Raw genomic sequence first — 57,671 nt, forward strand, 5'->3', positions numbered from 1 at the left:
TCACCGGCCTTGATAAAGATGGCCCGCTTTTGGTTTACCACTCGTCCTTTTCTGCCTACGCTTTAACGGAAGAGCAAAAGTCTGGAAGCATAACAGAAGTACGATTAACGTCGAAAGCTGTTAACCTCGATGAGATCGTGCTTTCAGCCAACCGTACCAGGGAACATAAAATAGATGTTCCTTATTCTATTAATGTTATACATCAAAAAGAAATAGAGTTTGGTAATCAGCCCACCAGCGCTGACGTACTGCAAAATACAGGCGCGGTGTTTGTTCAAAAAAGTCAAATGGGCGGTGGAAGCCCTATATTAAGGGGCTTCGAAGCTAATAAAGTGCTTATTGTTGTAGATGGTGTACGCATGAATAATGCGATTTACCGTGGCGGGCATTTACAGGATGTGATAACTCTGGATGCAAATATGCTGGAGAGAACGGAAGTTGTTTTTGGCCCGGCCTCCACCATATATGGTAGTGATGCGTTGGGAGGAGTAATGCATTTTTATACGAAGAATGCTGAATTCAGCACTTCTGAAAAACCACTCGTAAAGACAAACGCCTTCATTCGTCATGCCACCGTTAACAATGAGCAAACAGGGCACCTGGATCTTAACCTGGGATGGAAAAAATTTGCCTCTATGACCAATGTCACTTATTCTGATTTTGGCGACCTTAGAAGCGGCAGAACTAAACTGACCGGCTCTCCGAATACCTGGGACCGCAACTACTCGGTGCAACGTTTTGGCAACCGCGACAGCATGGTTAAGAATCCGGATAATAATGTTCAGTTAGGAACAGCCTATTCTCAGCTAGACCTGATGCAACGTTTCTCACTTAAAACAGGAAACTTTGTTACCCATAATTTAAATCTCCAGTACAGTAAATCTTCTGACATTCCGCGTTACGATCGTCTTACAGAAATGGCCGGAACAAATTTGCGTTTTGCAGAGTGGAACTATGGGCCACAACAACGATTCATGGCGGCTTACACCTTAAGCTTTGAAAAAGCAACTTTCTTAACAGATAATGTAAAAGTAATTGCAGCTTACCAAAAAATAGATCAGGACAGAATTTCACGACGTTTCCAGAATAACAACCGCGTTACCCAAATGGAAGATGTCACCGTGCTCTCTTTAAACACCGACGCCTATAAGCGTGTGCAAGAAAAACATGAATTACGCTATGGTTTTGAAATTCAGTCGAACGATGTACAGTCAACAGCCAATAACCTGCAAATCGTAACCAATGTGGAGTCGCCTGCTGCAACACGTTACGGAGACGGAGGAAACAAAATGACTACAGCAGGCATCTATCTCTCACATGCGTGGGAAGTAACAAGAAATTTTGTTATATCCGATGGAATAAGATTTACTGCTAACTCTTTGGAATCAAAATTCAACGACACAACTTTTTTTAAATTCCCTTACAGCTCAGGAAAACAAACCAACCAGGCAGCAACCGGAAGTTTAGGTTTTACCTGGAAGGAAGAAAATGATTACAAAGTGAGTTTGCTTGCCAATACAGGATTTAGAACGCCAAATATTGATGATATGAGCAAAGTGTTTGAAAGCAGTGGAACTATTATTGTTGTGCCTAACATCAATTTAAAACCCGAATACGCTTATAATTTTGAAATGAGCATCAGTAAAATTTTCGATCAAAAATATAAGTTTGACGTGACAGGTTTTTATACTGTTCTTGAAAATGCCTTGGTAATGGCAGACTATAATTTTAAGGGGCAAGACACGCTTAATATAAACGGCTCAAAAAGAAAAGTGCAGGCAGTTCAGAATAAAAACAGAGCTTACATCTACGGGCTCACCGCTGGCGTTCAGTTTGACTTTAATAAAAATATCTCCTTTAAAAGTATTATAAATTATACTTACGGAAGATATGCGGATGTAAAACGCGATACAGTGCTGCCTTTAGACCATATTCCACCCGTATTCGGACAAACAAGTTTACTCTTTAAAGAAAAAAATGCCGACGCTGAATTTTTCGTTCGCTACAACGGAAAAAAATCAGGATCCGATTACAGTAGTTCTGGCGAAGACAATGCTCTTTACAGCGCCAACGCCATTACCGGGTATATGCCCGCCTGGTTCACCCTTAATCTAAGGATAGGATATAATTTTACAAGAAATTTACGTGTAAATGCGTCCTGCGAGAATATAACAGACAATCGTTACAGAGTTTTTGCCAGTGGAGTAAGTGCTCCTGGAAGAAACTTTATTATTAGTTTACGGTACAAAATGTAAAACATCCACGCTAAATTTAAAGAGGTTGTCTCAAAAGTAAAATGAAGTCACTGAGAATCTCTTAAACTAAATTTGAATCGGATAGGTACCCGAATAGAAAGAGGCTGATCTCGACTTTTGAGACAGCCTCTTTTTATTTTGCAAGTTATAATGGACTTTGTGCTAAGCTATCGCACTAATGTAATGGTTCCGCTGGTATTAAAATCTTTACCATCAGAGCCTTTCGCGGTTATGATATAAGTAAACACCCCCTCTGCAGCATCTTTACCTGCTGGATTCTTTCCATCCCATTCAATGTTACCGGTGCTGCTGTCAAGCGTATACACCTTATGTCCCCAGCGGTCAAAAATCGTAATGGAGATTTTTGTAAGATTTGTTGCTTTTACGAAGAAGATGTCATTCACCCCATCATTGTTTGGTGAAAAGATATTTGGTATTTTGAGTTCCGAAGGAATTTCAACATTTACCACTTTGCGCACCGTATCAAGGCAGGTACCTTTTGTCACAAACATAGTTACTGTATAAGTGCCCGGCGCATTAAAAACAGTTTCGGGAGAAATGCTAACGGAATTTGTACTTTGTGTAGTACCGTTTCCAAAATTCCAGTAAGAACTGATACCCGTATTGTTAGTGGTTGACGAAGAGTTATTATAAAACAAAACCTTTAGCGGAGCAGTGCCACTATTTGGTTCTGCAACAAAGTCTCCCGTGAGATCACCATCCACAACGTCTACAAATGCCCCACTGGCACAATCATTAAGACTGTTTACAACATTTACCTGGTACCTTCCCGGACCACTCACAACAAGACTGGAATTTGTATTTGTTCCGATAGCGGGACCCGGAGAAGTCCATGAATAAGTATACGACGTTTGGGTATCTCCATAAATTGGTTTAATGGAAAGAGATTTTGCGCCACAATCTAAAACAAAAGGTTCCGGAGCCTTGGGCCTGTTTAAACTAGGATACTGGCGGAAATCGGCTACCGTTTTAGTTCCGGTTGAAAGACATCCATTATTCAGATCTTTAATAGTTACCGTATAAACACCTGGCAGACCTGCTACATAGGTCGTACTGAGTTGTAGCGGTGTTTGAGGCGTTGGTCCTTGCCATAAAAGAGCGACCGCTGCCTGAGGATGCGGGTAAACCGGTGGAATTGTGGAGTTGCTTCCATTGGTCAGAATCAAGGTAGCAGTGCTGCAGGTGATCTGGTTTCCCCCGTTGATAACTGCATTTGGTTTAAACAGGTTCTGCAACATAGGGATTACAGTTGTTGTTTTACAGGTATTATTCTCGTCTGTTACGGTAAGCGTATAGTTGGCAAGTACAGTACTGGTGGTTGCTAAAGAGTTGGATAAAACTGTAATGGTATTACTTGCTACGTTGCCAGGATTGCCTGGAAAAGACCACACATAACTCACATTTGTATTTAAACTTTGTCCTTCAAGCACCACACTCGGGGTGTTGCAATCGAGAATAAGTTGTGGCACCACGGCGTTAGCCTGTGGCCCAAGGGTATTTTGAAGGACAGATACCTGAACACGTGTCTCGCAGAAATTGGTATTGTCTTTTGTGATCACCGTCCATGTACCCGGAACCACGACACTGTAGGTAGCATTGGTACTTAAAGATCCTGAAGGTACAGTTGTGGATGTTGGTGGACCTAATAAGGTGTAGGAAACAGGTCCGCCAGGCGTAGGCGTTGTGCTGGCATTGAGGATATTAATTGTAGCAACGCTTTTTGAACCACAACCCAGTGTAAAGTTTTGCGGACTGCTTAAAGTGTATGTTGGGAATCCTGATGAGGAAGCAACAGTAAATTCTTTGCAACTACGGCAACCGTTAGCATCGTTAATCGCGCAATGCGTATAGATTCCGGGAGAGCCCGGAACAAAAGTTGTGGAATAACCCCCTGCGGTTAAAGTTCCGCCCTGCGGTGCTATCCAGGCGTGCGAAATATTTACAGACGGGCTACCATAAGCCGTAACCGTTATAACCGAAGTAACAGAACAGGTAATGTTCTGAAACAAAGGAGTAACCGTTGATGAGGGTGCAAAAGTATTTGTATTGATCACAAAAGTTTTGGTGCTGATGCATCCTGAAAGAGGGTTCAGTGCAATCACTGTCCAGGTTCCAAAAGAGTTTGTAGCGCTAAATACTGCGCTGGGACCATAGATGGGTGCGGATGATCCGTTTGAACTTGTATAAGTAACCGTTGTGGAAGGTGTGTAGACAAGCTCTAATGTGGGATTAAGACAAGTGATCAGGTAATTGCCTCCCGGAGGGTTTATATTAAAAACTGGCGGCAAGGGAATCGGGTTCATGGTGAAATTGGCAACAGCTGTGCATCCCCAGTCGGTGGCGACGGTAGCGCTGTAAGCCCCTGGAGTTAAATTGCTGCCAGAAGTTTGTGTGTTGCTGGTAAAAGTGGTTGGTAAAGGTGCCCAGGTTATGGTATGGCTGGGCACAGGAGAAGCTGGATTAAAAGTAAGATGAAGATCGATGGCGTTAAAAGTACTCGTACAACTACTTTGCGTAAAGGTTGGTGCGAATGAAGGTTGCGGGAAAACAGACACTGTAGAAATGGCACTGTTGGTTACCACTACATTTGCCTGGTTAGTTCCTGTAACATATAGAGAATATACCGTGGTTGAAGAGGGTGTAACTGTAAAATTACCGGTTGTATTTGTAAAACTTCCGGGCTGCATGGAAAAACTTGCGCCCGTTAAACTGATGGAATTCACTACACTTAAGGATACACTTTGTCCCGCGCAGATATTGTAATCCTGGGCTACACTAAAGAAACAGGGACTTGTTGCGGTAGGACAAGCAAAGGATTGCATTGCCGGGTAAGTTCCAACAAAACCACTTCCTGAAACGTAAAGGCGTTTGTTTGGTTTGTCGAGCTTAATATCATACACATATTGGTTGGTAGTTGTAGGGGCAACACTTAGCGAAACAGGAGTTAAAGTGCTAAAAGCAGTTCCATTGTATGCATAACACAAAATGTTTGTGTTTCCTCCCAGGTAAAGATTGTTACAGTCGTCAACGGCTATTCCGCCCTGCTCTAATAAATTTAAACCGGAAACAGTTACAGACGTTACTAATGCTCCGGTTGCTTTGTTATAAGAAGCCAGATGAATACCGTCATAATAAAATAAATAATTATTATTCACCGCCAAACAGTTAAAACCATTTGAGTTTACACCAGTCCCGCCCACATACTGCGATTTATTTCCCGCCTCATTTAAAACCGTAAAAGTGCTGGGCGCCGTCCACACATTTCCATTAAAGGTTGTGTTAACCAAACATATATTGTCGTTTAAACCACCGCCAGCATAGACAATAAAAATTTTACCGCTATTGTCGATAGCGTGAGATACGATATCCTGCCCGGCATTTGGATTAGATGGCTGAAAGGTTGTAAGATTAATAACGGCAGTTGTGGGATTGATAGTTACAGCCGAAATGTTTGAAGTAGTACCTCCTCCTAATACGAATACTTCGCCCGTAACACAGTGAAACCCCATATCCCATACTTCTTCAAACTGGTTATTGGCAGTGTTTACAAAGTTATCATAGTTACCGGCTGCATCAATGCGTATAACCTCGTTTCCTGAGCTGGAATAAGCCTGACCTATATATGTTTTACCACTGTATTTATCCACACCAAAATTACTGGCATAAGAACTGAGTGGTGTACTGTTCCATGCAGGTGTGGTTACAGTGCCAGAGAAGGTCCATACCAATGCTCCTGTTGAACTGTAGCGCGCCACTTTAAAAAGATTATATCCTCCATAGATGTAAGTGTTTCCTCCAAAATCGTAATCTACGTCATAGGCGTAGTTGTTGCTTGATAAGCTCGTGACAGAAGTTACCCAGGGATCAATAATTAAAGTCTTATCGTGTGAAAAGTTATTGGGAAAACTAAATCCAATTGTCTTATCGCTTAAATTAAATCCTGATACAACCGGTGTTTTATCTTCATAAAAACTTTTAGGCAGGTATTCTTTAATATCCCATAAAGAGGTTTTGATCACAATATTGCCTTCGCCATCTTTCTTAATTTTAGTCACGTCGCCGGTGTATGCTAGTTTAATTTGCGCGGGATCTGCGCCAGGATGGATAATGACATTGTATTTTATCCCACACTCTTTATCAGCGGGTATGGTGTATTCAATATCAATATTTTTGTAAACATTTTTGTATGTAATTTTTTTAAAGGTAGAGGAGTTGTAGTGAGATGGTCCGTAAGTGATATAATGCATCTGCTTTTCGCTTCTTTCCACTACAATATCTTTATTAGCATTCAGCCAATTCATAGTAACATAGTGAAGCTCCGGCTTTTTATATACACTGAGATTTCCCCTTTCAACTTCTTCACGCTGGCGCTCCGTTAAAGGAAAAAATTTACTCATCTCATACACTAAACCTTTGTCGGTAAAATAGATTTTCTCTAAACCGTTGTCTAAAACAAAATGAACCTTGTCTTTAGAAGGCAAACTATTGTCGTATTGTCCGCGGTTCTCGACAAATACGCGTGTTCCAAATGGGTCTTTAGAACTAATAAAATCAGGAGCCGGCCCTCCAAATAAAGTTTTTGAGATGCAAATTCCAAAAACTATTAAATAAAATAAGTGTGTTTTCATGTGTTTAGAATGTTGGGTTTCGAATTGTAATTCTAAATATACGAATCGAAAACAAAAAACCGTTTAATTTTAGCAATTACCTGCGAAAAGAAAAAAGCCGATCCCCAAAATCGTCATACAACGATCTCAAAAAGCTAAAAAGCCACAGGCACGCATGATATACAGATTCTTGCGCGCCTCCAGGTATAGAGAAAGGGCGAAGGGTGTTTTGCTTCGTTGAGAGGGATGGTAACATAGCTCAAAACACATGTATTAACAGTTTAGTAAGCTTCTAATCCATTTCACTCCAATAAAAAGAGCTTATTCCTTATGGAATAAGCTCTTTATTTGCCAGTTATAGTTGGACTTTGTGCTAAACTATCGCACTAATGTAATGGTTCCGCTGGTATTAAAATCCTTACCATCAGAGCCTTTCGCGGTTATAATATAAGTAAATACCCCCTCTGAAGCATCTTTACCTGATGGATTCTTTCCATCCCATTCAATGTTGCCGGTGCTGCTATCAAGCGTATACACCTTATGTCCCCAACGGTCAAAAATCGTAATGGAGATTTTTGTAAGATTTGTTGCTTTTACGAAGAAGATGTCATTTACTCCATCATTGTTTGGCGAAAAGATATTTGGTATTTTGAGTTCGGAAGGAATTTCAACATTTACCACTTTGCGTACCGTATCAAGACAAGCTCCTTTTGTAACAAACATGGTTATAGTGTAAGTACCAGGCGCGTTAAAAACAGTTTCTGGTGAAACTCCAACAGAGCTGGTAGTCTGAGTGGTTCCGTTACCAAAATTCCAGTAAGAACTAATGTTGGCGTTACCTGTTGTGGATGAGGAATTGTTGTTAAAAACCACGCTTAAAGGAGCGGTACCACTAGTTGGTTGTGGCATAAAATCGGCGGTTAACTCGCCATCTACTACATCCACAAAGGCCACACTGGCGCAACCATTCAGTTTATTTACTACATCCACCTGGTATCTTCCGGGAATAACTGCATTAAAAGTGGAACTGTTAGTAGGTCCATTAAAAGGTCCTGGAGGGGTCCACAAATAATCATATTGCGTAGTGTTTGCATCGCCGTAAATCGGTTTAATTACCAGCGATTTAGAACCGCAGTCTAAAACATAAGGATCTGGAGCCTTAGGCTTATTTAATTCCGGATATACGCGAAAGTCAACAACTGTTTTTGTACCTGTTGCTAAACAACCATTATTTAAGTCTTTTACCGTCACTGTATAAACGCCCGGAACTCCTGCCACATAAGTGGTACTAACCTGTAGAGGCTTTTGAGGCGTTGGTCCCTCCCATAAAAGGGCTATTGCTGGCAGAGGATGCGGATAAACCGGCGGTATGGTGGAATTGCTACCATTGGTTAGTATAAGCGTTGGGGTAACACAAGTTACCTGGTTACCGCCATTAATCACAGCATTTGGTTTAAATAAGTTCTGTAACATAGGAACTACCGTTGTTGTTTTACAGGTATTATTCTCATCTGTTACTGTAAGCGTATAGTTGGCAATTACCGTACTGGTGGTTGCTAAAGAGTTGGATAAAACGGTGATTGTGTTGCTAGCCAGGTTGCCGGGATTGCCCGGAAAAGACCAAAGATAACTCACATTTGTATTTAAACTTTGTCCTTCAAGCACTACACTTGGTGTGTTGCAATCGAGAATAAGTTGTGGTACCACTGCTGTAGCCTGTGGCCCCAGGGTATTTTGAAGGACAGATATCTGAACACGTGTCTCGCAGAAATTGGTATTGTCTTTTGTGATCACCGTCCATGTACCCGGAACCGCGACACTGTAGGTAGCATTGGTACTTAAAGAACCTGAAGGTACAGTTGTGGATGTTGGTGGACCTAATAAGGTGTAGGAAACAGGGCCGCCAGGTGTAGGCGTTGTGCTTGCATTTAGGATATTAATAGTAGCCACACTTTTTGAACCGCAACCCAGTGTAAAGTTTTGTGGACTACTTAAAGTATAGGTTGGAAAACCAGAAGAAGATGCCACTGTAAATGTTTTACAACTGCTACATCCATTTGCATCATTAATTAAACAATGCGTATAGATTCCCGGGCCTCCTGGAAAAAAAGTTGTGGAATATCCGCTTGCAGATAGTGTTGCACCCTGCGGTGCAATCCAGGCATGCGAAATATTTACAGAAGGATTACCATAAGCCGTAACCGTTATAACCGAAGTAACAGAACAGGTGATGTTTTGAAACAAAGGAGTAACCGTTGATGAGGGTGCAAAAGTATTTGTATTGATCACAAAGGTTTTTGTACTCACGCAACCAGACGCAGGATTTAACGCAATAACCGTCCAAGTACCAAAAGAGTTGGTGGGACTAAACACAGCACCCGGCCCATAGAATGGCGCAGACGAGCCATTTGAACTTGTATAGCTGATAGCAGTTGATGGCGTATAGATAACTTCTAAAGTAGGATTAAGACAAGTGATCAGGTAATTGCCTCCCGGAGGGCTAATATTGAACACCGGAGGTACCGGAATTGTATTAATAGTAAACACCGTTGCTGCTGAACATCCCCAGTCGGTTGTAACATTGGCGCTATAAACACCAGGAGCAATGCCCCCTGTGGCTGAAGTTTGTGTATTGCTGTTAATCCCATTTGGTAAGGGAGTCCAACTAACTGTATAACTCGGTACAGGTGAAGCGGGACTCCAGGTAAGATGTAGGTCAAATGCGTTGACTGTACTTGTACACCCACTTTGAGTAAGGGTTGGAGCTACAAATGGTTGCGGAAAAACCGAAACGGTGGCTACAACGCTGTTTGTTACACTAACATTTCCCTGGTTAGTGCCTGTAATAAATAACGTGTATATCGAAGTAGAAGTGGGTGATACCGTATAAATTCCAGTGCTACTGGTATTATTTCCCGGTTGCATCGAATAACTCACCCCTGTTAAACTTGTTGAATTGGGTATACTTAAAGTAACACTTTGACCTGAGCAAATAATAAAATCCTGAGGCATGCTAAAAAAACAAGGACTCGTGGCGGTAGCACAAGCTGAAGTATTGCTTGCCGCATATGTCCCCACAAAACCACTTCCCGAAACATACAGGAGCTTATTTGGTTTATCAAGCTTGATATCAAACACATATTTATTGGTGCTTGTAACCCCTAAAGAAATGGGAGTAAGCGTACTAAATGTGGTGCCGTTAAAATTATAACATACAATAGAACCATTGCCTCCAAGGTATAAATTGTTGCAATCATCTACTGCAATACCGCCCTGCTCCAACAAAGTCTGAGTAGGAACAGTAGTGTTGGCCACCTGTGCACCGGTAGTTTTATTATAAGAAGCCAGGTGAATTCCATCATAATAAAATAAATAGTTTCCATTCACTGCAAGCGAGTTATACCCATTCGAGCTAAGTCCGGGTCCGCCTACATATTGGGTTTTATTTTGTTGTTCCCCCAGTACAGTAAAACCGCTGGGCTGTGTCCATAAATTTCCGTTGAAGGTTGTATTTACAGCGCAGATCTTGTCAGTTAAAGTACTACCGGCATAATTCACAAATATATTTCCATTATTATCAATGGCATGAGAAACTACATCCTGAGCGATAGTTGTATTGGTTGGCTGAAAAGTAGTAAGGGCAATCACAGCGGTAGTTGGATTAATAGTTACAGCCGAAATATTCGAAGAGGTTCCTCCGCCTAATACGAAAACTTCCCCGGTAGTGCAATGGAAGCCCATATCCCACACTTCCTCAAACTGATTATTAGCGGTGTTCATAAAGTTATCGTAGTTACCTGAGGCATCAAGACGAATTACTTCATTTCCGGTGCCCACATATCCCTGACCGATGTAAGTTTTAGCGTTAAATTTATTCACAGCAAAATTACTCGCTTGTGAAATAATAGGTGCGCTGCTCCAGGCCGGTGTTGTTACCGTTCCTGCAAAAGTCCACACGAGTACACCTGTTGTACTGTAGCGAGCCACTTTAAAGGGATTGTATCCTCCGTATATATAGGTATTTCCATTAAAATCATAATCCACATCATAGGCATAATTATTACTGGTAAGAGTTGTTGCCGACCCTACCCATGGATCAATAATTAATAGTTTATCATGCGAAAAATTATCCGGAAAGCTAAAGCCCACTATATCATTGCGTAAAGTAAAAGCAGAGGCTACCGGCGTTTTATCTTCGTAAAAACTTTTTGGAGCATATTCTTTTATATCCCATAATGAAGTCTGGATAACAATATTTCCTTCGGCGTCTTTTTTAATTCTGGAAACATCGCCTGTATAGGCGAGTTTAATTTGAGCAGGATCTGCACCAGGACGAACAATCACGTTATATTTTATACCATGATCTTTATCTTCTGGGATAGTATATTCAATATCAATGTTATTGTAAACATTTTTATAAGTGATTTTTTTATAGGTGGAAGAGTTGTATTGCGCCTGGCCGTAAGTGAAATAATGCATTTGCTTTTCGCTTCTTTCCACTACAAGATCCTTATTGGCATTCAACCAGTTCATATTTATATAATGGAGCTCAGGCTGTTTATGAGTGCTGTGTTTGCCTTTTTCAATTTCTTCCCGCTGACGTTCAGTTAACGGAAAAATTTTGCTCATCACGTACACAAGTCCCTTTTCTGTAAAATAGATCTTTTCCAGGCCATTCTCTAAAACGAAATGCACCTTTTCTTTTGAAGGCAAAAGATTATCATACTGACCGCGGTTTTCTACGAAGACCCGGGTTCCAAAAGGATCCGCAGAACTTATAAATTTCGGTGCAGGACCTCCGAATAAAGCTGTTGGGATCGCAATTGCAGCAATCAGTAGATAAAATAGATTTTTTTTCATAGCTTAGGGTTAAAGGATTATTTAATTACAGCAATTAAATATACAAATCCTCTTCGTATAAAAAAACAGTGTTTGTCTTTTTAACGCTTATGGAAACCAGTGGCTTGCCTCAAAATTTACTTCTTGTTAATTCAATCATTATGTTATTTTTACAGGGCAAATCATGACGGAGTATATCATAATTGGATTGGTTGCCTTGCTGGGATCCTGCCTCACTTTCTTTTCAGGATTTGGCCTGGGAACTATTCTCGTACCTGTATTCGCCCTCTTTTTTCCAATCGATATTGCTATAGCTCTTACGGCCATTGTTCATTTTTTAAATAACCTGTTTAAACTTTTTCTTGTTGGAAACCGCTTCGACAAAGAAACTGTTCTGCGCTTTGGAATCCCTTCTTTATTAGCTTCTTTCGCTGGGGCTTTTCTCCTGTCTTTTATCAGCAGAGTTAATCCTTTGTTTACCTATACTTTCAATGAACATATTTTTCTGATTACGCCCGTAAAATTAATCATAGGCTGTATTCTTATATTTTTTGCCTTGTTCGATCTCGTTCCCCGCTTAACTTCTCTGGAGTTTGATAAAAAATATTTGATTGCGGGCGGACTGTTAAGTGGTTTTTTTGGAGGGCTATCTGGTAACCAGGGCGCTCTTAGAAGTGCATTCCTGGTAAAGGCCGGTCTTTCAAAAGAAACCTTTATTGCTACAGGAGTTGTAATTGCAGTAATGGTGGATGTATCGCGACTGGTTATTTATTCAGAAAAAGTGATAGGTAATTCAGAACTTAATTACAGCTTGATTGTCTGCGCGACGATTTGTGCTTTTACCGGTGCTTATTTTGGAAACAAACTCATCAAAAAAATTACAGTTAAAAGTCTTCAATACATTGTTGGGCTTGCACTGATTGTTTTTGGAATTTTTCTTTGTTTAGGATGGCTGTAATCGATGCAGATCTGCCGGTACTAAACATTAAATTACTTTAAATTCTTATTTAAAAAGCTTCACCCACCGTAAAATAAGGAAGCAGTTTATTGTTTCCAACAGCAAAATCGATGCGGAGGTTTAGTTTTTGTTTTTTGTCGGTCATCAATCTAAGACCTAATCCATAAGTGTATTTCCAGTCGGTAGAATTAAATTGTGAATACCTGTGAGCTACCTGGCCTACGTCGCCAAACACCGTAAATCCCAATAACCAGAACAAATGCCGTCTGAACTCTGCCTGGAAAACCAAAGCATTGTTATCGCGGTAACGTCCTTCATAAAAGCCCCGCATTTTTTTCTGTCCACCCAAAACACCCATCTGAAAAAAAGGAACATCACTATCTGAATAGAGACTATAGGCGTTCAGAGCAAGAATGTTTTCTTTATAACTGAAATATTTTGAGAAGTCGAAAGCTATTCTTGTGTAGTTGAATGAACTTCCAGTAGCGGGATCATCGTGGTAGACGACGAATTCGGTCCATAGTCCTTTCGAAGGATAAAAAACAAGATCTCTGCTATCGTAAACAAACACAATACCCACGCCGGAAACCACGCCCCCTTTAGATCCTGGAATGGTACCTTTTGCAAGTTGTGCTGCTGTGTCAAGTTTAAACAAACTGAATTTATCGTAAGCATAACGAAGTCCCGCATAAAAATGAGGCACAATTTTTTTTAGAGCGGTGATCCTCAGTCGCGGAAATTCAACGCCATAGCGCTCTACATAATTTTTAGCTTGTCGGTTTCCCACACCATAAAAATTGTAGAAGTATTTATTATAACCGATCTCACCATACAGCTGGTAGGATCTGTTCTTGATAAATAAATTATAAGGTACAGCAAAAAGCGTTTGTTTGTTTTGTGTAAAGGCCACTCCTAAACTCACATTCGATTTGGCTGCGTTAAGACTGTCTTTTTTAAAATTAAAATAGGAAAAGCCGCTGGCACCAAAGCCGAAGCGTGTTTCGGGTGTATAAAAAACAAGTGGCAAAGCAAAGAAGGAACGTCTTTTTTTGGGAGTAGTTTCTTCAACAGCAATAGTCTGAGCACTAAACTCGGTGCATAGCAGACTTACAAGCAACAAAAACCTTATGGAAAAAGAAAAGAAATTCAAGCAAAAATGAAAAGTTTAAATTACGCTTTTTGGCAATTATTAAGAAAAGCATTTGGTATCTTTTATTTTTACTTATTAGCAAAACCGTTATATTCGTTGGCTCTAATGGGCAAAAACTTAGTCATAATTCCAACTTACAACGAGATTGAAAACATCGATAAAATGGTACGCACCGTTTTTTCTTTGACCCGTGAGTTTGAATTACTGATTGTGGATGATGGCTCACCAGATGGTACGGCCAATCATGTAAAATCTCTTCAGAATGAGTTTGCCGGAAAACTGCACATAGAAGAACGTAAAGGAAAGTTAGGCCTGGGAACAGCCTATATTCATGGCTTTAAATGGGCCCTTGCAAGAGATTACGCTTTTATTTTTGAAATGGATTGTGACTTTAGCCACGACCCGAAAGATCTTGTCAGACTTTTGGAAGCCTGCGAAAAAGACGCGGATGTTGCTGTAGGCTCGCGTTATACAAAAGGCGGAAAAGTAAGTAACTGGCCTATTGGACGGATTTTGATGAGTTATTTCGCTTCTGTTTATGTGAGGATGGTTTTGTGGATTCCTGTGAAGGACACTACAGCGGGGTTTAAATGTTACCGTAGAAAAGTCCTTGAAACCATAGCTTTAGACGAAATAAAATTTATGGGCTACGCCTTCCAGATCGAAATGAAATACAGGGCTTACCGTAAAGGTTTTAAAATTGTAGAAGTGCCGATCCTATTTACAGACCGCGTTCTTGGTGTGAGTAAAATGAGCACTAAAATTTTTAAAGAGGCTTTTCTTGGTGTTTTGCAAATGCGCTTTGCTAAGTATTAGTTTAGGGTTTTTCTCGACTACGCTCGAAATGACAGTCAATGATCTCGACTACGCTCGATCTGACATTCGACTACGCACAAGCTGGCCTTAACATCCACTGGATGTTAATCCTGCTCGATCTGACAGTCTGCTATGCACAAGCTGGCCTTAACATCCACTGGATGTTAATCCTGCTCGATCTGACAGTCAATGATCTCGACTACGCTCGATCTGACATTCGGGTATGCTCGATGTGACAGTCGGGTATGCTCGATGTGACAGTCAATGATCTCGACTGCGCTCGATCTGACATGCTGCTATGCACAAGCTGGCCTTAACATCCACTGGATGTTAATCCTGCTCGATGTGACAGTCAATGATCTCGACTACGCTCGATCTGACAGTCGGGTACGCTCGATCTGACAGTCGGGTATGCTCGATCTGACATTCGACTAGGCTCGATCTGACATGCTGCTATGCACAAGCTGGCCTTAACATCCACTGGATGTTAATCCTGCTCGATCTGACAGTCAATGATCTCGACTACGCTCGATCTGACAGTCGGGTATGCTCGATGTGACATTCAACCACGCTCGAAATGACTTGACATTTTATCGCTTGATTTCAAAAGTCTGATAGCCTTTCAACTCCTGCTCTTCCGAATCCACTTCCGTTACATCGGCCAGACGCGGCCCCACATTACACCACTCTATAAATTTGTGAATGCCTTCCTCCTCGCCTTCCACATGAATTAAAACACTTTCGTCAAATTGATTTCTTACAAAGCCTGTGAGATCAAACTTATGTGCTGCTGCCTGTGCATTGTAGCGATAACCAACGCCCTGCACTTTGCCTTTTACAACGATTTTATAACTGCGGATCATTCAAGAAATTATTTAGTAGCGTTGATCAGATTAAGATTCGTTTCACCAATGATACGGAAAGCTGTACGTCTGTTTTTTTGATGCGCTGCTTCAAATTCAGGACTCTTATCTACCATCAGATCAATATCTGCCTGTGGAATAATAGGTTTGCTTTCTCCATAGCCACGGGCAACCAAACGGTCTTTCGCAATGCCGTGTGCTATAAGGTAATCAACACAGCTCTGGGCACGCGCCTGAGATAACTTCATATTGTATGCGTCATTACCGCGAGAGTCGGTGTGTGAACTTAACTCTACTGACAAATTATCGTTTAACTTAAGAAGATCTACGAGCTTATCCAAAACTTCCATAGACTTAGGACGAAGTGTTGCTTTGTTAAAGTCGTACTCTACTCCTTCAATTTCTATGTCTCCTTCAGGAATTGGCGTCAACTCAAAATTTTGCTCGAAATGTTTACTATCTGTTAAGCCTTTTGTAATAACACTTGCCGACTTACCGAAATACTTACTCTTCTGAGCTTTTAAGAAATATTCAAAATTAGGTTTCAGGTCTGTTTTATAATAGCCTTGCTCATCGGTCACCACATAAAAAGGTTCATCGTTATCGTGCACGTCTTTAATAGTTACAAGAGCCGAAGGGATAGGGAGCCCGGTTACCTCATCGGTTACTATCCCTTCTAAATCAAACTTAATAGGATCATTTGTGTAAGCATAAATATTATAACAATGTCCATCAGGACAATCGAGGCGGTCGCTGGAAATAAATCCTTTGGTGCCCATACGGTCTGTTACATAATACGCATCATCTTTAGAAGAATTAATAGGTTGGTTTAAATTCGTTGGAGCCATGTATGTAGAATCGTCTACGTTGAGACTCGCTTTAAAAATATCTAAGCCACCCAATCCCGGTAAGCCGTTGGAGCTAAAATAAAGTGTGTTACTTAACTCATGATAAAACGGTGTAACCTCATCTGCTTCTGAATTAATTTGATCTCCCAGGTTCTTTGCGTCCCCTACAAAACCATTCTCATCAATATTTGCCATCCATAAATCGAAGCCACCTTTACCACCGGGTCTGTTAGAAGAAAAGAATAATCGGTGACCATCTGCTGTAACGTAAGGATGGTGGGACTTATAACCAGGCATATTAATATTTGTACCGAGCTTCATCGCTTCATAAAATTTACCGCCGGTAGTTCTGGCCATATAGATAAAAGCTTCGTAACGGTTATTGTCGCTCCAGCGGGTAAACAGCATGACCTCTTCAGGAGTAAAAACACCGGCGCCCTCATGCAAAGAAGTATTCACCGGGCGACCGAAATTGATGGGACGTTGCCAGATAGTATCTTCGATCGTAGAAAAATAAAGATCGCAAAAATAACGCGAGTCTTGTTTCAAAGGATCGGTTACCACGCCTCCCCTTCTTGCGCTGGTAAAAATTACTTTTTCATCTGTAAGATAGTACATGGCAGCAAAATTACTCGTACCACGGTTAAACACCATAGTGTCCATCATACGAATGGAGGCCTTTTTAGGCACAAGAGTATCTAATGCAAAATAACACCAGGTTTCTCTTTTGGCTGCTAATAAAATTAAAGAGTCAGACCCTTCTTTCTCCTGCACATAAGTATCAAACGCTTTTAATGCCATTTGATATTCCTTCTGGTTCATCAAACTGATTCCATAATAGTAGCCGGCATCTTTATACACCTTTCTATCCACGCACTTTTTGTAAGCATCAGCCGCATGCGAATAATCGAAATTCAAACGGTAGCTTTGCGCGAGGCGGTATAATATAAAATCGTATTTACTCGATTGTACCAGGTCCTCTTTTACAATATTAATACTGTCTTTAATTTTAGTGATAGAAAGTTCAGGCACTTTAAACAGTGAGGGCATCTTTAGATTCACCAACTGCGGCTCGTAAGGAAGCACGTAATTCCTAAGCACAGTGGTATCATCCAAAACCTTTGCATAATAAATCGCGGCATTGGCATAATCCCGTTTGGCATAGGCATCATCTGCAAGGTCGATCCATACCTTTTTCGATTGCGAGAATGCAAAGGAAACAAGGAACAAACAACAAAGGATTAAGAGTGATTTTTTATGCAACATACTTTTAAATGCCTAGAGGCGTGGACAGTTTTTAATTTCAGTACTTTTTGTTTTCTTTCCTAACCAGGTAAGCGATAACTCGTAAGCACCGCGTGTTTTAGAAACTCCTCTTAAAGTGGAAACATTAAAGTCGTAAGACATTTTAAAAATATAATTGTCTTTCTTTAAACCCACATAAAAAATACTCGCGTCTTTTACACGCATGGTGTATCCCGCCAGTGCATAAAATTTTTCTCCTTTAAAATAATAACCGGCATCCAAAGCATAAGTCTGTTGAATAATGCTCGCCTGGCCATAAATTAATACTTTAGGAATCACATAAAGGATTTCACTCACATTTACCCGCACCCCGGCATGAAGGTATTGACGGATAGGCAAGCGGTTGTTGGAGCCCACAAATGACTCTTTGGGACGTGTTAAATTAAAGGCACTGTAACCTATGAAAGGATTGAGACGCGACTGTTGTTTTCCATAAAAATAAAGTGCGCCAAAATTCACAGCCTCCTGGAATTGATTATTACCCGTAAAGTTTTCACCGCTGGAAACCGATTTATCAAAAGAACCGCCGTTGGCCGTAGACCATTGAGAATCGAAAGAAAGTACCTGGTACTCGATACGTTTTTGTGTGAAGCCAGCCTGCAATCCAAAAGATAAGTTGTGGTATTTATTTTTATCTATAGGTACCGCGTAAGAAGCAGAACCTAAAAGTTGAAGTACATTATAATTTCCGGCACCTGCGCGCATGTTCGAAATCTGTCCGCCAAAACCCCACTTCCCTTTCGGTACATCAAAGCTTGCAAGGGCAGTTGTGTATGGTTTATAGGCTAATGCATTCCACTGATTACGGAAATGAATATGCGCACGCATTTTTGTTTCTATCAATCCCGTCATAGCCGGATTTAAAAAGATAGGCGCTGCGTCATACATGCTCAGGTGAAAATCCTGCGCTTTGTTGGACAGTATAGACCCTGTACACAAAATGATTAAATATAATTTTATTCTTTTCATTATCTGATCAGGGTTACATCACCGTTCTTTTTTACCTGCCGGTTATTGTACATGTCTACCACCATTGTCCATACATAAACACCAACAGGTTGTTCTACCCCATTTTTTCTACCATCCCAGCCAAGAGTTTGATCACTTGTTTCGAAAACCAATTCACCCCAACTGTTGTAAACTCTAAATAACATGGAAGCAAAAGGTCCACCTTTTATATACAAAAGATCATTTACGCCATCACCGTTCGGCGTGAAGCCTCCTGGTAATTGTGGTAAGAGGGTCACATCAATGTCTTTACGCAAAGTATCCTGGCAGCCCGCGAAGTCGGTAACCGTTAGTTTAATACTGAAAATACCCGCTTGTTGATAGGTATGCACTGGCGCTTGTTCGGTAGAAGCACCTTCGTCTCCAAACTCCCAGTACCATTGAGCTATGTTACCAGCAGGGGTTGTAAAGTCTGAGAAATAAACTGGCTCCTGAACAACAGATGGATTATTTGTTAAACCGAATTCTGCTTTTGGTTTCGAAAACACATCCACATATTCACGGTGAGGTTCCGAAACACATCCGATACTGCGCGAGGCGCCCACCGGTGTGGCAGTAACCGTTAGAAAGGCAGAGAACCGTTCAGGCGAAGTGTAGACGTGACCTACTGTAGTAGTTGGAAAGCTGGTGTATAAAGGAGGGGCATTGAATTGAATACTGTCTCCAAACTCCCATTTCCAGGCAATGATTGGATCTGAACCTGGAGGTGCAAGCGACTGATTTGTAAACACTACCTGGAAATCCTGGCAAGCCGGAGCCACGCGGAAATCAGCTATGGGTAGTGTTTTAATACGGATCAATGTATCAAATACATCACTGCACTCAATGTTCAAAAGACTTTGTCCTGTTACCGTGAGTGTAACCAAATACTGTTGGGCTATGCTGTAAGTCTTAACGGGATTCGGTGTGGAAGAACCTCCTAAAGAATTGTTATCTCCAAAATCCCAATTGTATTTTAAGAAAGCTGTACCGTTAGCTAAAGAAGCGTCGGTAAAAATTAAAGGTGCATTCAAACAACGTTTTGGTGAAAAGGTAAACCTGGCCGTAGGTGAGGGTACAAATGTGGCCGTGAAAGCTGCAGAAGAACCCGGACATTGGCCATTGTTTGTAGATTTTAAAGTAAGTGTTACAAATCCATTTTGAATATCTGTTTCACTTGGCTGATAAAAGGAATTAACGAAATTGGCACCGGGTGTAAAAGTTCCCGGACTGGATGTGGCGCTGCTCGTGCTCCACTCCCCTGAATTGGTGTAACCAGAAACAGTTCCTGTTAAAGCTATTTGTGCATTTTTACAAGAAGGAGAAATTAAATCGTTTACCCTCACTATCGGAGCAGCCAATATCGAAGCTTTCACAGAATCTTTCGCCACAGGACAAATTCCTCCTGAGCTTTCTAAAATAAAATAAACAAAATTTGTATCAAGCGGACTTAAGCTGTAGGTGGTGTTAATTGGAGAAACCTGCGGTTGCAGATCAGAAAACGCACCGTTGGTCATATTGGAGGTCCAGAGACCTTGCGTTGCCGTACCCGAAACAGTTCCGCTTAAAGAGGTCGTTAAAGATTCGGCACAGACCGTAAAGTCTGAAGGCACACTTAAGGTTGGCTTAGGCAGCACATTTATAAGCATGGTTGCCGTTTCAGCAGCACAGATGCCATTAATAGTGGAACTTAAAGTAAGTGTTATGGTATTTTGAGAAAGATCAGCCGGACTCAAAATGTAAGTCGCAGTAGGAGAAGCATTGGTAAGCGTGTAGGCTCCTGTACCACCCTGCCATATCCCTGAAGTGGTTACACCGCTGATATTACCATTAAGGGCTATGGTGCTGGAATTTGTACAAACATTTGCTATGCTGGGCGTAATAATAACAAGCGGTGGATTTATAAAACCAACAGTTAGACTTTGCACTGTATTCGGACAACCCTGCAACGGCGCCTGACTCGTAAGATTTAACGTGATAGAATTTGCTGCAAGGTCTTGTTGAGAAGGCGTGTAAGATGTTACTACTCCCGTTCCAAAAGTACCACCGTTTCCTCCACTCCACTGGCCGCTTACCGCATTGGTTACGGTACCAGACAGAGCTACAGGTACAACATTGTTTTTACACATGATGGTACTTCCTGTAACTAAAACTTTGGGACGTTGGTTGATGACTAGCTTAACGGAGTCTGTAACAGACTTGCAACTTCCGAGTGAATTAAGATATAAGGTTATAGTTCTCGTAGGAACAGAGAACGTTGTATCGTTTACTGATACAGTGTAAATAGCGGAAACGGTATTAAGTGAAGAGCTATAAGATGAAAGGGGGGGAAATGTGCCACTACCTCCGCCGTTAATTGTAACACTACCACTAGTATAACTTGTACTCCAGTAACCAGCAATATCCGCTCCACTAACGGTTCCCGTTAAGGCGACTGTACCAGCTTGCCCGGCACAAATGGGAGTTGTGGTCTGAGTTTTAACCTGGGTTCTTCGGAGAAATGATGACATGTAGTGAAAGAGCGTTCCTCCATTCGTTGTGCCATTAAAGACGCCCATAGCAAAAAATCCATTTGAACCGGTAGAATTATATAGCAGATTGGAAGAATTTACCGGAATTTGCGATGTACTGAATGGCCCTAACTGAGCACCATAATATGGTCCTCCCTGGAGAGTTGATGTTACCGGAATTACTGTAAATAAACTGGCGGAAATCGCAATAGTATTAGAACTGTTTACAAGAGTAAAATTAGAAATAGCTGCTGCTTTGCACAACACATTTAGAAAAAAGGTGTTCCCATTATTCCTTGTAAATGTAACACTGTCAGACCCAGCACAGTTCAATGGAGGTAAAATTGCTTCTCCTAATTCACAACCATATCCGGAAGCACTTAACAAATAAACATTTTTATCTGACCTGGCATAGGTAAGGTTGTTATCCATATTATGCGTGTAGGTATCGCCTTTATTAAGAAGAACAGTAGTAGTTACTGCCCCGACAATTTCAACCTTCGTAAAATTCTGAGTAGCTACTACAAAAAACGCTTCCCCCGACCCTGCATTTAATTGTCCCCGGTTAATGATATAATCTGTGCCAACCAGATCAACGGGTACGATCTGATCTCCCATTAAGTCATAACAGCCTTGTCCCGTAGGATTAACAGAGTCGTCTGAAACAGTAACAGCAATGGGTTTATCTGATACCACGATACTTCCACTAAGATTCTGCCCCGATACATTTGTTATCTGGGTAACATTTTCGGCTGTGTAACATGCACCTTCACGGGGGAGAAAAACACTAAAACTGACATTTGCCAGGTGGCCAACGATATCGCACTTTGGGGTAATCCAAACGATGGTGTTAGGCTTGGTAGCAATAATACTAATCATCGATTTAGGTTGTGTGAAAATCCCATCTCCGTTTTGATCCTGGTTACCGCCGGCGGGAGATAAAAATCGATTATTCCATTTTGTTTGGAATGGACATAAAAATTCAGTTCCTAAAGCGTTTTGCCCCTTAAGTGAATAGGTTTCAGGATTATTGGGTGTGATAGTTATTTCATCATATACTACCGTGATTTTTGAACTGGAGGTTATCTTTACTCCGTTTGTTCTTACCACATTTGCAGGACGCGTCTCTAGAGAATCATATCCTAAACTTGTAGGACTTGCCAATGCTCCCCTCCAATAAGTAATGTCAACGAGTTGTGCTGGGGTCATGTAAATTATAGTATCCATCGATAATGGAGAGGCCGGCTGAAAAATATGTACTGTGGTTACAGGTGCGGAAAAACTTGAAATATGGAACTTGATCGGTTGCTTTGGATTATGATCTGGAGTTACCCATGGCGGAGCAAAATAAAAGAGCGTATCAATCTGCGCAACCGAAATACCAGTTTTGAACACAAAAAATAAAAAGAGTACTATGATCTTATTTTTATTATTCATACTAGTTTTTAGGTTCTTCTTTTTTAGGTTCAACTTCTGGTGTAATTACTGGCTGTGCTGTTTCCACTGCAGGACTAACCGTTTCGACAGGCTTTTGGGGTTCAGTTCCCGAGTTTGTTTCCGGCTGACTGATAGTATTCGGCGTTTCCAAGTTTGGCGTTTCCGTTTTATTCTCTGAGCCTGGTTGCGTTTCGCCTGGTGGTGTGGAAGGTGTATCAGAAGGCGTAACACCTGGTGTTTCAACCGGTGTTTCTTTTTTCTCTTCTTCTTGTTTCTTCTCTTCTTCTTTCTTCTTTTTGTTCTTTAAATTTGTTTTTAAAGAGTTATCGATTTTGTTCAATTCTTCTTCATCGGCATCTTTCACCAATTCACTCTTCGATTTTTTACGTTTGAAAGGAATCAAATAAGACAAAACAATTTCATGACTTCCACTTGAGTATTTGTTTAAAGCAGTTATAGTCATATCATAACTGTATCCAAAACTATACCGCTTATCTATCTTACAACCAAAGAGAAAGCAAGCAGACGAGTTTTGACGGTAACTAAATCCGCCCCAGAACATCTCATCATAGATAACTTTTGCGTTGTACTCAATCTGGTAGGGTGCCGGACTGGCAGAACGCACTAATACCGATGGCTGTAAAACCCACTCTTTATTGAAGTGAATACTGTAGCCGGTGTAAGCATAAAAGTGCGTCGTGTTTTTCCCATTGGTATTGTCCCAACGGATTTTAGTTGCTGGCATTTGCTGATCGCTGAACCCTAAGAAAAAGTTTTTGGTATAAAAATAAAAGCCCGCGTTGGCATCAAAAGACCAGGCTCTTAACACATCATTCGATAAAAAATTATCGTCTTTATCGTATGGTCTTGCATCGTAAACACGCACTTTGTATTGAATACCACCGGCACCGAGTCCAAAATTAATAGCTGCTTTTTTATTTATTTTTAAATGGTAACTGTAAGTTGCATAAAAAGATGTGCGTTGAAGAAGACCTATTTTCTCCGTCATAATTAAGCCACCGGCCGCCATGTTCGGTTTCTTTTTAAACTTACCATACCCACTAAACATGTAGCTTTTCGGCGCACCATCAAAGCCTACGTACTGATTTCTGTAACCCAGGTTAAATTGCGTGCCATCTTCAACACCGGCATACGCAGGATTGTAGATGTACTGGTTCATGAGGTAACTTGTATATAAAGTCTGCTGCTGGGCAAAGGATGCTCCCATGCTCAAAAACACTACAAGGCATATATATACTTTAATTTTCATTTATTTGGGTTACTATAGAATTCTATATACGTAAATTTTTGTGTAAAGGTTTTATTTTATGAGCGTCAATGTGCCTTTAATTACCGGGGTTGCGTCTTTGTCATGTAAATTAATGGTAAAGAAATAGCCGCCTACAGGCAAAGCATCTCCCTTGTAGCTGCCATCCCAGGCATTTGAGTAGCCTATACTTCTGAAAATGCGCACACCCCAACGGTTGTAGATCTCAATCTCTGCTTCCGGAAAGTACACGTCAATAAAATCGAGACGCCAATAATCGTTTTTTCCGTCATCGTTAGGTGTTACCACATTGGGAATGAGCTTCAAAATGTCAGCCACAATGGTAGAAACCCGCACTTCAGTAGTATACGAACTCGGACAACCAAACTGGTCGGTAATAGTTAAGGAGACAACATACAAGCCATTCTCTTTATAAAAGGTGGATGGATATTTTAAGGAGCTTGTTTCGCCATTTCCAAAATCCCAATTCCAGCTTTGTGCATAAGACGAGGTATCGCGGAATGACACGTTGGCTCCTAAACCCGGAATAGAATTATTGATGTGAACAAACCTGGCAACGGGACGCGGTGTAATGTTTACCGTTTTAGAAATCGCAGACTGGCAACCTTTATTAGAGGTGATGATTTTTGTGATGCTATATAGGCCTTCACTTGGAAAAACAATAGAAGTATCTTTTGCGTTAGAAAAACCAAAGCCTCCAAAATCCCAATAATGACCGCTGCTTGAAATGGCAGAAGGGGCCGCGATAGTAGACTGATCTTTAAAACCAATAAGCTGTGCAGACCCACTACAAGCGCGGGTAACAGCAAAATCTACATCCGGTAATTCATAAATAACAACAGGTTTTACAATCGTATCAGCACAATTAAAGGTATTCCTTACCACGAGTTGCGCTGTAAAAATGCCTACACTGGAGTATGTGTGCGAAGGATTTAGTTTTGTAGAGCCGATGGAGTTATCACCGAAATTCCAGGACCAGGATTTTAAAGCGCCGATTCCTGAAAGATTAAGTGATTGATCTCTGAAATCCGTTAATTGATTCAAACACACAGAGGTCACCGAAAAATTAGCATAAGGTTTTGTTTGAAAATTAACTTTAACAATATCCGTTGTACCTAAACAGAGGCCATTATTACTGGTAGTAAGCGTAAGAGTTACAAAACCCGTTAATACTTCAGAAGCCGTACCCGTATAAGTTGCGGTTAAAGCGCTGTTAGACGGCGAATACGTTCCACCTCCACCCGACCAAACTCCGGTGGAAGTCACTGTGCCCGTAATTAAGCCGGAGATAACACCCCGCGGATCATTCTCGCAGGCATTGGCATCAGCTCCTGCATTGGCATAAGAAGGTTCTGTAAAAATAACATTCACACTATCACGGGTAGGAAAACATAAGCCATTGTTGGTGCTTTCCAGTGTCAGCCAAACATTCCCCTGGGTGACATCATTTAAGCTCGGGATATAATTTGTACTTAAAGCTACGTTGTTCGGTAGAAACACGCCCGTACCTTGTGTTTGCCAGATTCCTGTGGAAGTAGTTGTTCCCGAAACCGTTCCATTTAAATTTACAGTTGCATTGTTTGAGCACTTCACGATGTTAGGAAGTGTACTTGCATTTACAATAGGCGGTTTATTAATAGTGACATTAACAGTACTGGTAACAGGATTACATCCAGCATTATTTGTACTCGTCAAAATAAAGGAGAGTTGACTCAAAGCGGTATCTGCCAAAGAAAGCTGATACTTTGGTGTAAATGTATTTATACCTGAAAGGAATGTTCCACTGCCAGGAGCCATAACACTCCAGAAACCCTGGTTGGTAGCGCCATACACATTGCCGTTAAATTGCACTGTTGGATTATTCGCACAAACAATAGAACTCGATCCTGCAGACACAATGGGCGGCTGTTTCACGTGCAATTTGAATGTATCGCTGGCCATAGGACAAATACCCGTGGTATTCAAAATAAGTTTTACATACCGTTGCGAAGCGGGAATGGTCGGAGCATTATTGGTAGTATCTAATAAGCTAGGCGTGTAAATATTATTAGTAAGCTGTGTATTTGAGCCCGAAAGACTGCCATACCCTTGTAAAATGCTCCAGATACCCGTATTTGGTCCACCCCCCACTACCCCGTTCAAAGTAAACTGCGTGTTTCCGCAGATTGTAGCTGTGGGTGCAGCGTTGGCAAAAGCAAACGAAGTAATTTCAAAATCTGAGGAATTTGCATAGGTACTTCCTGTAGAATAGCCTCCGTTAACGGCGCTGAGGCCGAAGATATCCGTACTGTTAACTAGCTGGTTGTAGGAACCTACAGGGATGTCGGTCGTAGAGAAGTAAAACCTCCCGGCAACAAGATCACTATTACTTCCCGGCACGGTTGTAAATCCTGAAGAAGCCAAAGGAAGGGAAACACCGTTACTTAACAGTGTAAAGTTTGACTGATTGCCTGAGCGGGTACAAATGTTCAGATTGAGCGAATCGGGACTTAAACGGGTAAAGGCAGCATCGTAAGAACCAGCGCAATAAACCGGAGCCAATTGGGCGCCACTCGTTTTACAGCCGTAACCACTTACATGCAACAAGTAAACAGGTTTATCTGACTTAATATAAGTAACTGCATTAGTGATGTTTACGGAATAGGTCTCTGTAGCATTGATCAACCATTGAGAACTTCCCGAAGAAGTACTTACCGTGAATCCTGTAGCGTTTAAGGGGGCTAAAATATATGCAACATCTTGAGTGCCATTACCTTTCAAAATAACATGGTCTTTGCCAATGTGATTACTTGCCGTTAACTGATCTGTAAAATACGAGGCACAAGCGTTCGGTCCGGTTATAGACCCTTTTACGGTTACAGCTACATCCTTGTCAGCAGAGATGATTGAACCGGCTAGTTGACTTGGATTAGCAGTATTATTGTCCCTTACAGAGAAGGTCTCTCCCCTGTTGAGCGTTTTTACGAAGGTTGAGTTCTTTGCATGTCCTACAGCAGCTGCTTTTGGCGTGATTAGGATAGTGGTGACCCCTGTTTGTGTTGCTACCACATCAAATCCAACACCACCATCAGATACCGTGTAGGTTAATACGTTAGATGAAGAAGGTATGGCCGCGTAAAAGTCCCGTCCAAGCGCCCTGCGACCCTTAAGACTTATCATTTCCTTGTTACTGGCGGAGCCTATAGTATAGTATACTGAAATATTTTCCTTAGAACTAATATATACACCATAAGGCGTGACACTGTTAACCGGCGCAGATTCGAGCACGGCGATGTACGAAGTAACGTCAAGCGTATAAATACTGTTAGCCGGCACGGTAAGCGTTGCGCTTAGTGCACTGCTATTAGGAAATGCAGGTTGTGAGATGTTTATGATACTGGGTTGCGAATAGGTTTGAAAATGGAAGACAATAGGGAAATCGCCCATTGTACTGGAGATGTCGGGGGCGACAAACCAAAAACTTGTATCAACCTGGGCTTTAGATTTAACAGAAATACAAAATGCACATACTAAAATCAATAAATGTTTCGTCATGCAAAAACGGTATGTTTGTCGATGGTTTTCAAATCTTAAGCAAAAATATACAAAAAATGTTGTAATATCCTTGTTTTTGCTGAAAAAGAAAGATATTTACAACATCACAATGTTAATTAATCACACTAAAATAGACCCTTTCAAGAATTTAGAGCTTCTGGCCAAGAAGGTTGTGGAGGGTTTTATAACGGGATTGCACAAAAGTCCCTTTCACGGTTTCTCGGTTGAATTCGCTGAACACAGGCTCTACAACACTGGTGAGAGTACGAGGCACATCGATTGGAAACTCTTTGCCCGCTCTGAAAAACTCTTCGTAAAGCGCTACGAAGAAGAAACAAACCTCAGATGCCAGATAGTGATAGATACTTCTGCAAGTATGCAATTTCCTAAGGATGCTGAGACTACCAAATTAAAGTTCAGTGTTTATTCAGCTGCTGCTTTGTGCGAATTGCTAAAACAACAACGCGATGCCTTCGGTCTGACGCTGTTTAACAACACTATCACCAAACACTTACCCGCAAAAGCAAGTCCGCTGCACAAAAAACTCATTTTAAATACCCTTGAGGAACTTTTAGACGACAAAACAGAGCAAACCACCACCTCCGCAGCCTCCGCGCTGAACCAAATAGCAGAGATCATCCATCAACGCTCACTTGTAGTTATTTTTAGTGATATGTTTGAAGATAATTCTGAGAACGAAGAACTCTTTTCTGCCCTGCAACACTTGAAGTACCGGAAACATGAAGTTGTATTATTTCACGTAGTCGACAAAAGCAAGGAACTAGATTTTGAATTCGAGAACAAACCTTATCACTTTATAGATCTTGAAAGTGGCGAAGAAATAAAATTAAATCCAACGCAGATAAAAGAGCAATACCAAAAATCGGTAAGTGATTTTAAAGAACAGCTTGTTTTAAAATGTGGTCATTATAAAATTGATTATGTGGAAGCGGATATTAATAAGGGATTTGATAACATTCTCTATACTTATTTGATCAAGCGGCAGATGATGGCGAAGTGATGGGGCTGATTGCGTGGATGTTTTTGACGCAGATTTCGCTGATAACACAGATTTTTGTGTGAAAAACTTATTGATTAGCTAAGATCTGGATGCCTAAAGGTTTGACGCAGATTACGCAGATGGTACAGATTTAGTGTTTAAAAAGTTACAATAGATTTAATTCACCTCCGGCGAATTTTTGATGGGCGCTGATCTGGATGCCTGAAGGTTTGACGCAGATTTCGCGGACGACGCTGAACTGGGTGTTTCCTGAAAATCAAATGGATTTAATTCGCCTTTGGTGAATTTTTGATGGGCGCAACAATCAGAGCTAACTGCGAAGTATGCGTCACTCCAACAACCGTTAGTAATTATTTGAAAATTACTTCACAAACAATCCCCAATCGTTATCCTCAAAATCAGGAATCATTTTATGAATTTCAGCAGCCCATAATTTAAACAACTCCCTGAATTTTTCCATTTCTTCGCGAAAGAGTTTTACGTAATTGGGATCAAAAGCATCTGAATAATCTAAGGTGTGATTGGAGAGCCGTAAAAATTCTGCATGATCTCGAATGACGGATGCTTTTTGCATGCAAATCACATAAGAATCAGATGTTAGTCCGGAAGATAATTTTGCGCAAATGATCATGGCGGACTCCCGTAACAGAGGCGCATGCATTTCTCGTGCTTCTTCATCTGCTGTATCCATCAAAGCATCTACGATATTCATAATCTCGTTCGCCTGGATGTAGAGCGGATGTTCGTTTAGCCGGCGCTCGTCTTCTTTTCGTTGCCTTTCGAATTCGGCATTATCTTCTTCAGAAAACTCTGCATTAAAATCGAAGTCACCGTCGTCGTCATCTATCATAAAAAATTATTTATGACGAATATAAAACTATTCCACTAAAGAGAAAACGTCCTCACTATTTTCTTACAGCTTCTAAACCAGAAAAGCAGGATAGCCTGGCGTTTTTGTCTATTCAGAATGTTTGCCAGGCAAGGCGCTCGCCAATCAACTACATCGCGCTTCTATTACCTAATTAAATCTTAGTGGAACGGCCGCCTGAAGTACAACACTAAAATACTTATCAAAATAATCGCTTTGTTCAATTCTATTAAACTGATTAAATTGAGCAATTAACGAAAAGCTAAAAACATCGTTACCGCCCTTCTCTTTCAGGTTCACATAAAAACCAGAATTTCCATTCGCAATATTTTTTTTAGTATTAACGGCATAAAAGGTAACACGATTACCAAAATAAAAACCACCGCGAGCTCTTCGTACGAGCGGGATAAAGTATTCACCAAAAACTGTTATGCCTTCAAAGGTTTCCAGTTTTCCTATCACGCCGCTTTTAGATTCAACAACCGTTTGATAGGCAGTAGTGTCAGCATTGTAAATAAGAGCTCCATCTTGAAGGGTTCGCTCGTTTAATGTGTTGTAATTATTTGTTTTTGCGTACCCCAATCCAGCCGACCATATGCCACGCCCCAGCCTGTTCAGGAAATTGAGATCCGAATGATAGTATCTGTTAAAACTTATAAAAACATTTCCCAGCAGATCATTTCTTTGACTGTTCATATTCCCATAGCCAGCTGTTGGTGTAATTAAATTATATTTCGCCTGGTCAAGTCCTCCTTTAATGCTTATCCAATTCACTGCCTGGGAGGAAGTATCATTTGTAACATTGCCAGCGGCATCCACAAGTAAATAATGGTAGCGGCTGATGATGCGGGAGTATCCACCTGAAACTCCGTATTCAAGAGGCGGGTTATCTGTTTTGTAAAGCGTAGAAACCCCGTTATTGGCTTTAAAATTGCCCTGAATAAATCCCGTATTCCAAAAATTATCGTTGTCGGCGGCTGATCGGAATAAAGCTGGAACGCCCAATTTTAATGAGACTTTATTTTCAGCGAAATTCGCTGACGCGTTGCTTATTGGTGAAGGATCTAAGTTTGATCCGTTTATTATAGAAGGAATTTCAAACCTAAGAAATTCTGGTGTGAAACGGAAGTCCTTCTGAACCGGCGACTCGCTAGTCTGCGCGCTAGCGGAAATTAAAGACCCAAATAAATAATAGCATAAATAGATTTTTTTCATGATTTTTTTTCTGTAAAAATATCTGATCCAGTAGACATCAAAGCAGGGGAAATCACCCTTTTTTAAAGTGAAAAATAATTTTCAAATGGCACAAACACCCCTTGTTATTAGTTCAAATAACTAAAAACAAATAGTTGTATGCCTGTAATTTAAGACTAACTGCTACTAGTGCGAGGGAAATTTTTTACTTACGTGCCACAATCCGCTCTTTACCCCATTTAGCAACAAGGCTGTCTTTATTAAAACTTTTGAAAACGATTCCATCCATCGCCTCATTTTGTTTTATGAGTTTGGACTGACCGTTCACGGAAACTAAAGCTGTGCTTTGTCCACTGGTAGTATTTTTAATCAGGCCCAGGTATTTAATATCCGGCAATTGTTTTGGAACAACTATCGGCGCTGGTTTTGGTGCAGGCGCTTTCTGTTGCCTGGGTTCTGAGCTAACGTAAGAACCTTGAATGGTTAGTTGAGCTTCTTTTTTTACGTCTTTTAAAAATGGGTCCTGGTAATCCATTTTTAACTTATATGTCACGCTATCTCTTGTTGTGATACTTTTTACAGAAGGCAATGTGCTATCAGAAACTGCCAGGTCGGTTTCTGAGAACGCAGAATAGATCCTGTATCCGAAAAAGCCCCAGACAAGAATGTTTATCGGAATTAAAATATATACTGCTTTTTTATTTTTTAGCATATCATTGAGTGAGGCTAAATTTTCTTTTTGAAGTGTAACCTGAAGGATTTCCAAACTTGTCGAAAGCTCTTACTTTCCACCAATAAAAGGTGCCCAAGGCATTTGGACTAAGACTTAAATCCGACACGGGAATGTAATTTATATCCGTTCTAACCTGGAAGACATTCGAAAAAAGCGAATCATCGGCAACATACACACTATCGTATAGGATATCTACATTGGCATTCCATTTAAGAGAGTCGCTTGTTTTCATTGTGCCATTGATAGCCGGAAACTGCAGTACAGGAGTTGTTGGTCCTTTTAAATCGACAGTAACTGTAAACGACACAGGATTAAACTGTGATTCACTGAAATCATTGATTGCTTTCACATTCCAGGTATAAGCCGTCGTGTTACTTTTTGCTGCCGGCAAATTATAGCTTAGCGATGTTTTTGAAACCAATGTTGTGTCTAAGATGAGGCCTTCATTTATTTGTAGCCTGTATTTTTTTGCCACAGAGATAGAGCTCCAGTTAAAAGTCACTGCAGTATTACCCACAATAGCACCCTTGGCAGGACTCACAAGATTTATGACCTGCTCACTAAGATCAGAGGTTGTATCGATCTTTAAATTAAATGTTTGATAAGGCGTGGAATATCCTGCGTTCGTTGCCTTCACTCTCCATTGGTAGGTCCCTGGTTTTAAGGCAAAATTAAATTTATTCGTAATCACGTTTGTGTCTACAAGCAACTGAACCGTATTGGTGAAATCGGGTTTTACAATTTGTAGATTGTATTGTTCGGCTCCGTCTAAAACATCCCACCAAAAAGTTACCAGGTTTATAGTTGTGGAGGCATTGTCGGAAGGAGCATTTATTTTGAGGGACTTTTTACTAATATTGGAAACCACAAAATCTTTTTGGCAAGCCCAGACGCAACTAATAGCGATTATGAATGGTAAAATCTTTTTCATATTATTTTTTTTGTTCAAAAGATTGGGTTATCAATGTGAGGTATAAATTTTTTCTTTTCGTTTGCAAATCTTTTACTGAAAAGAATCGTGCGGACATAATTTTTGAAACATATTTATAATCGTTTTCCATTTTATGAAGCAGAGATAAAAGACTATAAAAATTCCCTTTAATCGTAAAAGTGTTGGTCTGAACATTCAAATTATCGTTCTTAAAAGAAGAATTAAGCGGGATCTCTGTCACGAGGCAGGAATTTTTTTCTGCAAAGTCAGAAATATAAGCCGTTAATTTATCCCTTACTGCGGTGGAATCCCCTTTGGCATAAGCTCTTTCAAACTCTTCCATTTTTGACTTTAAGGCCGGTAATTCCCTTTCTTTGTCTTTAAGCCAGGAAAGTTTTTTTTCTTTTGCAGCAATTTCATCCACTAAACTAAATGTATCTGAAAAACTCATCCTGTAGCCTAATACAAAAAACAAGAAGAGTCCGCCGAAAAGCAAATAACATTTTTTTGTATAAGTTGAGTTCTCAAACATTATTCTGTAATGAGTTTAATTTCAAAATTTGGCAAGAGGCCCTGGTTGTTGTAAACAAATTTTTCGAGGCTAACATCTTTAATAAACTTTTGCATTTTTAAAACATTGATCCATTCGTTCACAATAAAACTCTTAGAACAATTTCCCTTTAGCAAGAGGCTTTTTGTTTTAAAGGAGACAAGGCTATCTTCACTCTCAATATCTTCTCGTTTAGGATTAAAATACAAGTCAGTAAGCACCACCTCATCAGGCAGCGTCTTCCCTATTCTATCGGCATATTCACTTAATTTATTTCCATTTAATACACCAGCGTTTTCAATAAGACTTTTGTTTTTCTGATAGTCGTCCAACAACTTATTGATCTGTTCGTATTTTCCCTGGTAAACAGAGAGCTCGGTTTCAAGTTTATTATTCTTATCAAAATAGGAAGTATAAAAAACAAGATTTACAATAGCTGCAAAAAAAGCGAGCCCTACAGCCACTATAAGTAAAAAGCGAAATTTATTTTTCTCGGCATGGGTATCTTCTATTTTTTTTAATTGCAGCGCATTTGTCTCTTTAAGCTTGCGTCTCATGAGGTAAGTGAGCCCGCCGGCAAAACCCAGTGTATAGTCCGGATGAAACACCAGATCCTCAATTTTTATTTTTTCCTGCTGACCCGAACTTTCAGAAGAAATGGTGTCCAGCAAATTGTTACTTAATTCTACTTTATGCAGACTTGTTGCGAGGCTATTAAAATTTCCCCATAAAGGCTGTAAACCCATGATCACAGGTACACCAATAAATATTGCAGCAAGCTCTTGTTTTTTAGTTTTGAATTCTAAAATAAGGTGTTCTACCTGCTCTTTTCTGCAGAGCGCAATGAAACCCGAATGATCTTCCTGTTTGTAGAGATCCGCATAAAAATCTGTAAGATGTATCGCCGGTAAATTCTGGCGAATAATTTCTTCCATTCCTGTTTGCTCACCTTCCAAAAAATTAATTTTCTTAAGTATCACTCCCTTACCGTTTACAATAAGCACCAAGGGAATTTTATTTTTCCGAATAACTTCTGGCAGAGCGTTTAAATCCTGTAAGGTGCCATTACTTATAAGTTCGAGCTTATTGTTTTTATTCCGGAGCTGCGAATAATAATAAACCTTTCCCTCTTCTCTAAAACAAATCTCTACTGCGCAAACCTCTGATTTGACATAATACTTTTGCGGTATCCATTTATCCCAAAACATCTTAGTTATAAATTACAGTAGGTTTGATAAATATCGTGAGCTTGTTTTCAGATTTAGATTTTGTATGTGTACCGAAAATAGATCTTAAAACAGGGATACGCGCAAGGAACGGAATGCCGTTACCCGACCTGTTTGTTTGCGTTTCTTCAAGGCCTCCTAGCATAATCATTTCACCATTTCTAACTCGTACAAGCGATTGAAAGTCGCGGTTAATGGTGCCCGGCGGCGCGCTGGGATTAATTCGCTCTGTAAAGGTTGATTGTTTTACATTGATAACCATTGTAATTTGTTCGTCACCCGAAATTTGAGGATCTATAGCTACAGTAAGATCTGCGTTTACCTGTTTGTAATTTTGCGTAATTTGATTCTGAGGATTTTGGGTACCAATAACATTGTTAGTTACTTCCAGATAATAAGCAGTTTGTCCGATACTTAATTTAGCTTCATGTCCATTGAGCGTGGCAATCTGAGGCGTAGACCGGATCTTTAAAATACCATTGGATTCCATAGCCTTTAGATTCAGATAAAAATTTGGAGTGACCGCTCCGAGATTTATGATGCCCAAACCATTTATTCCGCTCAACAAATTATTGATCGAAGAAGAATTCAGCGACACATTGTAATCCGGGATTAGCGAGCCTGTAGTCCGGGCTGAGTTAGTTCCAATGCCAGCCGAAATACCCGCTGACAAAATATTACTTCTTCTCACATCTGCAATAATGATCTCGATATGCACCATGGGTACAACAAGGTCTACCTGCCTTAGAAAAGTTTCCAATTCCGCAATCCTTGGCTGGGATCCACTAACAATAATTCCATTCAGATCTTCAAACATTTTTAACTCTATGCCCTTTTTTAATTCTGCCGGAATGAAATCTACGATCTTATCAATGGTTCTATTTTTTAGCGTGATGAGTTTACTTTGACGCAACCCTTCTAAATTACGATCACCAAACAAATAAGTAGAGCCATCCTTTTTAAAAGTAAGATCCGTTCCGTTAAACAGCAATTTCAAAAACTCTTCATAGGGTGCCTCTTCTACTTTTAAGGTTGCGTTCCCCTTAAGGTCGCTAAACAAGAAAAAACTTTTTCCAAGCTGTTGAGAAACCGAATTGACGATTTCGTTAATGGGCATGGACTGAACATCCATAGTAATTAAACCGTCCACAATTTTTATTTTAGAGTTTTTAGCTGCATTTGAGGGATTCGGATTTTGTGTTAAACTTCCGAAAGGCCCGGCATTGGGATCAGGCTGATTTTGCGGCACTATCGTTACAAGCCTTTTTTCAAATACATAAAAATCGTCAGGAGTTTTACTCACTTTCATATCGTTGGCAAAGGCCAGTTTTTCAAGTGCTGAATTGAAGGGCGCAGCTTGCATATAACCGCTTAGTGTTTTGTTTGCAAGCTCAGGGGAAAAAATAATATTCTTTCCGCTTTGCTTAGTAATTTCACGCGCTACAGTTCCCAGCGTATCATTTGTTAAATCATAGCTTAGGAGATTGGCTGTTTTTTCGTAGCTAATGTTAAGTTTCCTGCTTACTATTTTCTTTTCTGGTAGGGGCTCTGGTGGAGGATTATATTTTACAAAGGTTATAATAGGACCGACAAATAAAACATCCAGATCATAGCGTTTACATAAAAAGATAAAAACTTCTTTGGCTGTGACTTTACTAAAACTGTTGGAAAGTTTTATATCCAAACCCGGATCAACATTGACATTAATATTGTTTGTGACACCAATGGTTTTGATGTATTCCTGGATAGTCGCTCCATTCATAGAAAGATCTACCTGCTCATTTACACCAGGATAATTTTTAGCCAGTTGATACAGCTTCTCATCAAGGATATCAAAACGGTCCTGTGCTCTGACAAAGGAACAAACAAGTAAAAAAATTCCAACTATATATCTAACCCGCATCGTAATTTATTTAATTTTTCAGGACTCACTCAGTAAAAAAGGATAAATCTCTTCCAGGCTCGTTTCTCCATCCTTGTAAAGTTTAAAAGCGTTTTCTGAAAGTTTATCAATCTTATTTATTTTAAGATAACTATCTATCTCAGTTGCACTCTGTTTTATATGTTCACCTAATTCTTTGGTAATATTGATTACTTCGTAAATAGCTTTTCTGCCTTTGTAGCCGGTGAAATAACACACCTGGCAACCCTGAGCAATGTGGTGTGTAGCGATTTCAAGATTTTTGTAATTCTCCGGCAATTCTTTTTTATTGAGAGGAACCGATTTTTTGCAATGCGGACAAAGTGTGCGAATAAGGCGCTGAGCCACAGACAAGTTCATCACACTCGCCAGTAAGTAGGGAGCAATGCCCATATCAACCAAACGAGAAATAGTTCCCCAGGCAGAATTTGTATGAATTGTTGATAGCACCAAATGCCCTGTGAGAGCTGCCCGGATAGCCATTTGTGCGGTTTGCGCGTCCCGTATTTCACCCAACATGATTACATCGGGATCTTGCCGCAAAAATGTGCGTAAAGCTTCGGTGTAGGATAATCCAATTTCTTCTTTTAGCTGCACCTGGTTAACGCCATCGAGGGTGTATTCAATGGGATCTTCAATAGTCAGGATATTGTTTGTAGGTTTATTGATGACTTTTAAAGTTGCATAGAGCGTGGTTGTTTTACCCGATCCAGTGGGGCCGCTGATTAAAATAATTCCGTTTGGTTTTTTAACAGCTATCTCATAGCGCTCTAATTCTTCTTTAGTGAAACCTAGCTTATCAATATGAATGTGGCTTGCGTCGCTTCCCAACAAACGCAGAACAATTTTTTCGCCATATAAAGTTGGGAGAATCGAAACACGAATATCCAAATTTGAATTATTAAATTTGAACCTTATCCTTCCATCCTGAGGCATACGTTTTTCAGCAATATCGCAGGATGCCGCAATTTTAATTTTATTAATCAGCGTTGGATATTCTATCTTATTGAGCTTGTGACGATCGATGAGTACACCATCTACACGAAAACGGATCCGGCATTTTTCACTGTAGGTCTCGATGTGAATATCAGAACTCCGAAGATCTTTTGCTTCTTTAACAAGGGTTTCCAGAAAATTTGAATCGTTGACATTGAGTCTATAAGTTTCTGATTGAGCAACACCCTGGGTACTGTTAGCCTTTGACCGTGGATAGTTACTCATTAAAACTTTATCCAATTCATCAGGATTTATGGGCTCCAGGACGATTTTCTTACCAAAAATAATTTCCAGTTCCGCTTGTAGATCCGATTTTTTTTTGGACTCGCTCACCAGTAAATTCAGAGAATCTTTTTCACTTTTAACAGGCACTATTCCATAGTACCAGGCCTGGTCAAGCGTGACCTGATTTTTGAGTTCTGCAGTGATTTGGGTGAGCAACATGGTTTAAAAATAGGCTAATATTTGCAGAGATGCAGGCAATCTGAATAGCTGAGAGAAGCCTGAACACGATGAATTGTAAGGGCTTTGTGATAATTCTGTATCGAAAAATCTATAAAATCTTAATAATCAGGCTGAAGGTAAAATTTAAAAATTTTTCAAGCCTGTAAAGACCCCATAATAACTATGTAAACACCCAGCAAAAATTTAGGTGAATACCTATCTCAGAAAGTTTAAGGTGTAATATCAAAACATAGGTGACGTTTTTTATTAGTCGTTACTGAACACAGTGTTAATTAACTTCAGCCAGTTACAAATCCAAAGTCTCATTTCAGAAAGTCGCCATAAATTTTGGCTGGTTAATCGCTACTTTTATTCTCCCCTTAAATGAGATCTATATTTATTTGAATTTTGTAATCCCAAATTAAAATATACACTATGACTCCTAAAAAAATAAAAGTCCTTATTGCTGAAAATCAGGAACTGCTGCGAAAAGGTTTAAGTAAGCTTTTAAAATCAGAGCAGGATATCGATGTTATTTATGAAGTGGGCAACGGAAGAGAATTAATTGAATTTTTAAAACACATTCAACCAAACATTGTTTTACTGGATAAAGATCTTTCTGTAATGAATGGCAGAGCTGTGCTTTCTGTTATTCAGCAACGTTTTCCCGAGATAAAAGTTATTTTGCTAAGCACCCAATCAAACGCAGAATTACAATCTGAATTTATGGGCTATGGCGCCAACAGCTTTATTTCAAAGGATGCGAATGTAGAAACGTTATTGAAGGCTATTCGTAAAGTACATTCTGAGGGATTTTTTTTTAACAGTTCTTTATCCAAAGCCCTGCTTTCCACAGTACTAAAAGAAAAACACAGAGCCACCTTATTGCAGGAAATAAGTTTTAACGAAAGAGAAAGAGAGATTATAAAAAAGATCTGTGACGGCTTAACCAATAAACAAATAGCTGTAGAACTACATCTTTCTGCAAGCACTATAGATTTTTACCGCACAAAAATTTATGGCAAAACAAATTGCAATAATGTGGCTACGCTTTTGCGTTACGCTTTAAAGAATGGATTGGTGGAACTGAATTAATTTGGCGACATAAACCAGATCAGAGAATCTCAGCCATTCAACCGTAAATTATTCTCTAACCACCTTCGTTGCTTTAAGGGTTTTGTTTTGCGTTCTCACAATGACAGTATAGATACCGTTTGGCAGATTTTTCAAATCGATTTTTGTTTCTGCCTCCGATAGCGTTTTACTCATAACTAGTTGTCCTATACTAGTGTAAATTTCTTCGAATTGATTTTCTGAAACCAAATTAACTTCAACAATGACGTTGCCATTTGTAGGGTTTGGATAAACAACAATCTCGTGCTGAAATCTTATTATCGAACTTAGACTAGTATACTCCTATACTTCCTGAACATAAATAAGAAAAGCTAAGCAGCCTTGCATACTTGTTCAACCAAGCGTGTAAATAGTTGTAACCGGGGGCGTAATGGTTAGGGATGCGGAATTTTCGCCCGTATTGCAGGTAAAAGTGAGAGCGCCGTTAGCTGCAAGCGTTGTGCTTTCTGAGGCGCACATAACACTTGAAGAAGAAGTTATTGTTAATGATGGCAGGGAATTAACGCTGACAAAAACAATGGCTGTTTTTGCACAGCCACTAGCATCTGTGCCTGTTACACCAAAAGTTGGCGAATTTACAGGAGTCAAAGGTACATTATTCAAAACATTTTCGGTCAAGACCAAAGCCTTCGCTCCCGAAGCATTTAAAACAACTTGTTCACCAAAGCACAATACCGTTGCCGAGGCTTTAACAGCAAGTTACGTCAAATCGTTTACCGTTATTGTTTTACTCATCTCATTTTTACAGCCATTGCTTCCCTTTACAGTTATCGAACATACTGAAGTTACCGTCGAATTAAATGCGATTGGATTTGCAGTAGACCCAGTATTCCATGTAAACGTTGGTGCAGAAGTACTGACTAATTGTGAAATAGTGCTTCCTGAACACACAGAATTGGGTCCGCTTAAAGTTAAAGCTGGCAAGCTAAGCACCTGAATATTTGCAACAGGTGAAATTAAAGAAGAGCATACCTGCTGACTAAAGCCTGTGACTGTATAATTTGAGTTTGAAGAAGGAGAAACAACTCCAGAACCCTCTGAACTGTAAGTATCAGCTCCCTGATGGCTTAGCGTAAAAGATTGTCCGAAACAGAGATATGCGCTATTGGTAACAGTAATCACTGGTCGGGAGTGGACAGTTACACTGCTCACTACAGACGAACTGCAATTACCATTGGCAGCAGAAATAGTGTAATCAGCCGAAGTTCCCTTACTTAAACTTTTTAACGATTGAACTCATTATGTAAGTAAATAAAAAAAGCTGCCTTAAAAGACAGCTTTTAATATAGAGGCAAATTTATTTTCCTGCAACAATCATTTTTTTAGAATCCATCACTTTGCCATCGGCAATAATGGAGTAGATATAAATTCCCGCTGCGAGTTTTTCAGAAGTTAATATAATTGATGCCGATCCTTTTTCAGTTAAAAAGAAACTTGTAACCTGCTTTCCGGTAAGATCATAAACAGCAAGATAGGCTTCCTTATTTTTAACTGGTAACACATAATTTATTTTTGTTTCGCTGTTAAAAGGGTTTGGTTCATTTTGTGACATTGAAAAAACGTTGTCGGCGTTAACTGCAGTTGTGATGCCCGTAGTAGCATTACCCTTTTTAAGTTCTTCAATTTGTGCCTGCTGCTCCTGGATAGCAGCTATAAGCACCGGGATCAAGCTTACGTATTGAACAGCCTTGTATTCAGGGATGTTTTTTTGTTCTTCTCCTGCTTTGCCCGGGAGGTTTATCGCAGCAATGTTTTTAACTAACTCCGGAAAAACTTGTTCAAGTTCCTGTGCTATAAGTCCCATCTGCTTACCTGCTGGTAGGTTCATATCTTTATATTCTGTCGTTTTAAAAGTGTAGCTACTTGGTTTTAATTGCAAAATTTTGTCAAGAGCATTTTCCAAAGGACGAATATTTTCTTTTAATTTTCTGTCGCTTGTAAAGTTATCTGTTCCCGTTCTTGAAACATCTCCAATGAAATATCCCGCCAAAGCAAATGCCCCTCCACTCACAGAAGCAATCACTCCATAGTTGTTGCTTAAGCTAGTGCCACTAGCTTGAAAGTAACCACCATGATTGTATTGTCCTCCAGAAGCAGATCCAAAAGCACCCATAGAAAAGCCCAGGCTACCTGAGCCTACTGCGTTACCATAAGTTCCATAAATAGTATTTGTTGTAGCTGCCGTAACCCCGCCATAGCATCCAATTTTAGCCGCACCAAAGGCGGAGGAAACATTGAGCTGAAAATTACCTGCCCTGTTTCCGTTATTATCTTCAACATCCAAGCGGGCAATTGTAGGAGTGGTTTTTCCTATGCCAACATTACGGGTAAGAGGATCGATAACAAAATCTGTGGTTCCGTTGGTAGTGTTTTTGATTGCAAACCCACCGGAAGGAGACATTGAATTGTCGTGTGAATTAATGCTCCAATTATATCCTCCAGTTGCGCTATTGTTTAAATGGATTAGGCTAGCGCCCGAAGCAGTTTGTGTAATCCTCAAACCATCATTTGCAAGATTGGTTTGAAGTTCGACAAGATTAGATAAAGGGGGCGAAGTCATGCCAAAACCAGTTCTTCCAGTTCTGAAAACATTGGTTGCTGGCACTGAACCCGGAGGATTGAAGGTTTGAGCATTAGCCAGAGTCGCAACGCATAGCATTGCCATAAGTGTTTTTGTTTTTTTCATAAATAAATAATATTAATGGGTTTCAGATTAAGAATTCTGCAATAGAACTCTTCATTGACAATTTTAAGGAATTAAAACGTTTTTTTTGCAGCTACCGGTAACCCTAAAGTACTGCACGAAATTTAAAAATTATTCAAAAAATTTAAAATCAATCCGTTAAGTGAAAGTCGTTTTGCAATTACTATGTTCTGACATAATAGACTCTATGTAAACTACTAGGTGTATATTAGGCTATTACGCCAATCCTATACCTTCACCTGCCAGCGCAATAAAATAATGTTTATACTAGCATTAAAAAAAATCGTTAGTGTGACTATAATTTTTACTTTTATAATTTCATATAAACCTTCTTTACCCATAACTCAATCTCATGAAAAAAAATTCACAAGCTTTGCTTATTTTAATTACGACATTTTTAGTAACGTTTACAGGTAACGCACAAATCAGTACCCTATTCAGCGATGATTTTTCATCAACTTCTTTTTCAAGTAACGGGTGGACATTTCCCAATGGGCAGGGAAATTGGACTATAGGTAACACTGATACACCCTCCGGAGGCAGCGCTCCCAATGCCTATTTTAACTGGGCGTCCGTTGCGCTGAATTATACATATGCACTACAAAGCGGGACGATATATGCTACGAGCATTAATGGACCAGTTACCCTTGATTATTTGCTTCTAGTAAATCCGAATAATGTTACATCAACAGAATATGTGGATGTAGAATATAAGGATGTGTCTTCCAGCACGTGGACATTACTTGCAACCTATACCAATTCAGCAAACAGCGCTGTGACTTACACAAGTACCAATATGATTTTGCCGGGGATGTCAGGACAAGCCTTCCAGATTCAGTTTAAAGTTTATGGGGCAAATTCTATAAATGTATTTAGATGGAGTTTAGATAATGTAATTGTTAAAGGTACGACCTGCCCCACGGCTATACCCACAGTAAGTATATCTGGCAGTCCTACTGTCTGCGCGAATTCCTCTACAACCTTAACAGCGATTGGTGGTGGCGCTACTTATTCATGGTTTCCCCCGGCAGGCAACGGTTCTATTGCTATAGTATCACCAACAAGCAATGTCACCTACTCTCTGGTTAGTTCTTACAATGGCTGTTTAAGTACGCCGGCCACGAGCACACACAGTCTAACTGTATTTACTAACACCACAGCTATCACAGCTACTACCAGTCAATCGGTAATTTGCGCCGGCGCAAGCGTATCTCTCAGTGCTTCCAGTTCAGCAACACTTGCGTGGAGCAACAGTGTAACGACCAATTCGCAAGTTGTAAGTCCTACAGTCACGACAAATTATTCCGTTAGCACTTCTAATACTTTAGGTTGTCTTGCTATTAAGGTTTTAACCATTCACGTAAATCCTCTCCCACCCGTTACGGCATTAGCCACTAACACACTTATATGTAGCGGAAACACTAATACTCTTACTGCGAGCGGCGCGCTATCTTACACATGGAGCACAGGCGCCACAACTTCCCTCACGAGTCTTGCCATTACTACCAGCACAACCTATACTGTAAGCGGCTCTGATCTTCAGAACTGCATTGCCTCTGCAGTGGTATCAGTGGGTGTTTTACCGCCAATAGTTATCGTCAGTTCAGGATCACTTATATGTCCAGGTACAACAGCTAATCTCATTTCTTCAGGTGCAAGTTCATATACATGGAGTACCGGATCTAACAGTCCATTTATTTCCGTTAGCCCTTCCGTCACCAATACTTATACAGTAGTGGGAACCCAAAGCATCGGTTGTACTACATCTGCCACTTATACCATTATCGTTAATCCTAATCCTACCGTAACCGCTATGGGATCTCAAACTGCGGTTTGTGCAGGTAAAACCGCGACATTAATAGCAGCAGGAGCATCCACTTATACGTGGAGTACACAACAAAGTGGACCAACAATAACTGTATCTCCCCTAAGTATGACTATATATTCGGTGGCAGGAACAAGCTCGGCAGCGTGCACTGGATCTAACAATACTGCGTCAGTAACTTTAATAGTAAACTCAAATCCAACTCTAGTAAGCAGCAGTTCCAGCAGCTCGATTTGTTTAGGACATACGCTATCACTGAATGCCAGCGGTGCTAACAGTTACACCTGGGAACCTGGAAATATTCTACAGCAGAGCGTCGTTGTGCAACCATCTGCAAACACGGTATTCACTGTAACGGGAACAAACTCCCTGCTTTGTGCCTCAAGCCAAACCATCGGTGTTATTGTTCATCCACTACCTGTACTGACCATCTCCAGCAATACAACTGATCTCTGTATCGGATCAAGCGCAACTATGATAGCCACGGGAGCAGCATCTTATAGTTGGAATACCGGCAGTTTAGTCAACATTATTTATGAGAGTCCTCAAACCACAACTACCTATTCCGTTAATGGTATGAGTGCGCAGGGTTGCGTTAATTCAAAAACAATAGAAATCACGGTTCACAATTATCCCCTAGTGGTTGTAAGTTCTGCGGATTCGATTATTTGTAGTGGTGAAAGTGTTTTGATTGAAGCTTCCGGTGCAGCAAACTATACCTGGAGTAATGGTGAAACTGGCACAGCAATAACCGTTAGTCCTTCAGCGACCAGTATTTATACGGTGACCGGAATAAGCAACGGCTGCGCTACTTCCGCCCAGGTTACACAACATATAGAAGAATGTACTTCTCTGGACAAACTGCAAGCAGCAAATTTTCTACCAACTATTTTCCCCAATCCAGGTACTGGAAAATTTATACTCTCTTTACCATACAATAACACTACTTGTGAAGTGGAAATTTTTGATCTTGGCGGACAATTGATTGTAAAAGGAAAGTTAACCAGAGATGAGGCTTCATTTGATATCAGCGGATATCCAGACGGGTTTTATTTGGTAAGGATCACTGCCGCGGAAAAAAAAGTACTCCTTAAAATAATCAAGATTTAGTTAATCAGTCTAACTTTACCAAACCTAAAAGTGTCTGGCTTATGTTGTGAATAAAAGATGACTTCGTTGTCACTCATCTGAACCCGCAGTTTGGGAATTACATATTGCTCCGAATTTTGAAACACAGGATTGTCGGTGATCCCACCTTTTGCAGAAACCACTTTTAACAGTGAATGCTTAGTATCATTATATAAAATATTAAGTTCATCCTTGTTTGATAAAACGAAATAAGAAGAATAATCAATTCCCGGTCCCACTATACGTGCCTGATGTTTTGGGATGAACTTTGACCAGGAGCTGGCGGAATTCTGAGCGATATTAATTATCATAATCTCTTCATTCATTTGAATGGCCGGCGCTCCCTTCGTCTGAGCCTGATCGACAAATCTACGCTCACTTAAAAAGATAACTCGTCCCTCGTCCATCAAATACATGTGGTCGAGGTAGTAAGCTGGATACTCCCCTCTCAAAAAAGGGCTTTCGGGCAGCGCATATTTATTATGCTCTATAACTTCCTTTTTTTTGGGGTCGACCTTGATATAAAACGCACCTTTCACCCAGTGCTCCATTCTTTTAGTACCCGTTTTGATCTTCTGTTTTTTTTCGCAGAATAATCCACCGCAAACTATATTACTATCCTGATCCGTTTCATATCTTAGATCGAATAGGTAGTTATCCTCTGAATTTATAGATACTTCACTTAGAACTTTTTCCTTCCATTTATAAAAAAAGAGTTTGTACACAGGCTTTTTTAATTTTTTGCCTTCTTCGATAAACTTCAATTCCACCATGAAATAAAAATCACCAGTGTTTATAATTTGCATTTCGGATACTTTGCATTGCCTGCCGATATAGGGTAATTCGAGCAGTTCGCTCCAAACCACGTTAATATTTTTATCAATGACGTGGCATTTAACCCGTATTTTCTGATCTTTTTTCCGTTTTTCAAAATAAGCCGTCATGAATTTTCGTGTATCAGGAGAACTCAGATGTATAAAATCATCCGTGTGCCTAAAATCTCTTATTTCACCAAGGATACGGTAGTTTTCGTCGACAGTAGAATCGTTTTTAAGCACATGCAAATAAGACCTGAGCAAATGAAATTTTCTGTCGTTACGATAACTAAGAAGAACAGGCCTGTTATCGATAGCTTTAATGTAATAAAGGTCTGTGCCCTGCCCTTTTACTTCAGGCATTTTAATTACCCTTCCATTATTTGAACCCAACCCGCCAAATGTTTTTTTGGTCATGTAAAAAGCAGAGGGAGCATAAATAGTCTTAAGCTGAGTAAAAAAACAGATGCTATCCGTTGCACAGGGAAGTCGAAGCATTGAGTATCCCCTAATAGTAACACCTTCAAAACTTTCACCCCATTCAAACTGGAGTTTTTGCGCCTTGATATGAGAAAGTACAGCTATGAATAATAGAACAAAATTTCTTCGCATTTTATTTTGGGTTTTATATATGATTTGCATAGGCAGACTCTAAATACAAATATATTACAAGAGTTCCTATTATCTCGATTTCTATGTGAATACCCAGCGAATTTTGTGCTGCCCATAAAGTAATTTGCATGGAGCAAAATTTCATAACAAAAACTGAAAGTTATTTAAATCCTACCCTATGCCAAAGAAAATTGAAACCTATGAACTATTACCGCTCTTCAGAAAATTTATAAACGAGCTAAAAAAAGGAAAACATCTCCAGAAAAACGGAAAAAGAATAAAGACAGGGAGTATCGACAATTATGTTTACCTGGAAAATCTTTTAAGAGAATTCAGTATCCAGAAAGGTTTTGCCATTCGTATGAAAAATGTAACGGGACTTACAAAAAAACAATTTGACGATGAAAAAAAATACTGGCAAAGCTTTTACCTTGCTTTTACAAACTACTTATACGACGAGCTGAAACATTATGACAATTATGTTGGCAGGATGATCAAACTTCTGAGAAGTTTTTTTAACTACCTGGTTAATGAAAAAGGCCTGTCGGTTGGATTTTTTCACCGCCGTTTTTATGCACCGGCTGAGGACGTAGATATAATCGTTTTGTCTGCGGAACGTTTGAACTACCTCATTTATTCAGAACCATTTGAATCGAGCTTAAGTCCTGATTTGAAAATAGTCAGAGATGTTTTCGTATTCGGATGTTCTGTGGCACTGCGTTTTTCAGATTTGATGGCTTTAAACAAAGCAAACCTTGAAATCATAAATGACAGAATGTACATTAAAATGCAATCTAAAAAGACACAAACCTACACGCGTGTGAAACTTCCGGACTTTTCAGTCAAAATAATAAATAACTATTCAACCTGCTGTAAAAACAAACTCCTGCCGGGCTTTACAAAAGCTTACTTAAATAAAAAAGTTAAGCTCCTGTCAGAACTGGCTGGATTTACGGAACCCATTATTCGCACAAGACAGCGGCGAGGAGTTCCACACATAATTTATAAGGATCCTGTTAAAAAAGTTTCGTTACGGTTTTGTGATGCAGTGACTACACACACCATGCGCCGAACTGCCATTACTACCATGATAAGCCTTGGGATGAATGAGCAGATGGTACGTCAAATAAGTGGTCATACTTCTAACAGCAAAGAGTTTTATCGGTACGTTGCTTTTGCACAAAATTACATGGATAGCGAGATAGACACGGTACATAAAAAACTGAATGAAAAAAAACTGGCTCCGGCGCAATAAAAATTGCTAAAAACACAATTTTTATGCAGAATTACGATTGGATCCTATCAGAGCTAAGCCACTACCAACAAGTCCGTGCAGTCATCAGGATACTATGCCTTCGGCATGGAAATGCCAGGCCGCAGATACCAGGCTGCTGGCAGCTACAGGTATGGATTTAATGGCAAAGAGAATGATAATGAAGTAAAGGGAAGTGGGAACCAACAAGATTATGGGATGAGGATCTACGATGCAAGGATAGGGAAGTTTTTGAGTGTTGACCCTCTTTGTACCTCCTATCCTGAATTAAGTTCATATCAATTTGCTAGTAATAGGCCTATCGATGGAATAGATGTGGATGGTTTAGAATGGGGTATGTACCCCTCCATGTGTAATATTGATTATAAAAGCGCCTTATATATAAGTCAGTTAACGGCTAAGGGAAAAAATAAGATGTCACAGGCCAAAATAGAAATGTTGGGAAATGCCATGAATAAAGGCCAATCTGCAGGAGTATTAGCAGGAGCCTGTTTATCAGGTGTAGCTGCATCAGCCATATGGGGATGGTCAACAGTTAGTGCAGAAGTTATGTTTGTTAGAAACATTTACGCGGCAGGAGGGATAAGTGGAGTTGTTGAAAGAATTTCCTATTTAACAATTAACTATGGAGACGAAGCTGTCGAAATCTTAGAAGGCATTTACTCAGATGTTCCAACAATGTTTCCGAAATTAAAAGGAGTACAAGGGGTGAATAAGGCAATTAAAGAAGCGGCTGAAGAATATCTTCGTTATGAGCAAAAGTTAGCTAAAGACGGAATAAAATATGCGGATGGAGTGCTGGCAAATTACGAGGCAAAACTCGCCGAAATACAAATTGCCAGTGCTGTCGATGATTTAGTAGAGGTAAATAGAAAATTCAAGTCTGTTACCTTTGTCAATTCAAAAGGAATGTCTGCGACAACCAAAGCCGAAATTGATCTAGTTGGCGAGACATTTTTCGGAGAAGTTAAAAACAAAAACTTAGCTGATAAAACATATCAAACATTTATCGGCGAAAAGGAATACAAAACCAAATGTTACGAATTAAACAGCTGGCTAAAAATGAAGGTAAAAGTGAAGTGCGATATTATTTCGCAAATGGAGTTAGTCAAGACATAGTGAATGGTCTAAACAAGGAGGGGATTAAATCTTATGATGCTAAGGGACTTCTTATCAAAGCTACAAATTAGGATTTTGATATTTTTTGAATATTAAATTATTTCACTATATTGGCATTGCGACTTTCTGATGTACATTTGTATGAAATTATCTGCATGAAAATAAAATATGTTAATTCAAATAAACCTTTCTTAAAATTGTAAATTGGTAGACAATAATGATGATTTCAGCATTAATAGTCGTGTTTAAAAACGAAATTAGTAGCTTAGAAAATTCAATTTCTTTGTTAAGTTCCTTGACGGAGTCATCTTTTGAAGGTTTGTTTTACCCAAAATTTCAATTCGACTTTTTTAATTATGCCAACGAAAATTATGCGGATAATATTTTAGAGATAAAGGAATTGGATGGCGAAGATTATTATTTGCCTATTAGTATTGAAAAATTTGATAAAATAATTTGCGTGGTATTAACCATTGATGATAAGGATTTTCAGACGAAACTTTTTAGTGAAGATTGGATACAATACATTATAAAATTCTTCTCGGAAAAATTTCCTGAAATTGAGATCTATTACTCTATAGATGGTGATTTTGATTTTAAAACCCGTGAAGAGAATGTGAGTCAACGAAAAATAACAACTCACTATCTCACAAATGGTCCTTTTTCCGTTTCCGAATATCCAGCTTTGTTGAAATTATATCCGTCAGATTAATAAATAATCTTTTGTGAATCGTAAATATAAATTATGTCCTTGTGGGGAATCTCTTAGCAGAACGGCAAGTCCTTATTTTTTTATAAATCTAGCTACTGAAAACCACAACCTCAGCTAATAAGCTAAAAGAAACTCTGAATGAGTTTAAAAAATTTGCAAAAGATAAGGGTGCTAAAACTTTTGAATTTAAAGGTACAAGAGGGGAAGGAAACTTAAGGGAAAAAAAATAGGAAGTCTAAAATTTATGACGTTGACGAAAATTAAAGTATGGTAGAAAAAATTAAAGGCTATTTACAGGAAGCTATCGCAAAATATAAAGATGGTATTTCAATAGACCTCATTATACGAGACCTCAGATCTAAAAAAGTACCACCAAATTACTGTGGAATAATCGTAGCAGGGGTTCTCGAAATAGATCGTAACGAAGCGCAGAAACTCGTTTACTGCTCTGAATCTTATAGAGAATATAAACATGCCTCAAAGAAACACTTAGGTAATTTTTTCGATGCCTTAGATACACTTGAAAATACATAATCATATCTTTTTGAATGCGAAATTGAAGTATTCTTTCTAAAATGAAACGATTGGGTAATAATCGACAATCTATGCAAGTCATTTTTCATTCAAAAGACGTCAATGAGTAACAGAATAGGTTATTTTTCGGCGTATAAAGATATGATTTCATTTTTAGATAAATACTATGAAAAAACCAAATTAGATGATCTTGGCGGAGTGTTAGGAAGTATGGACTATGAAATTTTTTCTGGTGGAGAACCGATAGACACCGCTTTGAAACCTCTTTGGATTGATATAATAAAGAAGAAGATATACTTAGGGAAGATGTAGATATAGAAGAAGGATTGACGCATGTATATAATTTTATATTTGAGATCCAAAAAAAGTTTAATATCAACATACAAAAATTACTATTTGACATTGACAAGGCTATTAAAGACGACGATGAAAGTAAAAATTTAAAATCAGCGTGGATCGATAGTTTTCTTGAATTTTCCCAGCATGTCAATGTTTCGATAAAGTTCAATGATAGTACCCGGTAGCCAATTAGGAGATATTAGAATCGGTAATCATTTAAGTGATTATCCGAACGCTGTATTTATTAAGGATCTTTCACTTAATCAGAAACAATATAAATTAAATGAACTATTTTTCAGGATTGATGGGGACAGTGTTGTAGTCCTTATAAGTTTAGATGTAGCTAGCGATGAAAGTTACTCGGAGATAATTAAGATAGGATCTACCTTTGAAGAAGTTATTCGTCAATTTACTTTGTATTACGACGACGTAGATTTAATCTTTCACGTTGAAAATATTAAAGGATTATATTTTACTTTTAACCACCTTCCAATATCAGAACTTTCAATGAAAAATGTAATAACTATGATATGCGTATACAATGAAGAGATGGATAAAAACAATGATCAACTTGGATTAGAAAGGATATCGTTACAAAACTTTACTAAATTTTTTGTTCACAATTGACAACTCTTCACTACTATCAGAAATAATGCGAGAGGTAATTAATCTTTTCGATTATTTTCGAATACTCTATTCAAGATATATGAAGTAATACGATCAAAATTAAAAGCGTATTTAATAAAACCGTAAGCTCATGTACTTTTTTATTTATTCGACGAAAAAGATTTAGTTAAATATGGTGAAGATCTCTTAAGTTGAAGTGGAAATAATATTGAAGAGTTCAAAGATACAAGTGGATTTATACACAGAATAGATTATAAGATACAAGAATTTGGTGTAGTAAATCCAGATGGGGTAATTCAAGACGTTTTTAAAGATACGCCTTTTGTGAATTCCCAATAAACAAAAAAAAGAGCCGTAAAGTATCGGCTCTTTGAGAAACTTATTTCTATAACAATTCAAATTAATTGATATTACTTTTTCGAAGTGCGGAAAATTTAGCAAAGCTCCGTGTTAAGTCCTCAATTTCTATGCTGGCCCAATTTTCATTTTTACATTTTGCGAGTATATTTTCTGCCAACGTACCTATCTCATAAACCAAACTTTCCTTATCGAGCTTAAAAGAATATATCTCCTCTTTATGGCGTTTTATCAATGTAATTTCCACCTCCTTTTGACTATTTACTAAGTACAATCTAAATGAATATGGACCATCCATAAAACTAAAATCAAATTCTGAATGTTGAGATTCAAGAATACCAACAACATTATCCAGCCACCATTTTGTAATAGTAACAATGAAATCATTCCAATTTTCTTCCGGAAAGCAGATATCACCTTTTTAATGTAAATTATGCCAGTAACCTTGTCATTTTTTTTGTTTAGAGAGTCAATTTCAGTAATTATATTCATACTCGTTTTTTAGTATTGTGGATAGGCTGTTTCAATTTCTTTGGTAGTTTTGTTGAACCACATTTCTATCTCCATCCCTGTTTTAGTAGTTCCTTGAATTAAATATTTTTCACCTTGCTTTTTAACTATAGTGTGTATATTGTTGTATGCTTGAAAGATAGCGGTTTTAACTTGGTTTTCATTCATCATCGTAGGAAAAATATCTTTTTTTGAATTCTCGGCAATTCTCGACCCACCTGTCATATGCCCCGATGATACCTCTTTCATATCAATTTTTACTTTCTTCCATGACGGAAAAATAAATTTTTGCGATTTAGCCAAGCCTTTTGCGGCTGCACCCAGAGAGCCAATTACTGGTTTGGTTAAAATTTTCGCTCCAATAAAAAATATTCTTTCAACTGGGATAAAAAAGGTCTCAGGATACCAGTCTTCTAATCGTCCAGTTGCCTTAAAAACTGTTTTTGGCATTGCGAGGCTTGCGATTTCGGCTCCACTTGCACCGCTGTAGTCTCCACTCATGCTACTAATATCACATGAAGGACAACCTGCGGGACCCCAAACTGCGTTGTCACTAGAAAAAACTATATGTTGATTGATATTTGTGGATACGAGGAAATTATTATCCACATTACCAAAGATAAAATTTGTGTATTCGGTTTTACCTTCTATATACACGTGGCCCATTTGTTTTTCAGCATTGCTTGCAAATCTTAATGTAAGATCATCTTTTTTTAGGGTAGCGTTAGCAACTGTTCCCTCGCGTGCTTTCCCATTCTCGTCATATCCATCCCATGTATAATCCTGTATATTTCCACCCTCATCTTTAACAGGTTTCCATTCCCCACCATCTAAATCAATTCCGTCAATGGGTCTGTTCATAGCAAAAGGAAATGGTGACCAAGAAGGATACCCGGCAGTGAGAGGATCGACACTCAAAAACCTTGCAATTCTTGTGTCATAAATTCTCAATCCATAATCCTGCTGAATGCCCGAACCCTTCACTTCATTATCATTCTCTTTGCCATTAAATCCGTACCTATAGCTGCCTGCAGCCTGGTATCTGCGGCCTGGCATTTCCATGCCGAAGGCATAGTAATCGGTATAATTTAATACTTCAGGTAAAACCTCATCGCGGTTATCTACATTTACAGCATCAGTCCCAACATTTGATAATAGTTTAGCATCTGAAATTACCACACGAACATTTCCAAGATGATCTTTAAGCTCATAATCCTTCGCACCCACCGTCCGTTTAAATTCTTTAAGTTCCTGGGCAGGATCATCAAAAATCTTGTAGACCTGGGTAGGGAGAGAAGAATTAAGCCTGTAGGAGGTGTCGAGAGCAGCGACAGTGGCATTCCATGCGCTTCCCGTGTAGGCATGCACTTGGTCGAGGTGTTCACCCATTTGTGGGATATAAAAATTACCGTCGATGCCGCGTTTGATCTCGCCAAATAAATAACTTACCAGTGGCGAGCCTACATTTAAATTGATGGAGGCAAGGTCTGGTGTACTCAGAGGCGTATATTTCCATACATTACGATCATATTTAGTGAGTCCGTTGCCTTCTTTGTAAACACCTCTTTGAGCATATAGTATGTCCGTACTATTTTTCATGAAGTCGTACATGCCGTTGCCGTTGTTTCCTGCCTCACTTATTGGTTTTACGCCTATAGTGCCCGTTATTCCGGTGCGGAGATTATCAAAAGTCATTGTATAAAGTGAGGCTTTTCGGTAATCAAAGCCTGAGACGTATTCGTCGTACTGCCACCAGCCGATTTTAGCACCATCTGGAGAAATCTGAAGCTGGCCCTTGTCTGTATTTCCACAGCCATTAATAGTTTTCATGACGTAAGGAGCAGGCGTTACTGTAGAGGAACCGAAGTCGTAAGCCATAATATCTGTAGCTCCTTTATTAGCATCGAGCGGGTCGATAGAATAACGGCTGTTGTAAACGATGCTATGACCGGTTATGTGATCCTCTACCGCCGTGAAATGATAACCATGCTGCACACCAGTTGTTGCCGTCGTGAGCGCATTGTTTGCGGATTGCACTTCGCCCATATTGCCGATTGGCCCGTAGCCAATACTATTCATTTCCACCACATGATAAACAGGAAGTTTAGCAGCATTTAAAGTAACAACCGCGTATTTAGTAGATCCTGGAATTCTTACAATTACCGGCTTGCTATTTGGGTCTACAGAACCTATAAGGTCTGTATTTTTCATAAGCTTACCGGCGTTGTCAAATACCAGACAGACATCGTTAGCCCCCAGGTATTTCTTAGCCACTACCACAAAAAACTGCAGATTACGATTAAGATCCTCTGCTACTGCTACTCCGTTGTTAGCTATGCCCAGTAGTTCTACAGCATTTTGAACATTCTGATAATTTTGAGAATTGCCACTGTTGGACATTGAAATTACCTTGCACTGGCACAAATTGTCGGTTGTGGCACCATTAGGTAACAAGCTCGTTTTACTGGTGGTAGTGATCCAGTTTTGGTATTCTGAAATAGCCATGGCACCGTTAGAGGCGATAGCAAGCGCCGACAGCGTGGTGGCTGAAGCCAGTGTAACAGGCTTGTCGTTCTGCCCTAACCTGTCGCTACCGTAGATCGGTTGCTCTGTGAGGTCTATTTTATACAGCGGTGTAGGCGTTGCAACCGCATCATAGTAACGCCTATATGTTGCCATGGTATTTCCAGCTGCGTCCCTCACATAATATGTGGCCGTTAGCTCCGTAGTTTCTTCAGAACCGTTATGACTGAGCTCATCATCTTTCCAATACTCTTTAGAAGTACGGTTACCTGCGGCATCATATTTAAAAGTAATGCGTTCTTTTAAATCAAATGAACCATCCTTCACGGTTTTTAAAATCTCTTTAATTTTTCCATAAACCGTCCAGCTTATAGTCGTTGTAAAATCATGCAATGCAGGAGGTGTATTGGTAGCAGTGGATAAGAGCTCTTTGCCCTTCTCCTGAACGAGGTTACCAATCTCATCATAAGTGTAATCATGAGTAGCCTGAAAATCGCTAAGGCCGGCCGTGGTTTTGGAAGAACCATCTGTGATGCTCACTAATTTATTATTTGTTTTTTTTACCAGAAGTAAGTGCGTATGAGTATTGAAGTTGATCCATTTTTGTGGACGACACACTTTCATCATCGTATCTATCGAGAGACATAATATTACCATTCGCGTCATAAGTATAATTTGTCTGGTAAGTTTTGGCGGAAGCGATATTTGCCCAACCTGAACCCGATTCTTTTACTGATGTACTTTGTTTAATGCGGTTGAGAAGATCATATTGGTAAAGGTCTGCCCTGGCAGCTAGAGTTCCTGTAGCGGTGCTGTTCAGCTGACTCTGGATCCAGCCACTGATATTTCCATTATAAAGATTTGGCGCGGACAACGCTGTAAATGTGCTAAGGCTGTAGTGAGCAGTGTTCATTAAAAAATTGCTGGACGCCAAAGTCGTATAATCTCCATCAAAATACTTCAGAACCATTCCAAAACCGGTCGGCGGCTACGCGGTCTAGCGGCGATCCACTCGAACCGTTGTCGCGTCCAGGATCATCGGTTTTTGAAAGACTCGGTGAGTTGAGAGACTTCAGCCAACCCTGAACGGTGTAGATATAATCTAAGCCCTGTACAAGGTCCTCGCCAAGTACATTTCTTTTTAAAGGACCATGGGCGTAGTACTCATAATGCGCATCTCTATCCCACAGTTGTCCATCGCGTGAAGTTTCTGCATTCACGAGGCGATTTTCGGCATCGTAGGTATAGCGATGGAAGAAGCGATCGACCCTTTTCTCGTTATACTTTCACCTGCAGAACTTTGCCACTCACCAAATCATATTCATAAGCAATGTTATTTTTAGCCATCCCTCCCGGGTTGGTCCTGAACTATCCATTCTACATTGCCGTGGGAATCGTAGCTGTAGAAGTATAGTATTCATCACCCAAGGCTGAACTTTCATCAATAAAACTGTAACTAACCCTGTTCTGAACAAAGCGCTGAGGCTTGCCATAATAAGTAACGGATGAAATATCCGAATAAACTGTTCTGGTAACTTGCCTGTTGCCTGTTGCAGGAGATACAGTAGAATTAGCGGCTGTTGTATTTGCACTTGCACTTAGATTTGTAAAATTGAGTGAACCCACGTTTGTAGTATTCTCCCCTACCTCGCAAATTCTGCCAAGTGCATCGTATTTTGTATAAGAGTAAGCTGATGTGGTTTTTTGTTTATCGTTTTTGCGAGAAACGCAGGCGATTGTTAGCGTCATAAATAAAGTTTGTGAGACCACCGTCAGGAGTTGTCTGACTTATTAACTGTCCAAGAGAATTGTATTCGTAAGTCGTTACTATACGATGTGGTGTCAGACCGGTTGGCCAGGTTGGTGTAGATGTATTTGACCTTGCCGTTTTTATTGAAGCAATATTTGCCAAACTCGTATATTCAACGCCTTCCGGCGGAACTGTTTTGGTCAATCGACCGGCCCTATCGTAATAATATAATGTATGGTGATGATCTGTAATTTCGTACTCTGCAATCAGCGCATCTCTAAAACCACTTAGATCACTGCAATCGTCTCTCAAATACTCCTTCAATGCAGTCTGTTTGGTTGCTTTACATTCGCCGGCCTGAGAAGCCAGGTCCGCTGCTGCTTCAATCATATTTTCATGAAGAATAGGATCGACCTCCTCCTCGGGTGGAGCGGGCGCTGGGATTTCGCGGATACCCCAGGCATAATCGAAAGTTAAAGTAAAATTATCAGCGGCATTGAATGTAAGCGTTCCCATATCGAAATTGTAAATACATCCGTTGGCATCTATCACCTGCAAATCATACTCCCCATCACTAAAACCAAAATTATCAGCAGTTTGCCCGCTATTGCCATCATAGGAGGTAATAAGCTTTTGAACGTAGTAGTAACCGTTTCAAGGGTTGTGAAATAGTGATCAGAATTTGTACTAACCGCTGTGGCTGAGCTCAGCGCTGCCAAACCCACACTATTAACCAAAGGTTTAAACGGCGTTGACAAGGTTGCCCAATAAGGATACATCACAGTATTAATAGAATTGTCAAGATTATCAGCAAGACTAATTGGCGTAGCAGTAGGCACGACTATAGTATGCGTTTCCGCTTCCGTGGTACTAATGAAGTTGCCCAGTGAATCGTAAGCAAAACGCCACTCTACCACATGCGACTTTTGCTCACGCTTAAACCAGGTAAAATTATAAGGCGCTTTTCCGCCTGTTACGCATGCATTGATTTCGCAAGCTGTAATGTTCGCGGCATTGCTTGTACCCTGTGCGTAGGGGCCACTGCAACTCGTAAAGGGTAACGATAGAAGAAGGATCGACAACAATAGCAGGTGTAGGTCCGCTAGCTGAGCAACCCGACTGGTCATTTACAGTTGCAGTAATAGTGCTTTGACCGGTAATACCTACAAGGCTAAGTACATTTGAAGTTGTAGGGTCCAAAGAACCGTTCATGTACCATTTATAGCTGTAGCTACCATCGCCACCTGATGGCAGGACCATAACATAACCAGGACCGTGGCAATTGGGTTCGCTCGTTTGAAACGACAAACTTATATTATCCAGTTTTTTAACCGTAAAACTCATACTGGTAGCGCAACTGTTTGCGGTAACTGTAACAGAGTAGTTGCCGGTTGAAACGGCGAATGTATTTGTTGTACCAGGTCCGGTTATAGCGGATGTGGTAAGATCTTTAAGCGTATAATTAAAAGTGCCGGAAACAGAGGAAGGAGCAAATTGCGCATGAATCGTCACCGCACTTGTTGCTCCACCGCCACAAGTTGAGACACCTCCTGATTTTGAAAGTGAGATAGCAGGTTGTAGAATGCCAAAATTTGAAGTTGTTGTACAGGTTCCATAGTATATATTTTACAACATAATTCCCCTGAACCAAACTGGTAACTTGCAAGCCTGAAGTTGAAGTAAGCGCTGTACCGGGATAACTGGCGGAGGCGTACCAGTTGACAGAACCACCAGCAATGGACGGTGTTAAGGTAGCAGACCCGCTGGCCCCCATACCGCAGGAGGAAGCATGTGTTACTGCGACGTTTAGCGTCGGCTCAATTTTAGAAATATTTATAAGAAGGGAAGAGCGACACGATTCATTTAGGCCGTTGGCAATGGATACGTAATTTGCACCCTGGCCTAAGCCTGAGATAGGATATGCGAGCGTGGTAGTAGCCAGACTATTTGGAGTAACGGTCACCCCATTAATAACAAAACCCTGCACCTGAAGACTCGAAGAAATGATGATGTTGGCGGTTCCTCCTGCAACCGACGTACAGGTAATATTCGCAATATCAGTAACGGTGCCCGTTGGCTGCGCTAATAGCGTCATGGTTTTTGTTCCGGTTAAACTCAAAGAACAGGCTGCACTGGTTACTGTTACATTGTAAACACCACCTGAGGTGGCGGTGATCGAAGCAAGGCTCGAAGTAAAGCCGGCCGGCCCCGCCCAAACGTATGTAAAGGGCGCTGCACTTGACTGTGCCGACACAACCGCATTCAGATATCCGAGACTACCAGGACAAATAAACTGAGAAGGAGTAGTGACCTGCAAAGAGGCATTATTATTAATAACAATTGCCTGAGAATAAGATAAAGAACAAGACCCGTTAAATAAAGTAACAGTTAAAGGATAAACTGTAAA

Annotated in this window: 41 protein-coding genes (2 of these 41 only partly in view); 13 read left to right on the top strand and 28 right to left on the bottom strand. The window is 39.9% G+C overall.

Translation table 11 applies throughout. From position 1 onward, the window contains the following. Positions 1-2,255, top strand: the 3' portion of a protein-coding gene (locus CNR22_24170) for a TonB-dependent receptor (protein PBQ34739.1). 163 nt of this gene lie to the left of the window's left edge; only the last 2,255 of its 2,418 coding nucleotides appear in the window; its start codon lies beyond the left edge, outside the window; the stop codon is at positions 2,253-2,255. A gap of 167 nt (positions 2,256-2,422) precedes the next feature. On the opposite strand, the gene CNR22_24175 is transcribed toward CNR22_24170, so the two are convergent. Together CNR22_24175 and CNR22_24180 are read right to left on the bottom strand one after the other, a co-directional pair. After that, entirely contained in the window at positions 2,423-6,904 is a 4,482-nt protein-coding gene (locus tag CNR22_24175; protein ID PBQ34740.1) for a hypothetical protein, read from the bottom strand. Positions 6,905-7,261: 357 nt separating this feature from the next. Next, positions 7,262-11,743 (bottom strand): hypothetical protein, encoded by a 4,482-nt coding sequence (locus CNR22_24180; GenBank protein ID PBQ34741.1) that lies wholly within the window; start codon positions 11,741-11,743, stop codon positions 7,262-7,264. Between the two features lie 163 nt (positions 11,744-11,906). Here CNR22_24180 and CNR22_24185 point away from each other — a divergent pair, with 163 nt between their 5' ends. Then, positions 11,907-12,680, top strand: a complete 774-nt coding sequence (locus tag CNR22_24185; protein PBQ34742.1) for a hypothetical protein — start codon at positions 11,907-11,909, stop codon at positions 12,678-12,680. A 49-nt stretch (positions 12,681-12,729) separates the two neighbouring features. On the opposite strand, the gene CNR22_24190 is transcribed toward CNR22_24185, so the two are convergent. Next, positions 12,730-13,830, bottom strand: a complete 1,101-nt coding sequence (locus CNR22_24190) for a hypothetical protein (GenBank protein ID PBQ34743.1) — start codon at positions 13,828-13,830, stop codon at positions 12,730-12,732. Between the two features lie 105 nt (positions 13,831-13,935). On the opposite strand from CNR22_24190, the gene CNR22_24195 reads away from it, so the two are divergent. Further along, on the top strand, positions 13,936-14,646 hold the full coding sequence (locus CNR22_24195) for a dolichyl-phosphate beta-D-mannosyltransferase (protein ID PBQ34993.1): 711 nt from the start codon (positions 13,936-13,938) through the stop codon (positions 14,644-14,646). A 590-nt stretch (positions 14,647-15,236) separates the two neighbouring features. Here the strand turns inward: CNR22_24195 and CNR22_24200 are convergent. Genes CNR22_24200 through CNR22_24225 form a run of 6 tightly spaced genes read right to left on the bottom strand, consistent with a single transcriptional unit; the run spans position 15,237 to position 27,418 of the window. Then, a complete protein-coding gene (locus tag CNR22_24200; protein PBQ34744.1) occupies positions 15,237-15,509 on the bottom strand; it encodes an acylphosphatase in 273 nt (90 codons plus the stop codon). Positions 15,510-15,517: 8 nt separating this feature from the next. After that, complete coding sequence (locus CNR22_24205) at positions 15,518-17,623, bottom strand: hypothetical protein (GenBank protein PBQ34745.1); 2,106 nt, start codon at positions 17,621-17,623, stop codon at positions 15,518-15,520. Between the two features lie 12 nt (positions 17,624-17,635). Beyond that, entirely contained in the window at positions 17,636-18,631 is a 996-nt protein-coding gene (locus CNR22_24210; GenBank protein ID PBQ34746.1) for a hypothetical protein, read from the bottom strand. Further along, positions 18,631-22,596: a hypothetical protein gene (locus tag CNR22_24215; protein PBQ34747.1), complete on the bottom strand. Its 3,966-nt coding sequence runs from the start codon at positions 22,594-22,596 to the stop codon at positions 18,631-18,633. The genes CNR22_24210 and CNR22_24215 overlap by 1 nt, the downstream gene beginning before the upstream one ends. A 1-nt stretch (position 22,597) precedes the next feature. After that, positions 22,598-23,866 (bottom strand): hypothetical protein, encoded by a 1,269-nt coding sequence (locus tag CNR22_24220; protein ID PBQ34748.1) that lies wholly within the window; start codon positions 23,864-23,866, stop codon positions 22,598-22,600. Between the two features lie 51 nt (positions 23,867-23,917). Further along, positions 23,918-27,418 carry a hypothetical protein gene (locus CNR22_24225; protein PBQ34749.1) on the bottom strand — a complete coding sequence of 1,167 codons (3,501 nt, stop codon included), beginning with the start codon at positions 27,416-27,418 and terminating at the stop codon, positions 23,918-23,920. A 103-nt stretch (positions 27,419-27,521) separates the two neighbouring features. On the opposite strand from CNR22_24225, the gene CNR22_24230 reads away from it, so the two are divergent. Next, on the top strand, positions 27,522-28,439 hold the full coding sequence (locus CNR22_24230) for a DUF58 domain-containing protein (GenBank protein PBQ34994.1): 918 nt from the start codon (positions 27,522-27,524) through the stop codon (positions 28,437-28,439). 361 nt (positions 28,440-28,800) lie between these two features. Here the strand turns inward: CNR22_24230 and CNR22_24235 are convergent, their stop codons facing one another. The 8 genes from CNR22_24235 to CNR22_24270 all read right to left on the bottom strand — a co-directional run bounded on the left by CNR22_24235 (position 28,801) and on the right by CNR22_24270 (position 37,302). Then, positions 28,801-29,289 (bottom strand): hypothetical protein, encoded by a 489-nt coding sequence (locus CNR22_24235; protein PBQ34750.1) that lies wholly within the window; start codon positions 29,287-29,289, stop codon positions 28,801-28,803. Positions 29,290-29,457: 168 nt separating this feature from the next. Further along, positions 29,458-30,522: a hypothetical protein gene (locus CNR22_24240; protein ID PBQ34751.1), complete on the bottom strand. Its 1,065-nt coding sequence runs from the start codon at positions 30,520-30,522 to the stop codon at positions 29,458-29,460. A gap of 184 nt (positions 30,523-30,706) precedes the next feature. After that, positions 30,707-31,213 (bottom strand): hypothetical protein, encoded by a 507-nt coding sequence (locus tag CNR22_24245; GenBank protein PBQ34752.1) that lies wholly within the window; start codon positions 31,211-31,213, stop codon positions 30,707-30,709. 1 nt (position 31,214) lies between these two features. Continuing rightward, positions 31,215-32,183: a hypothetical protein gene (locus tag CNR22_24250; GenBank protein ID PBQ34753.1), complete on the bottom strand. Its 969-nt coding sequence runs from the start codon at positions 32,181-32,183 to the stop codon at positions 31,215-31,217. Continuing rightward, positions 32,167-32,697, bottom strand: coding sequence for a hypothetical protein (locus CNR22_24255; GenBank protein PBQ34754.1), 531 nt, complete (start codon positions 32,695-32,697; stop codon positions 32,167-32,169). The genes CNR22_24250 and CNR22_24255 overlap by 17 nt, the downstream gene beginning before the upstream one ends. Continuing rightward, a complete protein-coding gene (locus tag CNR22_24260; protein ID PBQ34755.1) occupies positions 32,697-33,923 on the bottom strand; it encodes a hypothetical protein in 1,227 nt (408 codons plus the stop codon). Before CNR22_24260 ends, CNR22_24255 begins: the two co-directional genes overlap by 1 nt. Position 33,924: 1 nt before the next feature. Continuing rightward, on the bottom strand, positions 33,925-35,844 hold the full coding sequence (locus CNR22_24265) for a general secretion pathway protein GspD (protein PBQ34756.1): 1,920 nt from the start codon (positions 35,842-35,844) through the stop codon (positions 33,925-33,927). 18 nt (positions 35,845-35,862) lie between these two features. Then, positions 35,863-37,302: a general secretion pathway protein GspE gene (locus CNR22_24270; GenBank protein ID PBQ34757.1), complete on the bottom strand. Its 1,440-nt coding sequence runs from the start codon at positions 37,300-37,302 to the stop codon at positions 35,863-35,865. A gap of 435 nt (positions 37,303-37,737) precedes the next feature. Here CNR22_24270 and CNR22_24275 point away from each other — a divergent pair, with 435 nt between their 5' ends. Beyond that, positions 37,738-38,397, top strand: a complete 660-nt coding sequence (locus tag CNR22_24275; protein PBQ34758.1) for a hypothetical protein — start codon at positions 37,738-37,740, stop codon at positions 38,395-38,397. 48 nt (positions 38,398-38,445) lie between these two features. Here the strand turns inward: CNR22_24275 and CNR22_24280 are convergent, their stop codons facing one another. Beyond that, the gene (locus tag CNR22_24280) at positions 38,446-38,697 is read right to left on the bottom strand and encodes a hypothetical protein (protein ID PBQ34759.1); all 252 of its coding nucleotides are present in this window, start codon (positions 38,695-38,697) and stop codon (positions 38,446-38,448) included. Positions 38,698-38,806: 109 nt separating this feature from the next. Here CNR22_24280 and CNR22_24285 point away from each other — a divergent pair, with 109 nt between their 5' ends. Continuing rightward, positions 38,807-39,373 (top strand): hypothetical protein, encoded by a 567-nt coding sequence (locus tag CNR22_24285; GenBank protein PBQ34760.1) that lies wholly within the window; start codon positions 38,807-38,809, stop codon positions 39,371-39,373. 360 nt (positions 39,374-39,733) lie between these two features. On the opposite strand, the gene CNR22_24290 is transcribed toward CNR22_24285, so the two are convergent. Beyond that, positions 39,734-41,122, bottom strand: coding sequence for a hypothetical protein (locus CNR22_24290; protein ID PBQ34761.1), 1,389 nt, complete (start codon positions 41,120-41,122; stop codon positions 39,734-39,736). A gap of 370 nt (positions 41,123-41,492) precedes the next feature. Here CNR22_24290 and CNR22_24295 point away from each other — a divergent pair, with 370 nt between their 5' ends. Continuing rightward, entirely contained in the window at positions 41,493-44,075 is a 2,583-nt protein-coding gene (locus CNR22_24295; protein ID PBQ34762.1) for a hypothetical protein, read from the top strand. On the opposite strand, the gene CNR22_24300 is transcribed toward CNR22_24295, so the two are convergent. Further along, positions 44,072-45,550: a hypothetical protein gene (locus CNR22_24300; protein ID PBQ34763.1), complete on the bottom strand. Its 1,479-nt coding sequence runs from the start codon at positions 45,548-45,550 to the stop codon at positions 44,072-44,074. The two genes, CNR22_24295 and CNR22_24300, sit on opposite strands and share 4 nt — an antisense overlap. Before the next feature lie 148 nt (positions 45,551-45,698). Between CNR22_24300 and CNR22_24305 the strand changes: the two genes are divergently transcribed. The 6 genes from CNR22_24305 to CNR22_24330 all read left to right on the top strand — a co-directional run bounded on the left by CNR22_24305 (position 45,699) and on the right by CNR22_24330 (position 50,124). Continuing rightward, the gene (locus CNR22_24305) at positions 45,699-46,775 is read left to right on the top strand and encodes a hypothetical protein (protein ID PBQ34764.1); all 1,077 of its coding nucleotides are present in this window, start codon (positions 45,699-45,701) and stop codon (positions 46,773-46,775) included. 105 nt (positions 46,776-46,880) lie between these two features. Continuing rightward, complete coding sequence (locus tag CNR22_24310) at positions 46,881-47,912, top strand: hypothetical protein (GenBank protein ID PBQ34765.1); 1,032 nt, start codon at positions 46,881-46,883, stop codon at positions 47,910-47,912. A 217-nt stretch (positions 47,913-48,129) separates the two neighbouring features. After that, positions 48,130-48,624: a hypothetical protein gene (locus CNR22_24315; protein ID PBQ34766.1), complete on the top strand. Its 495-nt coding sequence runs from the start codon at positions 48,130-48,132 to the stop codon at positions 48,622-48,624. 267 nt (positions 48,625-48,891) lie between these two features. Next, the gene (locus tag CNR22_24320; protein ID PBQ34767.1) at positions 48,892-49,158 is read left to right on the top strand and encodes a hypothetical protein; all 267 of its coding nucleotides are present in this window, start codon (positions 48,892-48,894) and stop codon (positions 49,156-49,158) included. A 102-nt stretch (positions 49,159-49,260) separates the two neighbouring features. Beyond that, entirely contained in the window at positions 49,261-49,470 is a 210-nt protein-coding gene (locus CNR22_24325) for a hypothetical protein (protein ID PBQ34768.1), read from the top strand. A 195-nt stretch (positions 49,471-49,665) separates the two neighbouring features. Further along, a complete protein-coding gene (locus CNR22_24330; protein ID PBQ34769.1) occupies positions 49,666-50,124 on the top strand; it encodes a hypothetical protein in 459 nt (152 codons plus the stop codon). Between the two features lie 400 nt (positions 50,125-50,524). Here the strand turns inward: CNR22_24330 and CNR22_24335 are convergent, their stop codons facing one another. The 8 genes from CNR22_24335 to CNR22_24370 all read right to left on the bottom strand — a co-directional run. Further along, positions 50,525-50,779, bottom strand: a complete 255-nt coding sequence (locus CNR22_24335) for a hypothetical protein (GenBank protein PBQ34770.1) — start codon at positions 50,777-50,779, stop codon at positions 50,525-50,527. A gap of 203 nt (positions 50,780-50,982) precedes the next feature. Further along, positions 50,983-54,180, bottom strand: a complete 3,198-nt coding sequence (locus CNR22_24340) for a hypothetical protein (GenBank protein ID PBQ34771.1) — start codon at positions 54,178-54,180, stop codon at positions 50,983-50,985. Between the two features lie 284 nt (positions 54,181-54,464). Then, positions 54,465-54,734: a hypothetical protein gene (locus CNR22_24345; protein PBQ34772.1), complete on the bottom strand. Its 270-nt coding sequence runs from the start codon at positions 54,732-54,734 to the stop codon at positions 54,465-54,467. A 157-nt stretch (positions 54,735-54,891) separates the two neighbouring features. Further along, complete coding sequence (locus CNR22_24350; GenBank protein ID PBQ34773.1) at positions 54,892-55,263, bottom strand: hypothetical protein; 372 nt, start codon at positions 55,261-55,263, stop codon at positions 54,892-54,894. Beyond that, positions 55,223-55,816 (bottom strand): hypothetical protein, encoded by a 594-nt coding sequence (locus CNR22_24355; GenBank protein PBQ34774.1) that lies wholly within the window; start codon positions 55,814-55,816, stop codon positions 55,223-55,225. The genes CNR22_24350 and CNR22_24355 overlap by 41 nt, the downstream gene beginning before the upstream one ends. Then, positions 55,813-56,181 (bottom strand): hypothetical protein, encoded by a 369-nt coding sequence (locus CNR22_24360; GenBank protein PBQ34775.1) that lies wholly within the window; start codon positions 56,179-56,181, stop codon positions 55,813-55,815. The genes CNR22_24355 and CNR22_24360 overlap by 4 nt, the downstream gene beginning before the upstream one ends. Before the next feature lie 34 nt (positions 56,182-56,215). Further along, complete coding sequence (locus CNR22_24365; protein PBQ34776.1) at positions 56,216-56,776, bottom strand: hypothetical protein; 561 nt, start codon at positions 56,774-56,776, stop codon at positions 56,216-56,218. Further along, positions 56,727-57,671: part of a hypothetical protein coding region (locus CNR22_24370; protein ID PBQ34777.1), annotated on the bottom strand (this coding region is incomplete at its 5' end). 272 nt of the annotated region lie beyond the right edge of the window; the window shows 945 of its 1,217 annotated nt. The genes CNR22_24370 and CNR22_24365, both read right to left, overlap by 50 nt.

The sequence above is a fragment of the Sphingobacteriaceae bacterium genome (genome assembly GCA_002319075.1).
Classification (GTDB): domain Bacteria; phylum Bacteroidota; class Bacteroidia; order B-17B0; family Aurantibacillaceae; genus Aurantibacillus.

Coding starts and splice junctions, on each gene's coding strand:
- CNR22_24300 (PBQ34763.1), bottom strand. CDS start 45,550: ATGCAAATCATATATAAAACCCAAAATAAAATGCGAAGAAATTTTGTT.
- CNR22_24205 (PBQ34745.1), bottom strand. CDS start 17,623: ATGTTGCATAAAAAATCACTCTTAATCCTTTGTTGTTTGTTCCTTGTT.
- CNR22_24265 (PBQ34756.1), bottom strand. CDS start 35,844: ATGCGGGTTAGATATATAGTTGGAATTTTTTTACTTGTTTGTTCCTTT.
- CNR22_24295 (PBQ34762.1), top strand. CDS start 41,493: ATGAAAAAAAATTCACAAGCTTTGCTTATTTTAATTACGACATTTTTA.
- CNR22_24335 (PBQ34770.1), bottom strand. CDS start 50,779: ATGGATGGTCCATATTCATTTAGATTGTACTTAGTAAATAGTCAAAAG.
- CNR22_24310 (PBQ34765.1), top strand. CDS start 46,881: ATGGAAATGCCAGGCCGCAGATACCAGGCTGCTGGCAGCTACAGGTAT.
- CNR22_24245 (PBQ34752.1), bottom strand. CDS start 31,213: ATGCTAAAAAATAAAAAAGCAGTATATATTTTAATTCCGATAAACATT.
- CNR22_24175 (PBQ34740.1), bottom strand. CDS start 6,904: ATGAAAACACACTTATTTTATTTAATAGTTTTTGGAATTTGCATCTCA.
- CNR22_24235 (PBQ34750.1), bottom strand. CDS start 29,289: ATGATAGATGACGACGACGGTGACTTCGATTTTAATGCAGAGTTTTCT.
- CNR22_24325 (PBQ34768.1), top strand. CDS start 49,261: ATGAGTAACAGAATAGGTTATTTTTCGGCGTATAAAGATATGATTTCA.
- CNR22_24350 (PBQ34773.1), bottom strand. CDS start 55,263: ATGACGCTAACAATCGCCTGCGTTTCTCGCAAAAACGATAAACAAAAA.
- CNR22_24270 (PBQ34757.1), bottom strand. CDS start 37,302: ATGTTGCTCACCCAAATCACTGCAGAACTCAAAAATCAGGTCACGCTT.
- CNR22_24225 (PBQ34749.1), bottom strand. CDS start 27,418: ATGACGAAACATTTATTGATTTTAGTATGTGCATTTTGTATTTCTGTT.
- CNR22_24185 (PBQ34742.1), top strand. CDS start 11,907: ATGACGGAGTATATCATAATTGGATTGGTTGCCTTGCTGGGATCCTGC.
- CNR22_24275 (PBQ34758.1), top strand. CDS start 37,738: ATGACTCCTAAAAAAATAAAAGTCCTTATTGCTGAAAATCAGGAACTG.
- CNR22_24340 (PBQ34771.1), bottom strand. CDS start 54,180: ATGACGCGAATGGTAATATTATGTCTCTCGATAGATACGATGATGAAA.
- CNR22_24315 (PBQ34766.1), top strand. CDS start 48,130: ATGATGATTTCAGCATTAATAGTCGTGTTTAAAAACGAAATTAGTAGC.
- CNR22_24215 (PBQ34747.1), bottom strand. CDS start 22,596: ATGAATAATAAAAATAAGATCATAGTACTCTTTTTATTTTTTGTGTTC.
- CNR22_24220 (PBQ34748.1), bottom strand. CDS start 23,866: ATGAAAATTAAAGTATATATATGCCTTGTAGTGTTTTTGAGCATGGGA.
- CNR22_24195 (PBQ34993.1), top strand. CDS start 13,936: ATGGGCAAAAACTTAGTCATAATTCCAACTTACAACGAGATTGAAAAC.
- CNR22_24260 (PBQ34755.1), bottom strand. CDS start 33,923: ATGTTTTGGGATAAATGGATACCGCAAAAGTATTATGTCAAATCAGAG.
- CNR22_24330 (PBQ34769.1), top strand. CDS start 49,666: ATGATAGTACCCGGTAGCCAATTAGGAGATATTAGAATCGGTAATCAT.
- CNR22_24320 (PBQ34767.1), top strand. CDS start 48,892: ATGGTAGAAAAAATTAAAGGCTATTTACAGGAAGCTATCGCAAAATAT.
- CNR22_24305 (PBQ34764.1), top strand. CDS start 45,699: ATGCCAAAGAAAATTGAAACCTATGAACTATTACCGCTCTTCAGAAAA.
- CNR22_24290 (PBQ34761.1), bottom strand. CDS start 41,122: ATGAAAAAAACAAAAACACTTATGGCAATGCTATGCGTTGCGACTCTG.
- CNR22_24200 (PBQ34744.1), bottom strand. CDS start 15,509: ATGATCCGCAGTTATAAAATCGTTGTAAAAGGCAAAGTGCAGGGCGTT.
- CNR22_24240 (PBQ34751.1), bottom strand. CDS start 30,522: ATGAAAAAAATCTATTTATGCTATTATTTATTTGGGTCTTTAATTTCC.
- CNR22_24180 (PBQ34741.1), bottom strand. CDS start 11,743: ATGAAAAAAAATCTATTTTATCTACTGATTGCTGCAATTGCGATCCCA.
- CNR22_24285 (PBQ34760.1), top strand. CDS start 38,807: ATGGTTAGGGATGCGGAATTTTCGCCCGTATTGCAGGTAAAAGTGAGA.
- CNR22_24255 (PBQ34754.1), bottom strand. CDS start 32,697: ATGTTTGAGAACTCAACTTATACAAAAAAATGTTATTTGCTTTTCGGC.
- CNR22_24210 (PBQ34746.1), bottom strand. CDS start 18,631: ATGAAAAGAATAAAATTATATTTAATCATTTTGTGTACAGGGTCTATA.